Annotated in this window: 57 protein-coding genes (2 of these 57 only partly in view); 38 read left to right on the top strand and 19 right to left on the bottom strand. The window is 69.2% G+C overall.

Features of this window, described 5'->3' with window-relative positions:
• From G6N31_RS11270 to G6N31_RS11260, 3 genes are all read right to left on the bottom strand, one after another.
• On the bottom strand, window positions 1–513 hold the start of the coding sequence (locus G6N31_RS11270) for an aldehyde dehydrogenase family protein (protein WP_098002021.1). Its footprint begins 975 nt before the window's first position; 513 of the gene's 1488 nt are visible here — the first part of the coding sequence; the start codon lies at window positions 511–513; its stop codon lies beyond the left edge, outside the window.
• Between the two features lie 46 nt (window positions 514–559).
• A complete protein-coding gene (locus G6N31_RS11265; RefSeq protein WP_098002020.1) occupies window positions 560–1105 on the bottom strand; it encodes a TetR/AcrR family transcriptional regulator in 546 nt (181 codons plus the stop codon).
• An 82-nt stretch (window positions 1106–1187) separates the two neighbouring features.
• Entirely contained in the window at window positions 1188–2327 is a 1140-nt protein-coding gene (locus tag G6N31_RS11260) for a phosphotransferase (RefSeq protein WP_098002019.1), read from the bottom strand.
• A gap of 83 nt (window positions 2328–2410) precedes the next feature.
• Between G6N31_RS11260 and G6N31_RS11255 the strand changes: the two genes are divergently transcribed.
• Complete coding sequence (locus tag G6N31_RS11255; protein ID WP_098002018.1) at window positions 2411–3613, top strand: CaiB/BaiF CoA transferase family protein; 1203 nt, start codon at window positions 2411–2413, stop codon at window positions 3611–3613.
• Between the two features lie 2 nt (window positions 3614–3615).
• Here G6N31_RS11255 and G6N31_RS11250 read toward each other — a convergent pair whose 3' ends face one another.
• Window positions 3616–4179 (bottom strand): TetR/AcrR family transcriptional regulator, encoded by a 564-nt coding sequence (locus G6N31_RS11250; RefSeq protein WP_098002017.1) that lies wholly within the window; start codon window positions 4177–4179, stop codon window positions 3616–3618.
• A gap of 61 nt (window positions 4180–4240) precedes the next feature.
• On the opposite strand from G6N31_RS11250, the gene G6N31_RS11245 reads away from it, so the two are divergent.
• Complete coding sequence (locus tag G6N31_RS11245) at window positions 4241–4432, top strand: ferredoxin (protein WP_098002016.1); 192 nt, start codon at window positions 4241–4243, stop codon at window positions 4430–4432.
• Between the two features lie 75 nt (window positions 4433–4507).
• On the opposite strand, the gene G6N31_RS11240 is transcribed toward G6N31_RS11245, so the two are convergent.
• Entirely contained in the window at window positions 4508–5338 is an 831-nt protein-coding gene (locus G6N31_RS11240; RefSeq protein ID WP_098002015.1) for a thioesterase family protein, read from the bottom strand.
• Window positions 5339–5347: 9 nt separating this feature from the next.
• Window positions 5348–6187, bottom strand: a complete 840-nt coding sequence (locus G6N31_RS11235; RefSeq protein WP_098002014.1) for an SMP-30/gluconolactonase/LRE family protein — start codon at window positions 6185–6187, stop codon at window positions 5348–5350.
• Window positions 6188–6310: 123 nt separating this feature from the next.
• On the opposite strand from G6N31_RS11235, the gene G6N31_RS11230 reads away from it, so the two are divergent.
• From G6N31_RS11230 to G6N31_RS11200, 7 genes are read left to right on the top strand one after another with little or no spacing between them, the layout of a single operon-like run.
• On the top strand, window positions 6311–7015 hold the full coding sequence (locus G6N31_RS11230) for an NIPSNAP family protein (RefSeq protein WP_098002013.1): 705 nt from the start codon (window positions 6311–6313) through the stop codon (window positions 7013–7015).
• 13 nt (window positions 7016–7028) lie between these two features.
• Entirely contained in the window at window positions 7029–8252 is a 1224-nt protein-coding gene (locus G6N31_RS11225; protein ID WP_098002012.1) for a cytochrome P450, read from the top strand.
• Window position 8253: 1 nt separating this feature from the next.
• Entirely contained in the window at window positions 8254–9222 is a 969-nt protein-coding gene (locus G6N31_RS11220; protein WP_098002011.1) for a zinc-binding dehydrogenase, read from the top strand.
• A complete protein-coding gene (locus tag G6N31_RS11215) occupies window positions 9222–10016 on the top strand; it encodes an HpcH/HpaI aldolase family protein (protein WP_098002010.1) in 795 nt (264 codons plus the stop codon). Before G6N31_RS11220 ends, G6N31_RS11215 begins: the two co-directional genes overlap by 1 nt.
• Window positions 10013–10747, top strand: coding sequence for an SDR family NAD(P)-dependent oxidoreductase (locus G6N31_RS11210; protein ID WP_098002009.1), 735 nt, complete (start codon window positions 10013–10015; stop codon window positions 10745–10747). The genes G6N31_RS11215 and G6N31_RS11210 overlap by 4 nt, the downstream gene beginning before the upstream one ends.
• An 8-nt stretch (window positions 10748–10755) precedes the next feature.
• A complete protein-coding gene (locus G6N31_RS11205; protein WP_098002008.1) occupies window positions 10756–12264 on the top strand; it encodes a flavin-containing monooxygenase in 1509 nt (502 codons plus the stop codon).
• Between the two features lie 7 nt (window positions 12265–12271).
• On the top strand, window positions 12272–13207 hold the full coding sequence (locus tag G6N31_RS11200; RefSeq protein ID WP_098002007.1) for an alpha/beta hydrolase: 936 nt from the start codon (window positions 12272–12274) through the stop codon (window positions 13205–13207).
• Here the strand turns inward: G6N31_RS11200 and G6N31_RS11195 are convergent.
• Complete coding sequence (locus G6N31_RS11195) at window positions 13186–13674, bottom strand: SRPBCC family protein (RefSeq protein ID WP_098002060.1); 489 nt, start codon at window positions 13672–13674, stop codon at window positions 13186–13188. The two genes, G6N31_RS11200 and G6N31_RS11195, sit on opposite strands and share 22 nt — an antisense overlap.
• A gap of 119 nt (window positions 13675–13793) precedes the next feature.
• On the opposite strand from G6N31_RS11195, the gene G6N31_RS11190 reads away from it, so the two are divergent.
• Window positions 13794–14945: an acyl-CoA dehydrogenase family protein gene (locus G6N31_RS11190; RefSeq protein WP_098002006.1), complete on the top strand. Its 1152-nt coding sequence runs from the start codon at window positions 13794–13796 to the stop codon at window positions 14943–14945.
• On the opposite strand, the gene G6N31_RS11185 is transcribed toward G6N31_RS11190, so the two are convergent.
• A complete protein-coding gene (locus G6N31_RS11185) occupies window positions 14942–15874 on the bottom strand; it encodes an LLM class flavin-dependent oxidoreductase (protein WP_098002005.1) in 933 nt (310 codons plus the stop codon). The genes G6N31_RS11190 and G6N31_RS11185 overlap by 4 nt on opposite strands.
• Window positions 15875–15981: 107 nt before the next feature.
• On the opposite strand from G6N31_RS11185, the gene G6N31_RS11180 reads away from it, so the two are divergent.
• The gene (locus G6N31_RS11180) at window positions 15982–16902 is read left to right on the top strand and encodes an LLM class F420-dependent oxidoreductase (protein ID WP_098002004.1); all 921 of its coding nucleotides are present in this window, start codon (window positions 15982–15984) and stop codon (window positions 16900–16902) included.
• 62 nt (window positions 16903–16964) lie between these two features.
• Here the strand turns inward: G6N31_RS11180 and G6N31_RS11175 are convergent, their stop codons facing one another.
• Together G6N31_RS11175 and G6N31_RS11170 are read right to left on the bottom strand one after the other, a co-directional pair.
• The gene (locus tag G6N31_RS11175) at window positions 16965–18005 is read right to left on the bottom strand and encodes an NADP-dependent oxidoreductase (protein ID WP_098002059.1); all 1041 of its coding nucleotides are present in this window, start codon (window positions 18003–18005) and stop codon (window positions 16965–16967) included.
• Between the two features lie 10 nt (window positions 18006–18015).
• Window positions 18016–18738: a DUF427 domain-containing protein gene (locus tag G6N31_RS11170; RefSeq protein ID WP_098002003.1), complete on the bottom strand. Its 723-nt coding sequence runs from the start codon at window positions 18736–18738 to the stop codon at window positions 18016–18018.
• Between the two features lie 213 nt (window positions 18739–18951).
• Between G6N31_RS11170 and G6N31_RS11165 the strand changes: the two genes are divergently transcribed.
• Together G6N31_RS11165 and G6N31_RS11160 are read left to right on the top strand one after the other, a co-directional pair.
• Entirely contained in the window at window positions 18952–20382 is a 1431-nt protein-coding gene (locus tag G6N31_RS11165; protein WP_098002002.1) for a WS/DGAT/MGAT family O-acyltransferase, read from the top strand.
• Window positions 20383–20538: 156 nt separating this feature from the next.
• Window positions 20539–21156, top strand: a complete 618-nt coding sequence (locus G6N31_RS11160; protein WP_098002001.1) for a hypothetical protein — start codon at window positions 20539–20541, stop codon at window positions 21154–21156.
• A 19-nt stretch (window positions 21157–21175) separates the two neighbouring features.
• On the opposite strand, the gene G6N31_RS11155 is transcribed toward G6N31_RS11160, so the two are convergent.
• Window positions 21176–21430: a DUF2631 domain-containing protein gene (locus tag G6N31_RS11155; protein WP_098002000.1), complete on the bottom strand. Its 255-nt coding sequence runs from the start codon at window positions 21428–21430 to the stop codon at window positions 21176–21178.
• 100 nt (window positions 21431–21530) lie between these two features.
• Between G6N31_RS11155 and G6N31_RS11150 the strand changes: the two genes are divergently transcribed.
• A complete protein-coding gene (locus G6N31_RS11150) occupies window positions 21531–22364 on the top strand; it encodes a mycofactocin-coupled SDR family oxidoreductase (protein ID WP_098001999.1) in 834 nt (277 codons plus the stop codon).
• A gap of 1 nt (window position 22365) precedes the next feature.
• Here G6N31_RS11150 and G6N31_RS11145 read toward each other — a convergent pair whose 3' ends face one another.
• Window positions 22366–23712, bottom strand: coding sequence for a cryptochrome/photolyase family protein (locus G6N31_RS11145; protein ID WP_098001998.1), 1347 nt, complete (start codon window positions 23710–23712; stop codon window positions 22366–22368).
• Window positions 23713–23788: 76 nt separating this feature from the next.
• On the opposite strand from G6N31_RS11145, the gene G6N31_RS11140 reads away from it, so the two are divergent.
• Window positions 23789–24673 (top strand): TIGR03619 family F420-dependent LLM class oxidoreductase, encoded by an 885-nt coding sequence (locus G6N31_RS11140; protein WP_098001997.1) that lies wholly within the window; start codon window positions 23789–23791, stop codon window positions 24671–24673.
• Window positions 24674–24778: 105 nt separating this feature from the next.
• Here G6N31_RS11140 and G6N31_RS11135 read toward each other — a convergent pair whose 3' ends face one another.
• Both G6N31_RS11135 and G6N31_RS11130 read right to left on the bottom strand, forming a co-directional pair.
• Window positions 24779–25360 (bottom strand): fasciclin domain-containing protein, encoded by a 582-nt coding sequence (locus tag G6N31_RS11135; protein ID WP_098002058.1) that lies wholly within the window; start codon window positions 25358–25360, stop codon window positions 24779–24781.
• A gap of 206 nt (window positions 25361–25566) precedes the next feature.
• Window positions 25567–26247: a fasciclin domain-containing protein gene (locus G6N31_RS11130; protein WP_098001996.1), complete on the bottom strand. Its 681-nt coding sequence runs from the start codon at window positions 26245–26247 to the stop codon at window positions 25567–25569.
• Between the two features lie 185 nt (window positions 26248–26432).
• On the opposite strand from G6N31_RS11130, the gene dxr reads away from it, so the two are divergent.
• From dxr to G6N31_RS11095, 7 genes are all read left to right on the top strand, one after another.
• Window positions 26433–27617 carry a 1-deoxy-D-xylulose-5-phosphate reductoisomerase gene (dxr, locus tag G6N31_RS11125; protein ID WP_098002057.1) on the top strand — a complete coding sequence of 395 codons (1185 nt, stop codon included), beginning with the start codon at window positions 26433–26435 and terminating at the stop codon, window positions 27615–27617.
• A gap of 28 nt (window positions 27618–27645) precedes the next feature.
• Window positions 27646–28884 carry a M50 family metallopeptidase gene (locus G6N31_RS11120; RefSeq protein ID WP_098001995.1) on the top strand — a complete coding sequence of 413 codons (1239 nt, stop codon included), beginning with the start codon at window positions 27646–27648 and terminating at the stop codon, window positions 28882–28884.
• 29 nt (window positions 28885–28913) lie between these two features.
• On the top strand, window positions 28914–30080 hold the full coding sequence (ispG, locus tag G6N31_RS11115) for a flavodoxin-dependent (E)-4-hydroxy-3-methylbut-2-enyl-diphosphate synthase (protein WP_098001994.1): 1167 nt from the start codon (window positions 28914–28916) through the stop codon (window positions 30078–30080).
• 52 nt (window positions 30081–30132) lie between these two features.
• Window positions 30133–30996 carry a GNAT family N-acetyltransferase gene (locus G6N31_RS11110; protein ID WP_098001993.1) on the top strand — a complete coding sequence of 288 codons (864 nt, stop codon included), beginning with the start codon at window positions 30133–30135 and terminating at the stop codon, window positions 30994–30996.
• A gap of 38 nt (window positions 30997–31034) precedes the next feature.
• Window positions 31035–31697 carry a GNAT family N-acetyltransferase gene (locus tag G6N31_RS11105; RefSeq protein WP_098001992.1) on the top strand — a complete coding sequence of 221 codons (663 nt, stop codon included), beginning with the start codon at window positions 31035–31037 and terminating at the stop codon, window positions 31695–31697.
• A gap of 120 nt (window positions 31698–31817) precedes the next feature.
• A complete protein-coding gene (locus G6N31_RS11100) occupies window positions 31818–33620 on the top strand; it encodes a penicillin-binding transpeptidase domain-containing protein (protein WP_098001991.1) in 1803 nt (600 codons plus the stop codon).
• 34 nt (window positions 33621–33654) lie between these two features.
• Window positions 33655–34269 carry a DUF1707 SHOCT-like domain-containing protein gene (locus G6N31_RS11095; RefSeq protein ID WP_098001990.1) on the top strand — a complete coding sequence of 205 codons (615 nt, stop codon included), beginning with the start codon at window positions 33655–33657 and terminating at the stop codon, window positions 34267–34269.
• On the opposite strand, the gene G6N31_RS11090 is transcribed toward G6N31_RS11095, so the two are convergent.
• Complete coding sequence (locus G6N31_RS11090; protein ID WP_098001989.1) at window positions 34270–34656, bottom strand: PaaI family thioesterase; 387 nt, start codon at window positions 34654–34656, stop codon at window positions 34270–34272.
• A gap of 22 nt (window positions 34657–34678) precedes the next feature.
• Between G6N31_RS11090 and map the strand changes: the two genes are divergently transcribed.
• The 3 genes from map (at window position 34679) to G6N31_RS11075 (ending at window position 36820) form a co-directional block, all read left to right on the top strand.
• Window positions 34679–35539, top strand: a complete 861-nt coding sequence (map, locus tag G6N31_RS11085; protein ID WP_098001988.1) for a type I methionyl aminopeptidase — start codon at window positions 34679–34681, stop codon at window positions 35537–35539.
• Window positions 35536–36195: a hypothetical protein gene (locus tag G6N31_RS11080; protein ID WP_098001987.1), complete on the top strand. Its 660-nt coding sequence runs from the start codon at window positions 35536–35538 to the stop codon at window positions 36193–36195. Before map ends, G6N31_RS11080 begins: the two co-directional genes overlap by 4 nt.
• A 61-nt stretch (window positions 36196–36256) precedes the next feature.
• The gene (locus G6N31_RS11075; RefSeq protein ID WP_098001986.1) at window positions 36257–36820 is read left to right on the top strand and encodes an alpha/beta fold hydrolase; all 564 of its coding nucleotides are present in this window, start codon (window positions 36257–36259) and stop codon (window positions 36818–36820) included.
• A 2-nt stretch (window positions 36821–36822) separates the two neighbouring features.
• Here the strand turns inward: G6N31_RS11075 and ngg are convergent, their stop codons facing one another.
• Window positions 36823–38586: an N-acetylglutaminylglutamine synthetase gene (gene ngg, locus G6N31_RS11070; RefSeq protein WP_098001985.1), complete on the bottom strand. Its 1764-nt coding sequence runs from the start codon at window positions 38584–38586 to the stop codon at window positions 36823–36825.
• The gene (locus G6N31_RS11065) at window positions 38583–40388 is read right to left on the bottom strand and encodes an N-acetylglutaminylglutamine amidotransferase (RefSeq protein WP_098001984.1); all 1806 of its coding nucleotides are present in this window, start codon (window positions 40386–40388) and stop codon (window positions 38583–38585) included. Before G6N31_RS11065 ends, ngg begins: the two co-directional genes overlap by 4 nt.
• A gap of 282 nt (window positions 40389–40670) precedes the next feature.
• Here G6N31_RS11065 and G6N31_RS11060 point away from each other — a divergent pair, with 282 nt between their 5' ends.
• The 7 genes from G6N31_RS11060 to G6N31_RS11030 all read left to right on the top strand — a co-directional run bounded on the left by G6N31_RS11060 (window position 40671) and on the right by G6N31_RS11030 (window position 47158).
• A complete protein-coding gene (locus tag G6N31_RS11060; RefSeq protein ID WP_098001983.1) occupies window positions 40671–42041 on the top strand; it encodes a glutamine synthetase family protein in 1371 nt (456 codons plus the stop codon).
• Between the two features lie 25 nt (window positions 42042–42066).
• Entirely contained in the window at window positions 42067–42807 is a 741-nt protein-coding gene (locus G6N31_RS11055; protein WP_098002056.1) for a gamma-glutamyl-gamma-aminobutyrate hydrolase family protein, read from the top strand.
• Complete coding sequence (locus tag G6N31_RS11050) at window positions 42804–44183, top strand: aldehyde dehydrogenase family protein (RefSeq protein WP_098001982.1); 1380 nt, start codon at window positions 42804–42806, stop codon at window positions 44181–44183. Before G6N31_RS11055 ends, G6N31_RS11050 begins: the two co-directional genes overlap by 4 nt.
• A complete protein-coding gene (locus G6N31_RS11045; protein ID WP_179964290.1) occupies window positions 44180–44956 on the top strand; it encodes a 3-oxoacyl-ACP reductase in 777 nt (258 codons plus the stop codon). The genes G6N31_RS11050 and G6N31_RS11045 overlap by 4 nt, the downstream gene beginning before the upstream one ends.
• A 6-nt stretch (window positions 44957–44962) precedes the next feature.
• Window positions 44963–45685: a FadR/GntR family transcriptional regulator gene (locus G6N31_RS11040; protein ID WP_098001980.1), complete on the top strand. Its 723-nt coding sequence runs from the start codon at window positions 44963–44965 to the stop codon at window positions 45683–45685.
• A 54-nt stretch (window positions 45686–45739) separates the two neighbouring features.
• On the top strand, window positions 45740–46066 hold the full coding sequence (locus G6N31_RS11035; RefSeq protein ID WP_098001979.1) for an ArsR/SmtB family transcription factor: 327 nt from the start codon (window positions 45740–45742) through the stop codon (window positions 46064–46066).
• A 507-nt stretch (window positions 46067–46573) separates the two neighbouring features.
• Complete coding sequence (locus G6N31_RS11030; protein WP_098001978.1) at window positions 46574–47158, top strand: sigma-70 family RNA polymerase sigma factor; 585 nt, start codon at window positions 46574–46576, stop codon at window positions 47156–47158.
• Window positions 47159–47190: 32 nt separating this feature from the next.
• Here the strand turns inward: G6N31_RS11030 and mtr are convergent, their stop codons facing one another.
• Both mtr and G6N31_RS11020 read right to left on the bottom strand, forming a co-directional pair.
• Entirely contained in the window at window positions 47191–48603 is a 1413-nt protein-coding gene (gene mtr, locus G6N31_RS11025; protein WP_098001977.1) for a mycothione reductase, read from the bottom strand.
• The gene (locus G6N31_RS11020; RefSeq protein ID WP_098001976.1) at window positions 48596–49627 is read right to left on the bottom strand and encodes an alpha/beta hydrolase; all 1032 of its coding nucleotides are present in this window, start codon (window positions 49625–49627) and stop codon (window positions 48596–48598) included. The genes mtr and G6N31_RS11020 overlap by 8 nt, the downstream gene beginning before the upstream one ends.
• Before the next feature lie 113 nt (window positions 49628–49740).
• Here G6N31_RS11020 and mqo point away from each other — a divergent pair, with 113 nt between their 5' ends.
• The 6 genes in view from mqo to cobA are tightly spaced (at most 34 nt apart) and all read left to right on the top strand, a layout consistent with a single transcriptional unit that may run on beyond the window.
• A complete protein-coding gene (gene mqo, locus G6N31_RS11015; RefSeq protein WP_098001975.1) occupies window positions 49741–51297 on the top strand; it encodes a malate dehydrogenase (quinone) in 1557 nt (518 codons plus the stop codon).
• 14 nt (window positions 51298–51311) lie between these two features.
• Window positions 51312–51758, top strand: a complete 447-nt coding sequence (locus G6N31_RS11010; protein ID WP_098001974.1) for a GNAT family N-acetyltransferase — start codon at window positions 51312–51314, stop codon at window positions 51756–51758.
• Complete coding sequence (locus tag G6N31_RS11005) at window positions 51755–53647, top strand: magnesium chelatase subunit D family protein (protein ID WP_098001973.1); 1893 nt, start codon at window positions 51755–51757, stop codon at window positions 53645–53647. The genes G6N31_RS11010 and G6N31_RS11005 overlap by 4 nt, the downstream gene beginning before the upstream one ends.
• 13 nt (window positions 53648–53660) lie before the next feature.
• Window positions 53661–54275: a cob(I)yrinic acid a,c-diamide adenosyltransferase gene (gene cobO / locus G6N31_RS11000; protein WP_098001972.1), complete on the top strand. Its 615-nt coding sequence runs from the start codon at window positions 53661–53663 to the stop codon at window positions 54273–54275.
• Between the two features lie 34 nt (window positions 54276–54309).
• On the top strand, window positions 54310–55680 hold the full coding sequence (locus G6N31_RS10995) for a cobyrinic acid a,c-diamide synthase CobB (protein ID WP_098002055.1): 1371 nt from the start codon (window positions 54310–54312) through the stop codon (window positions 55678–55680).
• Between the two features lie 8 nt (window positions 55681–55688).
• Window positions 55689–56545 carry the 5' portion of a uroporphyrinogen-III C-methyltransferase gene (gene cobA, locus G6N31_RS10990; RefSeq protein WP_098001971.1) on the top strand. Its footprint extends 352 nt past the window's final position, so the window shows 857 of its 1209 coding nt (coding positions 1–857); it begins with the start codon at window positions 55689–55691; its stop codon lies beyond the right edge, outside the window.

Here is a 56545-nt window from a genome sequence, read left to right as displayed (position 1 = left end):
GAGGTAGAACGGCACGTTCCACGGCGTGATCGCCCCGACCACGCCGACCGCCTCGTAGTGGATCTTGCGGCGGGCCGGACCCAGTGGTGTGTCGTGCACGCCGTTGTCGACCAGATAGTCGAAGTTGCGGCCGTGTTCGGCCCAGTGCTTGACCTCCTCGATCGGGCTCTCGATCTGGCTGCCCGTCACCGACACCGGGCAGCCGACCTCGGTGATCAGGATGCGGCGCAGCCGTTCCTTGTTGCGCTCCAGCGCCTCGTGCAATTGAGTCAGGCAGTGATGGCGGAACTCCAGATCGCGCGACCAGTCGGTTTCGTCGAACGCCCGCCGGGCCGCGGCCACCGCCCGGCCCATGTCCTCGACGGTGCCGTCGGTGGCCTGTCCGGCGATCTGCTCGCTGGCCGGATGGATCACGTCGAACGTGGCGCCACTGCCGGTGGTCTGCAATTCCCCGTCGATCAGCATCCGCTCGTCGCCGGCCAGCACGCCCGTATCTGTCTGCGCAGTCGTCATGCTGCCTAGCTTTACAAGTTTTCAGCAGACTGTCACGCGTTTTCGGTTAGCTTGTCTTGATTCCGACTGCGTGGCGCAGCTGATCGAGGAATTGGTCGTCGTCATCGCTGCGCACGATGTAGTGGCAGACCGCGACGCGGATCGCGGTGGCAGCCTTGACCGCGCCGTTGGGCCCGGGCAGCAGCTTCTCCAATTGCGCGCGCATGGTGGGGATGATGCGGGAGAGCTGGGCGATGACGACCTCGGGTTCGATGTCGACCAGACGCACGCCCGAGTAGGACTGCTGGTAGGCGACGATGAACCGCATTGCGGCATCGACGCGCTCCGAACCGCGCAGCCCGGCGGTGGCCCGCGCGATGCCGGTCTGGAACATTTCGCGCTCGTAGACGCCGAACGCTTCGAGTAGGGCCTGTTTGTCGGCGAACCAGCGGTACAGCGTCGGCCGGGACACGCCGGCTTGCAGGGCGACCTCGGAGAGGCTGAGTTTGGTCTGGCCGCTGCGGGCGAGCACCTCGGCCGTCGCCTGCAGGATCCGATGCCGGGTGGAGGTGTCCTCAGTGGTGTCGGATCGATCGGATACGGGTTGGTTCACGGAGCCGGCCTTCGCTGTCGGGTCGGTGTCGATGGTAGAGCGTCCGAGCCCCCGCGGGCCGCGACCCGCGGGGCGAAGTCGGTCACAGCGCCTTCTCCAACAGCGCCACGGTCTCGAGATCGGCGAGCGCCTCCAGCGCGCGGTCCAGACCTTTCAACGCGATGGTCTCTTCCTGCATCCCGCCCATGCCCGCGGTGATCAGCGCCGCGACGTACGGGTACAGCGCGCCCTTGCGGTAGCGGTCCCACAACTCGTCGCGGGCGATCTCGGGCCCGCCACCAGCGGCCAGTGCCTGCCGGTACACGTCGAGTAGATCGCGCTGCACGGCGATCCGGTCCTGCGTCGTCATGCTCGTGACCAGGGTGTAGGCCAGCTCCCGGCTGGGATGGCCGCGCCGCACCGCCTGCCAGTCCAACAGCCCGGCCCGGCCGTCGCGGAAGTAGAGGTTGCCCGGGTGGGCGTCGCCGTGCATGACGGTGTGCGGTGGGGCGTCGATCAGTGCGGCCACCGCGCGGTAGTGGTCGTTGATGAACCGGCCACGATCCAGCGGCAGGTCCGTGCGTTCGGCCAGCCGCCGCGTCGACGACCGCAGCAGCGGCGCGGTGAGCAGCGACACGTCGTCCTCCGACGCGCTGTAGAGCCAACCGAGCGGTCCGTTGCCGCGCCGCGCGGGCAGCCGGTTCCAGAACGTGGCATGCACCGCAGCCAGGACCTCGACGACCTGCGCGGCCTGATCGACGGTGATCGGATGCAGCGTGTCCGGGAACTCACACTGCGTGGCCGCCAGATCCTCCAGCACGATGACGAAACGCCCTGTCCAGGAATCGAATCCGGCTCCATAGGCGCGCGGCACGTCGGTCAGCGCGGGGGCAAGCTGTTGATAGAAGCGCGTCTCGGTGTCGGCGAGGTTGCCCAGCTCGCCCATCAGGCGGATGGGCATCGTCGCGGCCGCCGTCTTGACGAAGACCGTGGGAGGAACACCGTGGCCGGTGAGCTCCAGGCGGGCGCGCGACGACGTGCCGGCATCGGCGTCGAGCACCGACACCGAACTCACCGCGCGCCCGGTCAGCGCGGACAGCGCCGCAGCGTCGAGGTCGGCGGCGGAGCGGGGTAGCGACCGCGCGCGTCCGATCAACGCGTCCGTACCGATCCGGCGGGCGGCCCGGGCCAGATGGGAGACCAGACCCGAGGCGGGTGCGATCCGATCGGCGAAAACTGACACCCCTGCCTCCTAGGCTCGACCGGTAGCCAGAACAGGCTTACAAAGTACCGTTACTTTGTAAAGTGCGCAGGAGAGTGATCGCAATGGCCGGTCCATTGGAAGGCGTCCGTGTCGTCGAGCTGGGTGTGTGGGTCGCCGGCCCGGCGGCGGCTGGGATCCTCGCCGACTGGGGTGCCGACGTCGTCAAGATCGAGCCGCCGGGCGGTGATCCGGCGCGGACCTTCGGTCGCATGCTCGGCATATCTGCCGCCGGCGGGGTCGAGTCGAGCGGCGAGTTGAACCCGCCGTTCGAATTGGACAACCGGGGCAAACGGGGCATCGTGCTGGACCTGGCCACCGACGAGGGGCGGGAGCACGCGCGCGATCTGCTCGCCGAGGCCGACGTCTTCCTGACCAACATCCGCGCGGGTGCGCTGCGCCGCGTCGGCTTGGACTTCGAGAAGGTCGCGGCGGCCAACCCGCGGTTGATCTACGGTTTGATCACCGGCTACGGCGCGACGGGCCCCGATGCCGACCGGCCCGCCTATGACGTGGCGGCGTTCTGGGCTCGCTCGGGCCTGGCTCACCTGCTCACCCGGCCCGACGATGTGCCGCCGTTCCAGCGCGGCGGCATGGGCGACCACATGGCCGGAATGACGCTGGCCGGTGCGGTGTGTGCGGCGCTGGTGGCGCGGGCACGCACCGGCACCGGGCAACTGGTCACCACCTCGCTGTACCGCCAGGGCGCCTACACGGTCAGCTTCGACCTCAACACCTTTCTGCTGACCGGGCATTCGATCGCGATCGGCCAACGGGAGACCATGGCCAACCCGTGCATGAACAACTACACCGCGGGAGACGGGAGGCGGTTCTGGCTCGTCGGACTACAGGGGGAGCGGCACTGGCCGGCACTGTGTGCCGCGGTGCAGCGACTCAGCTGGCTCACTGATGAGAGGTTCGCCACCGGCCGCGCGCGGGCGGCCAACGCCGCGGTGCTGATCGCCGAGTTGGACGCGATCTTCGCCGGCAAGTCGCTCGACGAGTGGGCCGAAACCTTCGCCGCCCAGCCAGATCTGTTCTGGTCGCCGATCAACTCGCTCGAAGACGTGATCGCCGATGAGCAGTTCCATGCGGCCGGAGGAGTGGTGTACGTGCCCGAGGGCGACGGTTCCAGCGTGCCGATGGTGGCCTCGCCGGCCGACTTCCACGGTACGCCTGTGCATATCGGCTCGGTCGCACCGACGCTGGGGCAACACACCGAAGAGGTGCTCGCCGAACTGGCTCAGCGCACGAACCGCTCGGCGTAGTATCACCCGGAGGGGTGCCTGACGCCGGCGGCGTGTCGCAGCTGGGCCAGGAAGTCGGCGCTGTCGTCACTGCGTACCAGGTACTGCGAGATCGCCACCCGTACCGCGGTGGCCGCCGACAACGCGGCGTCGGGGCCGGTGCACAAGCGCTGCAGACGATCTCGCATCAGCGGGAGCACCCGGGCCAATCGCCGGATGACCTGCTCGGGCTCCACGTCGACCATGCGCAGACCGGGGTAGGACAGTTGATACTCCACGATGATGCGCAGTGCGGCATCGAGTCGTTCGTGGGCGGGCAGCCCGCTGGTTGCCTCGGCGACCGCCTGCTCGTAGAGTCGGCGCTCCCACACGACGAACGCGTCGAGCAGCTCGCGCTTGTCGGCGAAATAGCGGTACAGCGTCGGCCTGGACACCCCGGCCTGGGCTGCGACATCTGACAGGGATAACTTGGCGGTTCCGTTGCGGCCCAGCACCTCTGCCGTTGCCGCCAGAATCCGCGCCCGGGTGGGATTGTCCGGGCTGTCGGCATCGGGCGGCCCGGGAACGGCACCCGACGATTGCGGCATGGACCTACTTTACAAAATATCGGTGAAATGTCACGCTATTCGGCGTCGATCGGAGGGCCCCATGAGAGTGTCAGTGGATCTGGGCAGATGTACCGGACACGGCATCTGCGAGACGATCGCCGACGAGGTTTTCGAGGTGCTCGACGAGGGTAGCGTGGTGATCCACCAACCCGAACGGCCCGAGCAGGACCGGGCGCGGATGCAACAGGCGGTCACCCAGTGCCCGGTCGCCGCGCTGCGGCTGACCGACTGAACTGCCTCGCGCACCACCCGCGCGGCGGAATAGCGTTCCCGGCTGTGGTCGAGGCGCGCTCCGCAACCGGGAATGCTATTCCGCGGGAGGATCTTTCGGCGGCCGTGGGCGAACCAGAACCGACTGCTGAATGGCTCCGACGGCGCCGCGTTCGTCGAACAGCGTGCCGATCGTGGCGCCGACCCCGTCGGGTCCGTAGTTGGTCTCGGCGCGGATGCCGACCCATTCGCCGTCCGGCATCCGGTGGATGTGCACCACGAGATCGGTGTTGAGGAATGTGTACTCGCGCGGATCGAGCTTGGTGCCGATCCCGTTGGCGTCGTCGGCCACGGCGAACAGCCTTTCCAGCGGGTTCATCGCCTCACCTTTGACCAGATCCACCTCGGGCCGGATCCACGACTCGCCGGCCCCGGATGCGAGCGGTTCGGTGAGCCAGCGCCAGTCCAGACTGTGGACGTAGTTGGGGTCCCAGTCCTTCTTCATGTCACGGCTTATCGCCTCGGCCACCGGACGCAGCGCCTCGGCCGAGGCGTGGGTGATCGCCGCGGTGTCGAGGGTCTGCAACCGCCATCCGCTCGCCCGCGCCACCGGGCGTGGCCGACCGTCGGGTCCCGGCGCGGCCATCTCGGCGCTGAACAACTCGATCTGCCTGCCCGAGCGTTCCCGCCGGGCCCGCACCCACAGGTCACCGTCGGCGGGCACCGGCCCGAGCAGGTCGACCAGCACCCGGCTCAGCCGGGTGTCGTCCCGCGGCTCGCAGCGCTGTAACGCCCGCACCAGCAGGGCCGACACCGGCGCGGCGTGCTGGATCGCCGCCGACCAGGTGCTGCGCACGAAGTCGGTGGCGTGGAACCGTTCGCCGTGCTCGCTGTCGGCGTCGAGGAGTTCGTAGTAGGAATCCGACATGGGGACCTTTCAGGGCTGCTCGGCGGCGGGGACGTCGACGGTGGTGGCGTCGATGCGGGACAGGGCGGTACCGCGGAGCCGCTCGGGATAGGCGTCGGCGGCCGACACCAGGAACAGCGTGCGTCCTTGCGGGCCGCCCAGAGCGCAGGCGATCGCGGCGCGTTGACCGATGTCGATGCGATCGGTGATCGTGGCGGCACCGGCGACGGAGACGATGCGCTGGAACTGGTGTGCCAGGGTCATCGCCGTCCACACGCCGCCCGCGGCGTCGAGGCAGAGTCCGTCGGGCGGGCCCTCCAGACCGTCGGCGAAAATGCGCCGGTCACATAGTGTTCGGTCGGGCGCGACGGTGAACGCCGTCAACCGGCGGCCGACCGATTCGGCGACGATCAACGTGGCCCCGTCCGGGGTCAGGGCCATCCCGTTCGGGAAATCCAGACCGTCGGCGACCACCGTGGCAGCGGCGGCGTGGCCGTCGCCCGGGTCGAGCCGGACGAGGACGCCGGCTGCGCGGGCCTGAGCACCGACATACGCGGTGCCGCCGCGGTCGATCACCATGTCGCCGAGGGAGGCCGGGACGAGGTCGCTCAGATCGGCGTAGACGTCGACGGACTCACCGTCATAACGCAGCACCTGCCGCCGTTCGGTAGACACGATGAGAAGCGAACCGTCGGGGCAGAAGCCCAGTCCTGACGGCGAATGACCGGGCAACGCAAGGGTGCTCAGGTGCCCGGCAAGAGTCACCGTGTGCACCGCTTCGCCGAGCATGTCGGAGAACCAGACCAGGTCCTCGAACCACCGCGGACCCTCGCCGAAGCAGAAACCCTCGGCCAGCGGGGTCAACGCCACCGGTGCCGGCCCCGTAACCCGAGAAGTCCCCGCACTTTACAAATCACGCGACAAGTGTCACGCTGCCTGGGTGCAGCTGTCAACCACCTGCCGCGCGCGCCGGATCGGGGTTCGGACATGAATATGAAGAAGTATCACAGCCACACCCTGCTGTACCTGCACGAGACCATCGACCTCGGCTCGGCGCGCAGCGACGAGTTCGTGGCCGAGTTCGACGCGACCTATCACCCGATGATGACCGAGCTGGGGGCGCGGTTGTTCTCGATCTGGGAGACCACGACCTACAACGGGCACTGGCCGCAGGCCACCGTCCTCTGGGAACTCGACTCCTTCGCAGACTATGCCCGCATCGGCCGCGCCCAGGCCGGCGGCGGCAGTCACGAGGCCGCCGCCGCGAAGTGGGCGACCTACCTGCGCGGCGCCGGCGCACGCGGCGAAGGCCGCATCATGTACGCCGGCCGCAGCAACCGGACACTGGCGCAACTGCGGGACGAGGATTTCCGGGCCGGCCTGGTGATCCAGGAGGTCATGCAGACCAAGCCCGGCCGCCAGGACGACTACATCCGTGAGCTCGAACGGCTCTACGTGCCCTGGTCGGAATCGACCGGGAAGCGCTGGCTCGGTTCGTTCATCACCACCTTCCGGTTCAACGAGGTGATCCACTACTGGGCTCTGGAGGGGGACTGGGACTGCTTCGAAAACCACTATCCGTCGTGGAAAGAACACCCGCCCGCGGAGATCGTCACCTGGATGAGCGTGGCCCCGGCGCTGCGCGACGGGTGGGAGGACTCCATCCTGGCCGCGCTGCCGCCGTCGCCGCTACGGTGACCGGGACGCTGCGATGACCGTGACAGAGCCCTTCACCTACGACCCGTTCGATCCGGCGGTGATGGCCGACCCGTTCCCGTTCTACCGCGTGCTGCGCGACCACCACCCGGTCTACTACGTACCCCGGTGGGACACCTACGCGCTGTCGCGCTTCGACGACATCTGGAAGGTGTTGGAGATCAACGACGGAACGTTCGTGGCATCGGAGGGCACGCTGCCGTCGGCGGCGGTGCTCGCCGAACGCAACGACGGTCCGGTGCCCGACCCGCCGCTGCACCCGATGGCATTTCACGCCAACTTCGATTCCCCGCTCTACGAAGAGGTGCGGCGGTGCACCGCGACGCCGTTCCGCCCCAGGAACATCGCCCGACTCACCGAGCGGATCCGGGTGCTCGCCAACGAGCGCCTCGACGAACTGCTGGCCCGGGGCCGATTCGACCTGACCCAGGACTACGGCGGTATCGTCGCGGCGTCGGTGGTCTGCGAACTGGTCGGTCTGCCAAGTGATCTGGCTGCCGAGGTGCTGGCGACCGTCAACGCGGGCAGTCTCGCGCAGCCCGGCAGCGGTGTCGAGGTGGCCAACGCCCGACCCGGTTACCTGGAGTACCTCACGCCGGTCGTGGCGCGCCGGCGCAGCGGCGACGACGCGCCGGTGCCCATTGTCGACAACCTGCTGTCCTACCGGCTGCCTGACGGTTCGGCGTTCTCCGACACCGAAGCCGCGGTGCAGATGCTCGGCGTGTTCATCGGCGGCACGGAGACGGTGCCGAAGATCGTCGCGCACGGCCTGTGGGAGCTGTTCTCCCGGCCTGATCAACTGGCCGCGGTGCGTTCCGACCTCGACGCCAACGTCGCAGTCGCCCGCGAGGAGATGATCCGGTTCTGCGCACCGGCACAGTGGTTCGCGCGCACCCTGCGCCGGCCGTTCACGCTGCACGGCACCACGATGACGCCGGGCCAGCGCATCATCACGCTCCTTGCCTCGGCGAACCGCGACGAGCGGGAGTACCGCGACCCCGAACAGTTCGTCTGGAACCGCCCGATCGAACGGCTGCTGGCCTTCGGCCGCGGCCAGCATTTCTGCCTCGGCGCACACCTGGCCCGGCTGGAGATCACCGTCATGGTGACCGAATGGCTCAAGCGCGTCGACGAATTCACCGTGCACACCGACAGCGCCCAGCGGCCGCCGTCGAGCTTCCAGTGGGGCTGGAACAGCATCCCGGTGGAGGTCGGTTGACGTGTGGTCCTACCGCCTCGTCGCCCCGTTCACCTTCGCCGAAACCATCGTCGAGCCACCGGACCCGCACGCGCTGACCGACGGGCAGGTGCTGCTGCGATTCCTGGCGGCCGGCATCTGCGGCAGCGACCTGCCGGCATTTCGCGGCACCCAGGGCAAACTCGCCTTCGACACCGGTCCGTGCGCGGCGGACAAGGACGGGTTCCCCATCCATGAGGTCGCCGGCGAGGTCGTCGCCAGCCGGCACGCCGCACACCGGCCGGGCGACCGCGTGGTCGGGTGGGCGTCGGGTTTCGACGGCCTGATGGAACAGGTGATCTCCGACGGGGACGGCTTGGCGCCCTACGACACCGCGCTCGACCCGGCCCGCGCGATCGGGCTGCAGCCCTTGGCCTGCGTGCTCTACGCCGTCGAACAACTCCCGGAGCTGACCGGTCGGCACGTCGCGGTGATCGGTCAGGGCTCGATCGGATTGCTGTTCAGCTACGTCGCCAAGGCTTGCGGCGCCGCGCACGTCACCGGCGTCGACCCCGTCGACCGGACCGCGATCGGTCCCGTGTTCGGTGTCGACACCGTGGTGCGCTCCACCAGCGACCGCTGGGTGGGCCACCTGAGTCGTGATGAACGCCCCGACGTGGTCATCGAGGCCGTCGGTCACCAGGTCGCCACGCTCGCCCACGCGATCGAGGCCGCCGCGTTCGGCGGCACCGTGTTCTACTTCGGTGTCCCCGACGACGACACCTACCCGATCAGCATGCGCACCATCCTGCGGAACAACCTGACCCTCAAAGCCGGCGTCACCCTGCAACGGCGCAGGATGCTCGCCGCCGCCGACGAATTCGCCCGCGCTCACCCGGGGTTGCTGGACCGTTACCTGACCCACACGTTCCCGGTCTCGCAGGTACAGCAGGCTTTCGAACTGGCCGGCCGGCCGGTGCCGGACCGCATCAAGATCGCGATCATGCCCTGATGGCCGCGACCAGCAGGCTGCAGCACGCGTTGCGAACCCGGGAGCAGGTGTGGGGTGGGTGGGTCGTCGGGCCGACCGAGACCGCCCCAGAGGAGTTCGCGGCCGCCGGCTACGACTACGTCGGATTCGACGTTCAGCATGGTTATCTCAGCGACGCCGACGTGGCGCGGATGCTGCGACGGCTCGAGCGGGTACCGATCGCGACGGTGGTGCGGCTGCCCGGCGCCGACGCGGCGCCGATCGGCAGGGTGCTGGACGCGGGGGCCGACGGCGTGATCATCGCGATGGTGGAATCCGCCGAGCAGGCCGCGGCCGCGGTGGCGGCGACGGTCTATCCACCCGCCGGTGTGCGCAGCTTCGGGCCGCTGCGTGCCGATCTCGGGCTAGACCCCGGTGAGCTGGCATCCCGGGTGTCGGTGTTCGCGATGGTGGAGACCGCGGCGGGGCTCGCGGCGATCGACGACATCTGCGCGGTGCCGGGACTGACGGGCATCTACGTCGGGCCCGCCGATCTGGCGATCTCGATGGGGCACCCACCTGTCGGCGCGTTGTCTCAACCGCAGATCCGGGACGCCATCGTCGACGTGGCCGGGCGCGCAACGGCGGCCGGATTGGTCGCCGGCATCCACGCCGGCGCCGGCGGAGCGGGGAACATGATGGCGCAAGCAGGCTTTCACATGGTGACCCTGGCGTCGGAATCGCAGGCGCTGCGCCGGGGCATCACCGCACACCTCGACGAGGCCCGCGGCGACACGTCGCGGCCGGATGCCGGTTCGCCGAAGGGGTATCGGTGACGGCCGCCGGGCGCGTCGCGCTGGTCACCGGCGCTGCCCGCGGACAAGGTGCGGCGATCGCCGAACGGCTGCTCGCCGACGGTTTCCGGGTCGCGGCGTGTGACGTGCTGGCCGATGAGTTGACCGCGACGGTGCGCCGGCTGAAATCTTCGTCGGTCGTGGGCATCCCGCTCGACGTGACCTCGGCTCCGCAGTGGCAGTCCGCGGTCGCCGCCGTCGTCGAGACGTTCGGCGGGCTCTCGGCGCTGGTCAACAACGCCGGCGTGCTGCACAGGGCGTCGCTGGCCGACGAGACCGCCGCCGGATTCGAAGGAAGCTGGCGGGTCAACTGTCTCGGACCGTTCCTCGGGATCCAGGCCGTGTTGCCCCAGTTGCGCCACACCGACGGGGCGTCGATCGTGAACACCTGCAGCACCGGCGCTCTGCGTCCGTTCCCGAACCACAGTGCCTACGGATCCTCGAAATGGGCGCTGCGCGGCCTCACCCAGGTGGCGGCGGCCGAACTCGCGGCCGATGGGATCCGGGTCAACGCCGTGCTACCCGGCCCGGTAGAGACGCCGATGCTCGATCCGGCGACCCAGAGCAGGCTGGCTCGGCACGCGTTGCTCGGTCGCATCGGCACGGCGAACGAGATCGCCGACGCCGTCGCGTTCCTGGTCTCCGATCAGGCGTCGTTCATCACCGGTTCCGAGCTCATCGTCGACGGTGGGCAGTCGCTGCAGATTGGATGAGAATTCCTATGGCGAAAGGGCTTTCAGTCGGTATCATCGGCGCCGGGCCGGGCGGCCTGGCGCTGGGGATCTTCTTGCGCAAGGCGGGATTCGACGACTTCACGATCTTCGACCGGGAAGACGGCGTCGGTGGCACATGGCGGATCAACACCTACCCGGGGTTGGCCTGCGATGTGAAATCCCATCTCTACTCTTACTCTTTCGACCTCAACCCCGGATGGTCGCGTCTGTGGTCGGGCCAGCGGGAGATCCTCGACTACTTCGAGCGGTGCGCGCAGCGGTACCGGCTGGGCTCCCATCTTGTGCTCGACACCGAGATCGTGTCGGCGCAGTGGGACGAGGCCGGCCGGACCTGGCAGCTGAACACCAGAGACGGCCGGCGCTACACCTTCGACGTGGTGGTGTCGGCCGTCGGCATGTTCACCCAACCGGTGATGCCGAGGCTGATCGAGGAAGAGCCGTTCACCGGCACCATCATGCACACTGCGCGCTGGGATCACTCGGTCGACCTGCGCGGTGCGCGAGTGGCGGTGCTGGGCACCGGATCCACGGCCGCCCAATTGGTACCGGAGGTGGCCAAACTCGCCGAACGGGTCTACTCGGTGCAGCGCTCGCCGACCTGGGTGCTGCCCAAACCCGACCGGGCCTACACCGAGCGCGAGAAGTGGCTGTTCGCGCACGTGCCGCTGGCGAAGAAGTTCTACCGGACCCGGCTGTGGCTGCGCAGCGAATCCAACATCTCGGTGATCGAGAACGGCAGCGACAAAACCCAGGAGTTCCGCAACATCGCGCTCAACGCGCTGGACAGGGCGATCCCGGACGAGGGCTTGCGGCAGCGGCTCACCCCGGACCACCCGTTGGGATGCAAGCGCCTGGTCTTCGCCACCGACTACCTGCAGACGTTGGCCGCGCCCCACGTGGAGGTGATCTCCAGCGCCGCAAGGGCACTGAGGTCACGATCGCTGGTCACCGAGGACGGCACCGAGCTCGACGTGGACGTGGTGCTGTGTGCGACCGGGTACGCCGCCGCCGACTACCTGGGCCAGATAGACGTCGTCGGCGCCGGGGGTGCGTCGCTGCGAACCACCTGGCAGGACGGCGCGTTCGCCTACCTCGGCATGACCGTGCCGGGATACCCGAACTTCTTCATGCTCTACGGGCCGAACACCAATGTCGGCTCCAACAGCGTGATCTTCATTCTCGAGGCCCAGGCGCACTACATCGTGCGGGCGCTCAAACACCTACGGCGCAGGAACAGAACCTACATCGAGGTACGCCCGGAGGTGACCACCCGCTACCTCGACAAGATCGACCGGTGGATGCAGGGCACCGTGTGGCTGACCCGCTGCAGCAATTACTTCCGCGCCGCCAACGGCCGAGTGGTCACCCAGTGGCCGCGCAGCGCGCGGGATTTCTGGACCAGAACACGGTTCTTCCGCCCCGGCGACTACACCTTCGCGCCACCCCCGACCCGCCCGGTCATCGAAGTGGGCGTCCAAGGCGCGGCGCGGCGGTGAGGCAGCCATGACGCGCGATTCCGTCGAACGACTGGACCCGGCACTGCGGCACTTGGCCGCGGCCCGCACCGACCTGTCGCCGCCGGTGCTCGGCGCGGTGCGCGACAGCTTGAATCAGCGCCGCGCCGAAGCCGCAATCAGCACCGACACCGTCGGCATCGAGGTCGAACAACGTGAGATCCTCGCCCCGCACGGCCACCGCATCGCGGTTCGGATCTACCGCGGCGGGCCACCACCCTCCCCGGCCGTGATCTACTGCCACTCGGGCGCTTTCGTGCTCGGCAACCTCGACACCGACCATCGCCAGTGCGTCGAGCTGGCCCGGCGCGCACGGGTCACCGTGTTCTCCCTGGAGTACCGGCTGGCGCCCGAGCACCCGTTCCCCGCGGCGATCGACGACGCCGCGTTCATCCTCGAGTGGGTGGTGGGCAGCGCGCTCGAGCTCGGAGTCGACGCCGCCGCGGTCGCGGTGGCCGGCAGCAGCGCGGGCGGTGCGCTGGCGGCGGGGCTGGCGCAGCGGTCCGCCGCCGGGCTGCTGCCGACGGTCGGGTACACCCTGCTGCACCAGCCGGTGCTCGATGACCGGGACACCCCGTCGAAGCACGAGTTCACCACCACGCCGGGGTTCGACGCCGACGCCGTGCGCTGGATGTGGCTGCACTATCTCGGCGACCGCGTCCCGGGCAGCGCGTCGGTCCCGGCGCGATCCGACGACCTCGCTGCTCTGCCGGCGACGATGATCACCTGTTCGGAACTCGACCCGTTGCGCGACGAGGCGATCGACTACGCACGGCGACTGATGCAGTCCGGCGTGACCACGCAGCTGCACGTGTTCGGCGGCACCTGTCACGGATTCGACTCGCTGCTGCCCGATTGGGAGGTCAGCACCCGGCTGTTCGAGTGGCAGGCCGCGGTGCTGCGTCAGGCGCTGCTGCCGGGCTGAGCCGCCAGCTCGCGGGCGACGGCGCGGTGGTACGCGTCGATGTTGGCCGGGTTGACGATCCGGAAGAAGCCGTCGGGCAGCGGTGACTCCCGGTACGCCTCGACGGTCATCGTCCGGCTGAACAGCGTCACGTCCTGCCCGGGCTGAGTGAACGCGTATTTCACGGTGATCCGGCCCGGCATCCCACCGCTGCCGTCGGCGTCATGCCCGAGGTTGCCGACCGAGTTGAACACCCACAGCCGCGGGCGCATCGCGATCGCGAGATGCCAGGTGAAGACGCGGTTGCCGTCCGGGCCGGTCTCGGTCCAGGTGTCACCGACCACCAGCGGCATCTTGTCGGGCACCTTGCCGACATGCGCGCTGCCCGGATAGGTCTTGGGCCAGTTGGCCGGGTTGGTCACGAAGTCGTAGATCTGTTCGGGCGTCTGCGTGAACGCGGTCTCCGATGTCGTCGTCACGATTCCCACGATGCTCCGATCCCCAGGGTCCACCGCCGCCGCGGACCGTCCGCACACTTTACAAAATCGGCTTGTGGTGTCACGCTTCGGGGTGCAGGTCACGGCCGCGCGGGAAGGGGCGACGCGAGATGAACTTCGCGACGGTGGAGCTCGCAGAACAGGATCGCGTCTTTGCGCAGGAGCTGCGCGCGTTCCTGGCCGCGGTGGTGACCGAGGACGTCATCGCCAGGGACCGGCGCAGCGGAGAGAACTTCGCCGAGGAGGTCCATCTGGCGCTGGGCGCCGCGGGGTATCTGGAACGGGATTTCCGCCCGGAGTCCGACGGTGGGTTCACCCCGGTCCAGCGCCGCATCTTCGAACTCGAGATCGGGCGCGCGCACACGCCGTGGTTTCACTGGGGCACCACCGCGATGGTGGCCAGCGCGGTCGACCGCTTCGGCTCCGATGACCTCAGGGACGAGATCCTGCCCCGGGTGCTGTCCGGGCACTACCGGCTGTGTCTTGGCTACACCGAACCCGAGGGCGGATCGGATGTGGCCACTTGCAGGACTCGAGCCGTCCGGGACGGATCGGGCTGGATCATCAACGGCGCGAAGATGTTCACGTCGAATGCGCACAACGCCCACTTCGTGTTCCTGATCACCAACACCGATCCGCAGGCGCACAAGCACCAGAGCCTGACCATGTTCCTGGTGCCTCTCGACGCGCCCGGGGTGGAGATCCAGCCGTTGCGCACCGTCGACGGCGACCGCACCAACATCACCTACTACAGCGATGTCCGCGTCGAGGACCGCTACCGGATCGGTCCGGTCAACGGCGGCTGGGCGGTGCTGCGCGAGGCGCTCAACGTCGAACACGGCACCGTCGAGCGGGACGACGGCGGGCTGCAGAAGCTGGCCACCATGACCGAACACGCGCTGCTGCTCGCCGAGGAGATCGATCGGGTCGCCGGGGAGGTGCCATCGGATGGCCGCCTTGCCGACGGCGCGGTCGGCTATCGCCTGGGGCGTGGCATCGCGCGTCTGGAAGCGGCGTTGAGCAGCCCGGGCATGTTCGGCCGGGTGGCGATCGCCCAGACGCTGCGCGACATCACCGGTGATCTGATGGATATCGGGGGCGTGGCGGCGGCGGTGCCGGACGGGTTGCGCGCCGAGTACCTGTTCCGGTTGGCCGGCCCCACCGGCATCTACGGCGGCACCCTGGAAGTGTTCCGCAACATGATCGCCCAGCATGCGCTGGGCCTGGGGCGTCCCGTCTACGCGGCGCCGAAACGCCCCTAGAGGTGCGGGATGACCTCACCGGCCAGCAACTCCAAGGTTTGGTCTGAGGCCCTATCGTGGGTGAACAACACCAGCTGCGCGAAACCCATTGCGACCAGCCCGGCCAGCCGGTCGGCCACCTGGCCGGGTGTCCCGATCAGCTCGGTGTCGTGCAGGCCGAACCCCGGTCCGCCAAAGCGCTTTTCGGCCAGGCTGCGCACCTGCGGAAGGGCCGCATCGTCGGGCGCGAGCGCCATGACCGCCTCGATCGACATCACGATGGAGTCCGGGTCGCGGCCGATCTGTTCGCAGGCGGACCGCAGCGCGGCGATCTTCTGCTCGATCTCGCCCAGCGCATAGGTCGGCACATTCCACACGTCGGCGTAGCGCGCCACCAGCGGCAGCGTGAACTTCTCGCCGGCCCCGCCGATCACGATCGGCGGGCGCGGGCGCTGCACCGGTCCGGGTTTGACCGGCATGTCGGTGACGGTGAAGTGCTCGCCGCGAAAGTCGATGTGCTCGTCGGCGAACGCCTGATGCAGGATCTGCAGCGTCTCGGCGAGCTGGGCGGAGCGCTCCGCGAACGTGCCCCACGGCAGGCCCGCCCGCTGGTGCTCGTCGGCGATCGAACCACTGCCCAGCCCCAGCGACAGCCGCCCACCGCAGATCTGATCCAGCGTCGCGGCCATCTTCGCCAGCGTGACGGGATGGCGGAACTGGTTGCACAACACCATGTGTCCCACCCGAAGCCGCCGAGTGCGGCTCAACAGCGCGGTGGCCAGCGTCCAGGCTTCCAGCGACGGAATGTCGGGCATGCCGGGCCCGTAGAGATGGTCGTAGAGCCACAACGAATCGATGCCGAGGTCCTCGCACCGCTGCGCGCGGTGCGCGACCTCCTCGAAGGAGAAACCCATCTGCGGGACGTAGACGCCGATCTCTGGCCGCTTCACATTCCTCCGCCCGGGCTGCGCTGTACTTTCGCTCGCCTGCATGGTAACGACATTCTCGGAATTGAAGAAGCCAGTTCTGAAACCGGGGTGCAAGGGAGCACGCAGGCATGAGATTCACCATCACCCATCCGATGCACAGTCACCCGTACAACCCGGAACTCGTCACCGGGGCCGGCATCGCGACCGTGGCGGCGGCCGCCGAGCGGGCAGGCTTCGCCGGATTCGGCTTCACCGACCACCCGGCGCCGACACAGCGCTGGCTGCAGGCCGGCGGCCACGACGCGCTCGACCCTTTCGTGGCGATGGGATTCGCTGCCGCACACACCACCACGATGCGGCTGATCCCGAACATCGTGGTGCTGCCCTACCGCAACCCGTTCATCGTCGCCAAGGCCGGCGCGACGCTGGACCTGATGTCCGACGGTCGCTTCACCCTCGCCGTCGGCGTCGGCTATCTGAAGCGCGAATTTCTGGCGCTGGGGGTCGATTTCGACCAGCGGGCCGAGCTTTTCGAGGAGGCTCTGCAGGTGATCCGCGACATCTGGACCACCGACGACCTCACCGTCGAGGGCCGACACTTCTCCGCGACCGGCATCACCGCCCATCCCAGACCGCTCGCCGCGCCGCATCCGCCGATCTGGATCGGCGGCAACACCGCCGCCGCACGCGCCCGGGTGGCTCGTTACGGCCAGGGCTGGTGCCCGTTCCGCGCCCCCGCGGCGCTGGCCGCGACCGCGCGCACCGCCGCGCTGGATTCCCACGACGAACTCGCCACCCGCGTCGAGGACCTGCGCCGCCGCCTCGAGGACGCCGGGCGCGACCCGCACGACATCGACATCGCCATCACCAACGACGTCGGCGGCAACCCGGGAGACGACGACTTCAACGCCGACGCATTCCTGGCCGGCGTCACCCGCCTGGCAGACCTGGGCGTGACCTGGATCCAGGTCGGCATCCCGGGTGACAGTCTCAGCCACACGCTCGAGGCGATCGAACAATTCGGGACCACGGTCATCGCCGCGCAGTGAACACGGAGTCCGTCATGCGGGGGCGGTTCGCCGCCGCCGCGCATGGTGGGCCGCTCTCCCCGTCAACCAAGCTCCGAAAGCGGTTGTGCCTCAGCGAGCTTGACCAGTGTCTTGCCGATGTTGACACCGGTGAACAGCCCGTTGAGAGCCTCGACACAGGACTCGATGCCGTCGAAGATGTGCTCGCGGTGCACCAGCAGCCCCTCGTCGTGCCAGCGTCGCAGGTCGGCGAACGCCTCGTCGAAGCGTCCCCACTCGTCCAGGGCGTTGAAGCCCTGCATCAGAGCCGTCTTGGACAGCAGGTTCACGTAGTTCGACGGTCCGGGATGGTCCCCGGTCAGATAGCTGGAGATCACGCCGCACAACACCACCCGGGCCTTGGGCGCCAACCGGCCGAGCACCGCGTTGAGGATCGGGCCACCGACGTTGTCGAAGTAGACATCCACCCCGCGCGGGCAATGCTGCTTGAGCGCGGCGGGCAGATCCTCGCCGCGGTAGTCGATGCACGCGTCGAAACCGAAGTCCTCCACCACGGCTCGGCACTTGCGGGCACCGCCGGCGATACCGACCACCCGGGCGCCCGCGATCCTGGCAATCTGGCCGGCCACCGAGCCCGTGGCGCCGGCCGCCGCCGACACCACCACCGTCTCACCCGGTTGGGGACGGCCGATGCCGGTCATCCCGAAATACGCGGTGGCGCCGGTCGGTCCGTAGATCGACATCACCGCGCGCTGGTCCACCTGGTCTGGCGGTCCGTCCACCGGGGTGGTGAAGATGTCGTCACGCACGGTGGTGTACTCCTGGAAACCGGTCAGGGTGGTGACGATGTCACCGACGGCGTAGGCGGGACAGCGCGATTGCACCACCTGGCCGATGCCCGCGGCGCGGATCACCTCACCGAGGCCGACCGGGGGGAGGTAGCCGGGCTGGTCGTCGAGCCAGGTCCGCACGGCGGCGTCGATGCCTACGTAGGTGGTGCGCACCAACGCTTCGCCGTCGGCGAGTTCGGGGGCCGGCACGGCGACCAGTTCGGTGTCGCCGGACGCGAGCAGCCCCTGGGGCCGGCGGCGCAACAGGATCTGGCGGTTCGTCAGCGTCGACACCCGGCCGAAGTTACCGAACGAAATCACCCCCGGTACCGGTTCTGTCGGAGTCGGGTTCGGCCCGGGGGAGTTCGGCCTCGACGTCGACGCGGGTCGCGTCGAAGCTCAGCAGCGATGCGATCGCCTGACTCTCCGGCAGCGGGTCCTGGTAGCTCCACGCCGCGTCTTCGACGACGTGACCATCGATCGTGGCGTGGTAATAGGTCGCGTAGCCCTTGTAATTGCAGTAGCTGGTGGTCGACGACGGCGCGAGCAGGTCGGTGCGGACCGCCGACGGCGCGACGTAGAGCCGGGGCGCCAGCGCCGTCTCGAAGAGGATGACCGTGTCAGTGGTGTCCACCAGCGTGGCACCGGCGACCGTCACCCGGAGTCGGCGGGTGGTGGGCCGGCAGTCGACCCGGTGATACGGGTTGGGCGGATAGTGGACCAGCTGCCGGCCCTCCTCGCACCAACGGTCCACCGCGTCCCACGGCACCGTCACGTACCCGGGCGCCTCCGGCACCGGGTCGGCGGGCAGGTCGCCGATGTCGTCGACCTGGAACGCGTACCGCAGCACGTCGCCGCGACGGTGCACCATCAGCGCGCGTTCTGTCTCGAGGACGCGCTGGTCGCCGCGGTAGGCCTCGATGCGACGGGGGTGCGGTTCGATATAGACCAGATCACCGCGCACCGGCGGGATCAACACCCCGGCGCGTTCGGCGCTCAGCGGGCCGTGCCCGACCACCAAGCTCATCGGACCTCCCGGTGCGCGACCGGTTCCGGGCAGCGTGCCATGTTCTCGGGCCTCTCGTAGCGCGGGGCCCACCGAGTCTACAAAGCGTGCTTTACACCCTGCGCCGGAACTGTCAGCACCGCGGCGTGACGGCAGCCTCCGCGCTAGCGTGCGGGAGAATCGCACGGTAAGTGGGTACCCGGCGTGCGGCAACGAGAACTGGGGGTGGCGGCAGTGAAACGTCTCAATGGTGTGGACGCCATGATGCTCTACAGCGAGACTCCTGAAATTCACATGCATACCCTCAAGATCGGCATTCTCGACGTCTCGCAGACCGGTGGCTTCGACTTCGAACTGTTCCGCAAGGCTGCCCTGCCACGGCTGCACGCGCTCGCGCCGCTGCGCTACCAATTGATCGACATTCCGGGCCGGATCCACCATCCGATGTGGGTGCAGAACGCCGAGATCGACGTCGACTACCACATCCGGCGCGCCCGGGTTCCGGCGCCCGGCGGCCGGCGCGAACTCGATCAGCTGATCGGCGAGATCGCCGGCACACCTCTGGACCGGGGTTATCCGCTGTGGGAGATGTACATCGCAGAAGGTATGGCGGACAACAAAATCGCCGTTATTCACAAAGTTCATCATGTGCTCGCCGACGGTGTCGCCTCGGCGAACCAGCTCGCGATGGTGATCCAAGGCGGCGACCCCGTGGTGTGCGGAGAGCTGCCCGCCGGTTCAGGGGAGTCCCGGGAGACCGCGCATCTGGTGCGGGCTGCCGTGCGCGACCACGCCCGGCAGATCCGGCGACTGCCCCGGTTGGTCAACGAGACCATCGCCGGAGTGTCGCGGGTGCGGCGGCAGGCCCGCGCGCGTGGCCGGCATCCGGACCTGGCCCGCAACTTCGCGCCGCCACCGTCGTTCATCAACCACGTTGTGTCCCCCGGACGGCGCTTCGCGACCGCTCCGCTGGCGCTCGCCGACGTCAAGCAGACCGCGCGGCACCTGCAGGTCACCCTCAACGACATCGTGCTCGCGACAGCCGCCGGCGCGCTGCGTCAACTGCAACTGCGGTACGACGAGAAAGCCGAGGCGCCGCTGATCGCCGGCGTCCCGGTCAGCTTCGACCCGTCGCCGGATCGGCTGACCGGCAACGAGTTCACCTACATGACGCCGTCGCTGCCGGTGCACATCGACGATCCGCTGGAGCGGGTGCGCCTGACCGCCACCGCGACGGCGATCGCCAAGGAGAACCATCACCTGCTCGGCGCCACGCTGCTCCCGTCCTGGTTGGCCTATCTGCCGCCGGCGCTGACCCCGAGCGTGTTCCGCAGCCAGGCGCGACGGGTGGAGTCGGCCATGGTGATGAACTTGACCATCTCCAACGTGCCGGGCCCCAAGGAGCGTGGGGTGTTCGAGGGCGCCACGATCGACGAGATCTATTCGGTGGGCCCGATTGTCGCGGGCAGCGGCATGAACCTCACGGTCTGGAGCTATGTGGACCAGCTGTCCATCTCGGTGCTCACCGACGACAGGACGCTGCGCGACCCGCACGAGGCCACCGACGCGATGATCACATCATTTGGTGAGATCCGGCGGGCCGCGGGCCTGTCCGATCAGGTGACGCCTGTCGAGACAGCGCTGCCGCTGGCGCCGGCGTCGTAACGTCCAACGAAGCGCGCGGCCAACGGAATACAGGCGGCGCGGACGCCGGCCGCGGCCACGTCGAGATCATATTGACGCTTTACAGATCTGCGGAGAACTGTCACGCTGAGTGGGTGCGCCGCCGGGTGGCGCGGCATGCTTCGGAGGAGGCGGACGGTGAGTACTGGCACGTTCGAAAGGCGCGCCGATGACGGCCGGGACGACGGCACGGTCGTGCGGTTCGACCGTACGGAGGCGGCAGCCCGGACGCTCGCGGAGCCCCGTCTGACCTACGACCTGACGGTCGTGGCGACCGACATTCCCGGCGTCGTCGCCTCGGCGGGCGGTTGGCTCTGCGACCGCGTCCGCGCGGGCTGGCAGGTCAGGGTCGTCGTTCCGGCAGGCCAGGATGTGGGCCCGCTGCAGATCATGGGGGTGGAGGCGGAGATCGGCCGGTCGGGGCTCGACGCGCTGGCCCAGCGCAGAGCCGCCGCATGGGCGGTGGACGCGGCGATCCTCGATGCCGACGCCGGAATCCGGGGCGAGGTGCAGCGCGCCGTCGAGCAGGGGTGCAGAGAGGTGACGGTCTGGGGCGGCTCGGCGCTGTGTGCGTCCGATCGCCGATTCACCGCAGTACGGCATCGGCTGAGCGCCGCCGCCCGCGCATTCAAGAAGTACGCGCAGGCGAGCGCGGGTTTGGGTACCGACGTGCCGCCCGTCGAGGACTTCCTCAGCGCTGCGCTGTGGTACGCCACCGACGGCGCCGATCTGGTGCCGGTCTCGGCGGACGGATAGCCGCCGGGTCTGCTCGAATCTAGTGGCGGTCGCGGTAGCGGTGCACCCACCAGCTGCGGGCCGTGAAGGCCAGCACGATGGCGGCGAACCCGACCATGAACCAGTCCTCGACACGGCCGGTGTGGTTGCCGTGGATCATCAGCAGCAGGAAACCGGCGGCGAGCAGACCACCGATCTGGAAGAACCGGGGGCTCTCCGAGGACCAGCCCCACTCCGCGGACGGCACTTCCTCGACGTCGACGCCGGTCCGGCGTTCCACCTCGGTGCTTGCCACAGCTGCTCCTCACGATCGGGCGGCATGTCTTGCGCTCATTCTGGCACAGCCCTACTACACGGCGCCGTAGTGCTGCCCGTTGCGCACTAGGCTGACCCGGATGTCAGGACAGCTGGCCGACAAGGTCGCCTTCATCACCGGGGCCGCACGCGGCCAGGGCCGTGCGCACGCCGTGCGGTTCGCCAGAGAGGGCGCCGACATCATCGCGGTGGACCTGTGCGGGCAGATCGACAGCGTGGCTTATCCGATGGCCACCCTCGAGGATCTGCAGGAGACGGTCCGAATGGTCGAGGCCACCGGGCGGCGCATCGTGGCCGAGCCGGCCGACGTCCGTGACCGCGACCGCTTGGCCGAGGTCGTGGCGCGCGGAGTCGAGCGGTTCGGCCGGCTGGACTTCGTGCTCGCCAACGCCGGCATCCTGCCTGCCGGGGGCCGGCAGGCGCACGACATCACGGCCTACACCGACGCGGTCGCCGTCATGCTCAACGGCGTCTATTTCACCGTCGAGGCGGCGCTGCCGGCCCTGCTGCGCAACCCGGACGGCGGTGCCGTCGTGATCACCAGCTCGGCGGCCGGCTTCAAACCCGTCAGTACGGAATTCGGCACCATGAACCACGGGGCCGCCGGATACACCGCTGCCAAGCACGGCGTGATCGGACTGATGCGGCACTTCGCGCGTTCGCTGGCCGAGAAGAACATCCGCGTCAACACGGTGCACCCCGGCGGCGTCGCGACGCCGATGGTGCTCAACGAGGCGCTGGCCGAATGGGTGGGTGAGTATCCGTCATTCGGCGAGTCGCAGCGCCCGCTGCTGAACCTGCCGATGATGACGCCCGACGACGTCAGCGACACCATGGTCTACCTGTGCGGTCCGGCGGGGCGCTACATCACCGGGGTGACGCTCCCGGTGGATGCCGGGCTGACGCTGAAATAGCTCAGCGCAGCGCGTTGTAGCGGCGCAGCGCCTCGGCCCGTTCCTGTTTGTGGTCGACGATCGGCTCCGGATAGTCGGCCGGGCGGTCGGCGCCGAGCCGGTGCACGTCGACGTCGTCGGGCAACCCGGCGAGCTCGTCGACCCAGCGCCGGACATAGGCGCCCGACGGATCGAATTTGGCCCCCTGCAAGGCAGGATTGAACACCCGGAAGTACGGCGCCGCATCGGTGCCGCTACCGGCCACCCACTGCCAACCGTGCTGGTTGTTCGCCAGATCCCCGTCGGCGAGCTGCTCGAGGAACCAGCGCGCGCCCCACTGCCACGGCAGGTGCAGATCCTTGACCAGAAACGACGCCACGACCATGCGCACCCGGTTGTGCAGGAAACCCGTCGCCGCCAGCTGACGCATCCCCGCGTCGACGATCGGGAAGCCGGTCCGGCCCGTTTTCCAGGCCTCGAACGCCTGCTCCGCGTCGCGGCCCTGATCGACCTCGATGGCATTGAAGGCCTCGTTGAAGTTCCACCACGCGCTATCCGGCCACTCGTGCAGCACCGACGCGTAGAAGTCACGGAATGCCAGCTCGCGCAGGTAAGCCTGCGCGCCTTTGCCGCGGCCGAGGTCCGCGGCCAACGTGCGGGGATGGATGCTGCCGAACTTCAGATGCGCCGACATCCGGCTGGTTCCCGGCACGTCGGGCCGGTTGCGTCGCTCGTCGTAGGACTTCAGGCCGTCGCGGGTGAACTGCTGCCACTGCCGGCGGGCGGCGGCTTCACCGGCGGGCACGTCGAGGTCGGCCCCCATGTCGGGCAGGCTGGTGACCCCGCGCAGACCCGGCACCTCGGCCGGGTCGATCCAGTTGGCCGACCTTGCCGAGGACTCCGCCGGAGGACGCCACCCATGGTCCCGCCACGCCGCGAAGTACGGCGTGAACACTTTGAACGCAGTCCCGTCAGCCTTGCGGACCCGCCCCGGTGCCACCAGGTACGGCGAGCCGGTGGCCACCAATTCCACGTCGCCCAACGCCTCGCGCACCTGGGCATCGCGGCGCGTCGCGAACGGGGTGAACTCCTCGGACATGTGCACCGACGACGCGCCGACCGCATCGGCGATGCGAGGAATCTCGCTGCCGGGGTCGCCCTCGACGATGAGCAGCCGGCCGTCGAGACCGGCGCGAAGCTCGGTCAGCGCCGCATAGAGGTACTGCAGCCGCCGCGCCCCGGCCGAGGCGACAAGCCGACGATCGAGCACGTAGCAGGCCAGGACGTCGCCGTCGCCGTCCGCGGCGGCCAGCAGGGCGGGATGATCGGCGAGCCGCAGATCGCGGCGGAACCACAACACGGTGGGCATGCATTGATGCTGCCCGCAAAGTCCGCTAAAGAAACTAGGGGACAGTCGGGCAGGCAGGCGGAAGGGGACACGCGCGGTGCGATTCTGGTCAGGGACTGCGTTCATGAAGACCACCGAGGCCGTCGCGGTGGCCCGGATGCTCGACGAGGCGGGCTACGACGGGATGGTGACGTCGGACCACATGATCTATCCGCGCCACCTGCAGTCGACCTACCCCGATTCCGGCAGCGGGACCCCGCCGTGGCCGCCGGAGACGCCGTGGCCGGACGCATGGGTGCTCACCGGGGCGATGGCGGCGGTCACCACACGCCTGCGCTTCTCCAACGCGGTCTACATCGCTCCCGCGCGTCCGCTGCTGGAGGTCGCCAAACAGGTCGCCACCGCCGCGGTGCTCTCTGAGGGACGGGTCTCGCTCGCCGTCGGGGTCGGCTGGATGCGCGAGGAGTACGCGCTGATGGGGCAGGACTTCCGCACCCGGGGCAGCCGCCTCGACGAGATGATCCCGGCGCTGCGGGCGCTGTGGCGCGGGGGGTGGGTGTCATGGCATGGCCGTCACTACGACGTGCCCGAGATGATGATCGAACCGCACCCGCCGTCACCGGTGCCGATTCTGGCCGGCGGCGAGTCCGAGGCCGCGCTGCGCAGAGCCGCCGGCCTGTGCGACGGGTGGGTCGGTTACGCCTACCGGTGGGACGAAGCCGTCGGTTATGCGCGTCGGCTGACCGAGCTCCGGCGCGAATTCGGGCGTGAGCACGAGCACTTCGAGATTCTGCTCGCCCTGCTGGAGCCGCCGACGCCCGAACTCTATCTGCGTGCGCGGGACGCGGGGATCACCGCGGTGATGTGCGCCCCGTGGATGGGCGCCGAATCGCGGTCCGGGGGCGGCGACGGCGGGGTGGAACGTTTCCGGGGACCGATCGAGCGGTTCGCCGAGACGGTCATCGCCAAAGTCCGGGCTTGACGGCGCAGGACCGAACCTGTTGTCTGCGTGATTATTTCAGGATACGGGGCCCAGGGGTCGGGGGCTGGTCTTCCCCGACCCCCGGGCGCGACTGCGGGCCAGGGGTCAGGCGGGTGGCATCAGTACCGAGTCGATCAAATAGACCGTGGCGTTGGCGGTCTGAACCCCGCCGCACACCACCGATGCGTCGTTGACCATCAGCTGGTCGCCGTGACCGGTCACGGTCACGTCGGCGCCCTGGACGGTGGTGTGCGTGCCGACCACTGCCGACGGGTCGGCCTGCCCCGGAACCACGTGGTAGGTGAGGATATTCGTCAACAGCGGCGCGTCGGTCTTGAGCGTTTCGATCGTGGCCGGGTCGAGCTTGGCGAACGCCTCGTCGGTGGGCGCGAACACGGTGAACTCGGCACCGTTGAGCGTGTCGACCAGGTTCACCTGGGGGTTGAGCTGGCCGGACACCGCCTGGGTGAGCGTGGTCAGCAGCGGGTTGTTCGACGCGGCCACCGTGAGCGGCGACGCAGCCATGCCCTGCACCGAGCCGGGGCCTTCGGGCACCTGTGCGACATAGGCGGCGCACCCGGGTCCGACGGGGGCGGCGCCGGCTGTGGTGGCTGTGCCCAGGGCCAAGCCGATGGCGGCTGCCGCCGCAAATCCGGCTCCCGCCAAAGCTTTTCCGTTGACAGACATATCCTCGAGTTCCTTTCGCCGCAGCGGGCCGCCGGTGGCAGCCGCCATGTCTTTGTCGTCCTACACCCATTCTTCGGATCCGGTCGCCGTCCGGATGGGTTGCCGGAGCAAAGTTTTCGCAAATCGTGTTGAGCCCGCGCAGGCACCGCACACGCGAAATCCCCCGCCACGGCTTCGCGTAGCGGGGGATTCCGGGGGTCCGACGGTCAGTTGGCCGGCGGCATCAGCACCGTGTCGATCATGTACACCGTGGCGTTGGCGGTCTGCACGCCGCCGCACACCAGGCGGGCGTCGTTGACCATGAGGCCCTCGCCCTCGCCGGTCACGTTCAGTGTCGCGCCCTGCACCGTGGCGTGCTCGCCGGGCACCTGGTCGGGTGCGGCCTGGCCGGGCACCACGTGGTAGGTCAGGATGCTGGTCAGCAGATCGGAGTCGGTCCGCAGCTGATCCACCGTGGCCGGATCGAGCTTCGCGAACGCGTCATCGGTCGGCGCGAACACGGTGAACTCGTCGCCGTTGAGGGTGTCCACCAGGTTGACGTCGGGGTTCAGCTGACCGGAGAGCGCCTGGGTCAGGGTGGTGAGCATCGGGTTGTTCGACGCCGCGACGGTCACGGGGTCCGCGGCCATTCCGGCCACCGAACCGGGTCCTTCGGGCACCTGCTCGGCGTAGGCCGCGCACCCGCTGCCGACCAGGTTGGCGGCCGGGTCGGCCATCGCGCTGGTGGTCGGCGCCGCCGGCGAAGTGGTGGTCTGCTCAGCCATCGTGGTGGTGGTGGCCGTGTCGGTGGCCTCGGTGGAGCTGTCGCTGGAGCAGGCGGCGGCCCCGAACATCGCCATGGCTGCCAGGCTCGCTGCGGCAACCGTCTTCCGGTGAACTGTGATCATCACTTTCCATCCCTTCGCGGACGGACTCCTTTGCCCGTCCTGTGCTGACACACGTGATTCCCCACCGCCGGCGCTGCGGATGGGTGCCCGACCGCCACGTCACAGTTGCGTCACTTTTGCCGCCGCCGGTGCCGTCCCGTGGGCGAGGTGCGGGGCGCGTGGTCGCGGCGCGGCACAATGAACGGGTGACGGCAGCCGAGCAGCGGGACAGAGTGCGGGTGCTGATCCTGGGCAGCACCGGATCGATAGGCACCCAGGCGCTCGACGTCATCGCCGACAACCCGGACCGTTTCGAGGTGGTGGGGCTGGCCGCCGGAGGCGGCAACGCCGAACTGCTGGCCCGCCAACGCCGCCAGACCGGGGTGACCGGCATCGCCGTGGCCGACCCGGCTGCGGCGGCCACCGTCGGCGATGTGCCGTTCACCGGCCCGCGGGCGGCGACCCGGCTCGTCGAGTCCGTCGCCGAGACCACGGGCGTCGACGTCGTGCTCAACGCGCTGGTCGGCGCGCTCGGGTTGGAACCCACCCTGGCCGCGCTGGCCACCGGCGCACGGTTGGCGCTGGCGAACAAGGAGTCTTTGGTGGCGGGGGGGCCGCTGGTGCTCAAGGCCGCGGCCCCGGGACAGATCGTGCCGGTGGATTCCGAGCATTCCGCGCTGGCGCAGTGCCTGCGCGGCGGCAGTGCCGAGGAGGTGGCCAAGCTGGTGTTGACCGCCTCCGGGGGGCCCTTCCGCGGCTGGACCGCCGAGCAGCTCGAGGACGTCACCCCGGAGCAGGCCGGGGCGCATCCGACTTGGTCGATGGGGCCGATGAACACCTTGAACTCGGCCTCGCTGGTGAACAAGGGCCTCGAGCTGATCGAGACCCATCTGCTGTTCGGTGTCGACTACGACCGCATCGACGTCGTCGTGCATCCGCAGTCGATCGTGCATTCGATGGTGACGTTCACCGACGGCTCGACGCTGGCACAGGCCAGCCCCCCGGACATGAAGCTGCCGATAGCGCTGGCGCTCGGCTGGCCGGCGCGGATCCCGGGGGCTGCCCCGGCATGCGACTTCAGCACCGCATCGACCTGGGAGTTCGAGCCCCTCGACCACGACGTCTTCCCCGCCGTGGAGCTGGCTCGCGAGGCCGGCCGGCGCGGCGGCTGCCTGACCGCGGTGTACAACGCGGCCAACGAGGAGGCCGCGCAAGCCTTCCTGGACGGTCGCATCCGGTTCCCGGCGATCGTGCGCAGCGTGGCATCGGTGCTGCGCGCTGCCGACCAGTGGGCCGCAGAACCCGCTACCGTGGATGAGGTGCTCGCCGCGCAGCACTGGGCTCGCGAGCGGGTCCGACGCGCGGTCGCGCGCGAAACCGCAGGTACATAATGCTCGAGAAGGTAGAGGCTGCCGCCCCATGATGTTCGCGATCGGCATCGTGCTGTTTGCACTGGCCATCCTGTTGTCGGTGGCGCTGCATGAGTGCGGTCACATGTGGGTGGCCCGCGCCACCGGGATGAAGGTGCGTCGCTACTTCGTCGGTTTCGGCCCGACACTGTGGTCCACCCACCGGCCCAACAAGCTCGGTCAGACGGAGTACGGCGTCAAGGCGGTTCCGCTGGGCGGCTTCTGCGACATCGCCGGCATGACCTCGGTCGAGGAACTCGCGCCCGACGAGCGGCCCTACGCGATGTACAAGCAGAAGACCTGGAAGCGGGTGGCGGTGCTCGGCGCCGGCCCGGGGATGAACTTCGTCATCGGGCTGGCGCTGATCTACATGATCGCGATCGTCTGGGGCCTGCCGAACCTGCACCAGCCCACCACCGCCATGGTGGGGGAGACCTCGTGCGTGAAATCGGAAGTGACGCAGGGAACCCTGGGTGACTGCATCACCCCCAGCCCGGCGGCCGCGGCCGGCATCGAGGCCGGCGACGTCGTCGTCCGGGTCGGGGACACCCCGGTGGCCACCTTCGACGAGATGGTCTCGGCGGTGCGCGCGCTCAACGGACCGACCGAGTTCACCGTGCAGCGTGAGCGTGACGGTCAGACCCGCGAGTTCACCACCACGGTCGACGTCACCCCCAGCCAGCGCTTCGTCGCAGGCGCCGACGGGGCGCCCCCGCAACCCACCGACGTCGGCACGATCGGCGTCACCGCCGCCAGTTTCGCGCCGACGCAGTACAACCCGCTCGCGGCGGTGCCCGCGACGTTCGCATTCACCGGTGACCTCGCGGTCGAACTCGGCAAGGCGCTGGCCAAGATCCCGACCAAGGTCGGTGCGCTGGTCGAATCCATCGGCGGCGGCGAACGCGACCCCGAGACGCCGATCAGCGTGGTCGGGGCCAGCATCATCGGCGGTGACACCGTCGACGCCGGGCTGTGGGTGGCGTTCTGGTTCTTCCTGGCGCAGCTGAACTTCGTGCTCGGTGCGATCAACCTGGTGCCGCTGCTGCCGTTCGACGGCGGCCACATCGCGATCGCGGTGTTCGAGAAGATCCGCAACCTGTTCCGGTCTGCACGCGGGATCCTGCCGGCCGCGCCGGTGAACTACCTGAAGCTGATGCCCGCCACCTACGTCGTGCTGGTGCTGGTGGCCGGCTACATGCTGCTGACCGTGACCGCCGACCTGGTCAACCCGATCAGGTTGTTCCAATGACACTTCCGACCACAAGGGGAACGCAGTAGATGACTTCCATCGGACTGGGGATGCCGCCGGCGCCACCGCCGGTGCTGGCTCCCCGCCGCAAGACCCGCCAGTTGATGGTGCGCGACGTCGGCGTCGGCAGTGATCACCCGATCTCGGTGCAGTCGATGTGCACCACCAAGACCCACGACATCAACGCCACGCTGCAGCAGATCGCCGAGCTGACCGCGTCTGGTTGCGACATCGTGCGGGTGGCCTGCCCGCGCCAGGAAGACGCCGACGCCCTACCGGTGATCGCCCAGAAGTCGAAGATCCCGGTGATCGCCGACATCCACTTCCAGCCCAAGTACATCTTCGCCGCGATCGAGGCCGGATGCGCGGCCGTACGTGTCAACCCGGGCAACATCAAGGAGTTCGACGGCCGGGTCAAGGAGGTGGCCAAGGCCGCCGGAGACGCCGGTATCCCCATCCGCATCGGGGTCAACGCCGGCTCGCTGGACAAGCGCTTCCTGGAGAAGTACGGCAAGGCCACCCCGGAGGCGCTGGTGGAGTCCGCGTTGTGGGAAGCCTCGCTGTTCGAGGAACACGGTTTCGGGGACATCAAGATCAGTGTCAAGCACAATGATCCGGTCGTCATGGTCGCGGCCTACGAACAACTCGCCGCGCAGTGCGACTACCCGCTGCACCTCGGAGTCACCGAGGCCGGGCCGGCGTTCCAGGGCACGATCAAGTCTGCCGTCGCATTCGGCGCGCTGCTCAGTAAGGGCATCGGTGACACCATCCGGGTGTCGCTGTCGGCGCCGCCCGCCGAAGAGGTGAAGGTGGGCAACCAGATCCTGGAGTCGCTGAACCTGCGGCCGCGCGGGCTGGAGATCGTGTCGTGCCCGTCGTGTGGCCGCGCCCAGGTCGACGTGTACACACTGGCCAACGAGGTGACCGCCGGGCTCGAGGGAATGGACGTCCCGCTGCGGGTCGCGGTGATGGGGTGCGTGGTCAACGGACCCGGCGAGGCCCGGGAGGCCGACCTCGGGGTGGCGTCCGGAAACGGCAAGGGGCAGATCTTCGTCAAAGGCGAGGTCATCAAGACCGTCCCGGAGGCGCAGATCGTCGAGACGCTGATCGAAGAGGCGCTGCGACTGGCCGAGGAAATGGGCGTGGAACCCAGTGGACAGGATGCGCCCGGTTCGCCGATCGTCACCGTAAGCTGAGGGGATAGCCGCCCGATCGGGCCGGCCGCCGGATTGTCGAGAAAGAGTCCACATGTCGGCTCCCCCGCTTTTTCGCCTCGTTGATGAGCGAAGGGTCTCGGTGGTACGCGACGCCCGGGACCTCGCGGCGGTGCGGCGGGTGCTCGACGAAGATCCCGTGGCGTCCTGCATGGTCGCGTCCCGGGTGGCCGAACACGGAATCGAGCCGGCCGCCATCGGCGGCGAACTGTGGACGCGCCGCCGAGCCTCGGAGTCCCTGTGCTTTGCTGGCGCCAACCTGATCCCCCTGCGGGGTGGCCCGGGTGACCTGAATGCGTTCGCCGACAAGGCAATGAGTACGGCACGGCGCTGTTCCTCGCTGGTGGGCCGGTCCGAGCTGGTGCTGCCGATGTGGCAGCGGCTGGAACCGGTCTGGGGGCCGGCCCGCGATGTGCGCGCACATCAACCGCTGATGGTGCTCGACACCGCGCCGGCCAGCGCCCTGGACCCCGCGGTGCGACCGGTGCGCATGGAGGAACTCGACGCCTACCTCGTCGCCGCCATCGACATGTTCATCGGCGAGGTCGGCATCGACCCGCGCACCGGCGACGGAGGTCGCGGATACCGGCGACGGGTCGCCGGACTGATCGCTGCCGGCCGCGCCTGGGCCCGCTTCGAGCGCGGACAGGTGGTGTTCAAAGCGGAGGTCGGCTCACAGTCGCCGGCCGTCGGTCAGATCCAGGGCGTGTGGGTGCACCCCGACTACCGGGGCCGCGGTCTGGGCACCGCGGGCACCGCCACGTTGGCCGCGGCGATCGTGGCCGGCGGCCGCATCGCGAGCCTGTACGTCAACAGCTTCAACACCGTGGCCCGCGCCACCTACGCGCGGGTGGGGTTCACCGAGGTCGCGTCGTTCGCCACCGTGCTGCTCGACTGAGATTTCTCCCGGACCGGCCACCACTTACGCTTCCCGACATGACCGACGACGCGCGTGCCGAACGCCGACTGATCGCCGACACGCTTGTCGCCGCGCTGGAGCGTCGCCACGAGGTCCTCGATGCCGTCGTCGCCTCCGAGGACTACGACGCGGCCATCGAGGCGCTGGCTGACCTGCTCGATGCCCCGCCCCCGGCAGCAGAGGCCGTGTTGCGGCTGTCATTCCACCGGCTGACCCGGGTGGCGCGCCGTCGCATCGCCGCCGAACTGGAGAACCTCGCCGACGACGAGCCTGCGGTGTCGATCAGCGCACCGACGCCGGGCCCCGCCCGCCGGTTGCAGCTGCGGCCGTTCCATCCCGACACCGACCGCGACGTGTTCGCCGCCCGCACCGCCGACGTGCGATCTGCCGGCGACGGCACCGCCAAGCCTGCGGGCGAGCTGGACGACGAGATCCGCGACGCGGTGGCCCGGGTCGCCGCCGAGGAGGCGGCGTGGTTCATCGCCGAGGTCGGCGCCACCAAGGTCGGCATGGTCTTCGGCGAACTGTCCGACGGTGAGATCGACGTACGGATCTGGATCCATCCTGCCCACCGCAAGCAGGGCTACGGCACCGCCGCGCTGCGCGCGTCCCGCTCGGAGCTGGCCGCATACTTCCCCGCGGTACCGCTGGTCGTGCGCGCGCCGGCCGCCGGCGGCTGAGCCCGCCGACCAGCGCGAGGGCAGCCGGCACCCCCGGTTGCCGTGGTCCGCGCGAAATACGTGCTGTCCCCGCGGTGCGCCTGCGCCGAAATCAGACCGTGACTTTTAACATCAGTCTCGATGGCAACACGAGTCTCATCCGTATCAGCAATCGCAGCAATCGTGGCGCTGGTCGTCACGCTGGCCGGGTGCACGCCACGCCCCGACGGCCCCGAGCCGGTGGCCGAGGAGTTCTTCGCCGCGCTGGCCACTGGTGACACGGGGGCTGCCGCCCAGCTCGCCGACCGGCCCGACCCGGCCAGAGCGGCGCTGAACGAAGCCTGGGCGGGGCTGCAGGCAACCGGGCTCGACGCCCAGATCCTGAGCTCGAAGTACGCCGAAGACACCGGCACCATCAACTACCGGTACACCTGGCATCTGCCCAGGAACCGGAGCTGGACCTATGACGGTGCGCTGAACATGGTGCGCGTCGGCGGCCGGTGGGAGGTGCGCTGGAGCGCGACCGGCCTGCATCCGCGGCTCGGGGAGAACCAGACCTTCGAGCTGCGCGCCCAGACCCCGCCGCGAGCCGCGGTGCACGAGCGCACCGGCACCAACGTGCTGGTTCCCGGGTTCCGCTACCACTTCGCCCTCGACGCCAGGGACGCCGGCGCGCAGCTGATGCCCACCGCGCGCGTCGTCGCCGACGTCCTGCGTCCTTTCACCGACGTGCTGGATCCGCAGCTCCTCGCCGAACAGGCCAGCTCGTCGGACGGCGCGCTCAGCCTCATCACGCTGCGCCAAGCCGACCATGATGCGGTCGTCGGCGCGCTGGCACCGCTGCCCGGCGTGGTGATCACCCCGCAACCGGACCTGGTGCCCACCGACGAGGAGTTCGCACCCGCGGTGATCAACGACGTCAAGAGCAGCGTGGCCGATCAGCTCGACGGCGAGCCCGGGTGGCGCGTGGTCACGGTCAACCAGAACGGGGTCGACGTCGACGTGCTGCACGAGGTGGCCGGCCAGCCGGCGCCGTCGGTGCGCATCACGCTGGACCGGTCGGTGCAGAACGCTGCCCAGAACGCCGTCGACACCACCGGAAAACAGGCCATGATCGTGGTGCTCAAACCGTCGACCGGCGAGATCCTGGCCGTGGCGCAGAACGCCGCGGCCGACCGGGACGGGCCGGTGGCGACCATGGGGCTCTACCCACCCGGGTCGACGTTCAAGATCGTCACCGCCGCGGCCGCGATGGAACGCGACATGGCCACGCCGAACACCCTGCTGGGCTGCCCGGGCCGGATGGACATCGGGCACCGTACGGTGCCCAACTACGGCGGCTTCGACCTCGGCACGGTTCCGATGTCGCGGGCGTTCGCGAGTTCCTGCAACACCACGTTCGCCGAGCTGGCCAGCCGGATGCCGCCGCGCGGGCTGACCCAGGCGGCTTCGCAGTACGGCATCGGGCCCGACTACAAGGTCGCCGGTCTGCGGACCGTGACCGGGTCGGTGCCGCCGACGGTGAATCTGACCGAACGCACCGAGGACGGTTTCGGTCAGGGCAAGGTGGTGGCCAGTCCGTTCGGGATGGCGCTGGCCGCGGCGACCGTCGCCGCCGGACGCACCCCGGTGCCGCGTCTGATCGAGGGGCGGGAGACGGAGGTCTCCGGCACGGCAGAACCCAGCCCCGAGGTGGTCGAGGGGCTGCGGCCGATGATGCGGTTGGTGGTGACCAACGGCACCGCCGAGGATCTGCAGGGCGCGGGGGATGTGCGCGGCAAGACCGGTGAGGCCGAGTTCGCCGGCGGGTCGCACTCCTGGTTCACCGGCTACCGGGGCGACATGGCCTTCTCGGCACTGATCGTGGGGGGCGGGAGTTCGGAGTACGCGGTGCGCATGCTCAAGGGCATGCTCGACGCGCTGCCGCCGGACTATCAGGCCTGATCGCGGCCCGCGCGCGGCGTACCGTGGAAGGGCCATGACTGCCGACCAGCACCGCCGCTACCCGCCCGAGGCGGTCGAGATGAGGATCTCCGACGCCGATCGCAACGGCACCCTGCGCCGTCTGCACAACGCGGTCGCGCTGGGCCTGATCGACATCGGGGAGTTCGAGGAGCGTTCGGCGATGGTGTCGCAGGCGCGGTTGCGCTCCGACCTCGACGCGCTGGTCGGCGACCTGCCCGGCCCCGGCGCGATCGTGACCTCCGCCGCCGACCGGGTGGAGTTGCGCGGGGTGCTGGGGTCGCTCAAGCGGCATGGCGAGTGGGTGGTGCCGTCCCGGCTGGCGCTGCACCGCCGAATGGGATCGGTCGACCTGGACCTGACCCGTGCCAAGTTCGCAGGTCCCATCGTCGTCATCGAGCTCGACATGAGGTTCGGCGGTCTCGAACTACGGCTGCCCGAAGGAGCCAGCGCATCCATCGATGATGTCGAGGTCAACGTCGGCAGCGCACATGACCACCGCAAGGACGCCCCCGCCGAAGGTAACCCGCACGTGATCCTGACCGGCAAGGTGGTGTTCGGGTCGGTCGACGTGCGCGGTCCCCGCAAGTCGTGGCGGGGCCGCGGGCCCCGGCTGCTGCGCGCGGACTGATCAGCGCGGGTCGAGGACGGCGAAGCTCAAGGTGGCCCGCGCAGCCAACCGGTCGCGGGCCGCGTCGGTGACGTCGACGGCGATCACCGAGAGCCGGCGACCGGCACGCACCACCGTCGCCTCCGCCCGTGCCGGGCCGTCGAGGATCGGCGCCAGGAAGTGGACCGTCATGTCCGCGGTCGTGACATCCTGCCCCGGGCCGACGTGGCGGTCGGCCAGCCGGCCGGCGGCGATGTCGATCAACGTCGCGACCAGCCCGCCCTGCAGGGCGCCCCGCCGATTGACCAGGTCCGGTCGGTTGGCCAGCTCGATGATCAGCCGTTCGTCGGTGTCCTCGACGTCACGGAAGTCCAGCTGGGCGAACAAATGTCCCGGGGTGACCTGCATGGGCGAACGCTAGCATTGCTACATGTCAGTTCGGACTGCCCTACGGCCCGGTGTGGTGTCGCCGACGCTACCGGTGCCCACGTCGATTCCCCGCCCGGAGTACGTCGGCAAGCCGACGGCCGCGGAGGGCTCGGAGCCGTGGGTGCAGACTCCCGAGGTGATCGAGAAGATGCGCATCGCGGGCCGCATCGCCGCCGGCGCGCTGGCCGAGGCCGGCAAGGCCGTCGCCCCCGGCGTCACCACCGATCACCTGGACCGGATCGCCCACGACTACATGGTCGACCACGGCGCCTACCCCTCGACGCTGGGCTACAAGGGCTTCCCGAAATCGTGCTGCACGTCGCTGAACGAGGTGATCTGCCACGGGATCCCCGACTCGACGGTCATCGAGGACGGGGACATCGTCAACATCGACGTCACTGCCTACATCCACGGCGTGCACGGCGACACCAACGCGACGTTCCTGGCCGGCGACGTCGCCGAGGAACACCGGTTGCTCGTCGAGCGCACCCGCGAGGCCACGGTGCGCGCGATCAAGGCGGTCAAACCCGGCCGGGCGTTGTCCGTCGTCGGCCGGGTCATCGAGGCCTACGCGAATCGATTCGGCTACAACGTCGTTCGGGACTTCACCGGTCACGGCATCGGGACCACCTTCCACAACGGACTGGTGGTGCTGCACTACGACCAGCCGTCGGTGCAGACGGTGCTGGAGCCCGGGATGACGTTCACGATCGAGCCGATGGTCAACCTCGGCAGCTTGGACTACGAGATCTGGGACGACGACTGGACCGTCGTCACCAAGGACAAGAAGTGGACCGCACAGTTCGAACACACGCTGGTGGTCACCGACTCGGGCGCTGAGATCCTGACGCCGGCGCCATGAGCTGGCGGGCCGCGGGCGCGGCGCTGGTGGTGGTGCTGACGGCAGGCTGCTCGGCAGCCATCAGCGGCACCCCGACCTGGCCGGGGGCCCGACTCGAGCGGGTCCTGCTGACCGAGACAGACTTCCCGCCGGGGGTGCGTTACGAGCGCGTGGTCAAGGAGGCCGGGCAACCGGACTCGGCGGGGATGCCGCCGGCGATGTTGTCACGGCCGCGCGGTTGCAGCGACGCGCTGACGCGCGACATCGCCGCGACCGCCGAGCGAGGGCCCGGCAGCGCCGCGGAGTACGTCGTCGCCTACGACGGCGCGCGGATGCTCGTCACGGTGCTGAGCTGGCCGTTGAACCTCGAACGGCTGGCAGCCACGGCGCTACGGTGTGCCGAGTTCCGGACGTTCTTCGACCCGAGCGACCCCGGCATCCCGATGACGACGACCAAGATCGACGGCCCTCGTCCCGGCGCCCTGGTCTACCAGCAGACCATGGTGCTGCCCGGGTCTTCGAGCAGCATCTTCTTCTCCTTCGAGAACATCGGCGCCACAGCGGTGTTCGGCATCGCGTTCCCGACCCCGGACCCGTCCATTCCGGTCAAAGGGACGCTGCCGCAGACCTTTCTGGACGTGATCGACAAGCAGGCACAGCGGGCGCAGACCGGGTGAGTGCGGGTCAACAGGAGGGAAACCGGCCCACTGCGGGCACTGCTGGCGGTAGCGTGACGCAATGCCCTCTCCCTTGGTCACCGTCGATGGCTTCGGCGTACCCGTCGAGGTCGCCGGACCGGAGAAGGGCTCGGTGGTGGTGATGCTCGGCGCGGCGCAGAAGGCGCCGGCGGCCTACGAGCCGGTGTGCCAGCGGTTGCACACCGCATCGCTGAAAACCGTGGTGGTCGGGCCCGATCCGCGGTTGACCGCCAAGTCGGTGGTCGGCATTCTCGACGCGCTGGATGTGCCGTGGGCGCTGTTGGTGGGAGACCGTTCGGGCGGCGAGTTGGCCTGGGAGCTGGCGGCGACGCGGCTGGACCGGTTCATCGGCCTGGTGGTCGTCGATCGCGGCCACCCGCGGGTGGCCGACCACACCGGCGCGGTACGCGACGAGCACTGCCCACCGGTCGAGCTGAACACCACCGCGCTGGTCAGCAACAGCGCCGCACGCGCGGTGGCGCGCGCCAGTCAACGCTTCGTCTACGGCGAGTACCGGGTGGTCGACCTGCTGGGCCGCCGCCAGGCCGCGGATTCCACGGCGCAGTTGGCCGCCGAGATCGTGCTCCGCACCAGTACCTGGTGAACTTATCGGGGGGGCGCCTCGTCGGGGGTCCATGCCTGCGGCAGCCCGGGCTGATTGGGGAACAGGAAGTCGACGAATGCCGCCGCGGTGGGCTGCGGCTCGTGGTTGGCCAGCCCGGGCCGCTCGTTGGCTTCGATGAACACGTATTCGGGTTTGGTCACGTCGGGCACCAGCAGGTCGATGCCGGTCACCGGAATCCCGATGGCCTGGGCCGCGGACACGCCCACGCGGCACAACTCGGGGTGCACGCTGGCGGTGACGTCGTGGATGGTGCCGCCCTGGTGCAGGTTCGCGGTCCGGCGCACGCGCAGGCGCGTTCCCTCGGGCAGCACGTCGTCGAGTGAGTAGCCCCCCTCCTTGACCGTGTTCTCGGTCACCGCGTCCATCGGGATCCGGGACTCGCCACCGGTCGCCGCGGCACGGCGCCGGCTCTGGGCCTCGATGAGCTCGGCGATGGTGTGGCGGCCGGTGCCGACCACTTCGGCGGGCATCCGCAGCGCGGCGGCGACGACCTTGCCGTCGATCACCACCAGCCGCAGATCGTCGCCGGGAGCGCGCTGTTCGATGAGGACCTCGGGGTGTTGCTCCCGGGCACGGGCCAGCGCCGCGTCGAGTTCGTCGGGACCGTCCACTCCCACCGTGATGCCTTTGCCCTGCTCGCCGCGGGTGGGTTTGACGACGACGTCGCCGACCTCTTCGAGGAAGTCGTGGTCGGCCTGGTCGAACGTCGCGAGCCGGCCCCTGGGCACCACGATGCCGGCGTCGGAGACGATGCGGCGGGTCAGTCGCTTGTCGTCACACCTGCTCATCGCGACGGCAGAGGTGTACTCCGACAACGACTCCCGCGTGATCACGCTGCGGCCGCCGTGGGACAGGCGCATCTCCCCGGCCTCGGCGTCGAGCACCTCCACCCAGATACCACGGCGCATGGCCTCGTCGGCGATGATGCGCGCGTAGGGGTTGAGGTCGTCGACGGTCTCCGGGGGATGGGTGAACAGCGGCTCGTTGATGGCGTTCTTGCGCTTGACCGCCATCACGGGCACGCGGATGAAACCGAGCTTCTCGTAGAGCGCGATCGCCGCGGCGTTGTCGTGGGTGACCGACAGGTCCATATAGGCGCGTCCGCGCTTCCGGTACAGCGACGCCAGCGCGCGTGTCAGCGCCGCTCCCACACCCGGCAACGCCGCCGTCGGGTCCACGGCCAGCGTCCACAGGCTCGAACCGTTCTCCGGATCTTGGAACAGCGACGTGTGGTCGACGCCGGTCACCGTGCCGATCACCGTCCCGTCCTCGGTGACCGCGACGAGGTAGTCGACCGAGGGCTGGTTGCGGTGGTTGTCCCAGATCACCTCGGTGGGCGCCGGCACCATGCCGCACCGCACGTACACGCGGTTGATCTCGTCGGCGTCGGCGCGGCTGTGCAGGGTGCGCACGGTGAATCCGTTGAGCTGAGGACTCCTGTCCTCGACGTCGGCGAAGCGCAACCGGTAGGTGTGGCTGGGGTCGATGAACAGCTCGGCCGGCGCCTTGGACACCAGCACGTGCGGTTCGCGCGCGTAGATGCAGATGTCGCGGCGGCCTTGGGCCTCCCCGCGCAGCACGCTGGCCAGGCGCTCCGGATCGGCGAAGGTCTGACCGAACAGCAAACGGCCCCAACCGAGTTCGAGAACCACGTCGTCGGCCATCGCGTCGACGAGGTCCGGTGGTGACGCGTCGTGCAGGGCCAGGGTGATGGCCTCGCTGGGCTCGGCGGCGGGATCGGTCATGCTGCCGGTCCGCTGATGCCGTGCCGCTGCAACCACATTTCCAGCAGGGCTAGCTGCCACAGCTCGTTGCCCCGCAACGGTGTCAGCCGCCCGTTGGGATCGGCCAGCAGTCGGTCCACGGCCTCTGGGCGGAACAGGCCGCGCTCCTTGGCCGCCGGCGCGTACAGCGCGTCGCGGACCAGGTCCAGGTACGGCCCTTCCAGGTGGGTCAGCGCCGGAACCGGGAAGTAACCCTTGGGCCGGTCGATGACCTCTGACGGGATCACCTGTCGCGCAGCCTGTTTGAGTACGCCTTTGCCCTCGTAGGCGGTCTTGAGCTCCGGTGGACAGGTGGCGGCGAGCTCGACGAGATCGTGGTCGAGGAAGGGCACCCGGCCCTCGAGGCCCCAGGCCATCGTCATGTTGTCGACGCGTTTGACGGGGTCGTCGACCAGCATGACCATCGTGTCCAGCCGCAACGCACGGTCGACGCCCGTCTGCGCTCCGGCCCGGGCGAAGTGCTCGGTGACGAACAGTTCGCTGGGATCCCCGTCCGTCGCGAAGGCCGGCGAAACCAGCGACGTGTATCCGGCGTGATCGCGGTCGAAGAACGCGGCGCGGTAGCTGGCGACCGACCCCTCCAGCGATGCGGCCGCGGGCTCGCCCATCGGGGGATACCAGTGGTAGCCGGCGAACACCTCGTCGGCGCCCTGGCCCGACTGGACCACCTTGACGTGCTTGGCCACCTCTTCGGAGAGGAGGTAGAACGCCACGCAGTCGTGGCTGACCATCGGCTCGCTCATCGCGCCGATCGCACCGTCGAGGGCCGGCAGCATCCGGTCGGTGCCGATGCGGATCTGATGATGGTCGGTACCGAAACGCTCGGCGACGATGTCGGAGTACTTGAACTCATCGCCCTGCACGCCGCCGACCGACTCGAACCCGATCGAGAACGTTTTCAGACCGACCTGGCCGGCTTCGGCGAGCAGTCCGACGATCAGGCTGGAGTCCACGCCGCCGGACAGCAGGCACCCGACGGGCACGTCGGCGACCAGCCGCCGCTTGACGGCCGACCGCAGGGACTCCAGCACCGCGTCCTGCCAGTCCTGTTCGGACCAGTCGGCGCGGTCGGCGCGGCGGCTGAAGTCGGGCTCCCAGTACGTGGTGGTGGTGCGGCTGCCGTCGGGTTCGATCGCGATCAGTGTGGCCGGCGGCACCTTGCTGACCCCGCGCAGGATCGTGCGCGGCGGCGGGACCACCGAGTGGAAGGTCAGATAGTGGTGCAGCGCGACGGGATCGATGCGGGTGTCGATGTCGCCGCCGGCGAGCAGCGCGGGCAGCGACGACGCGAACCGGACTCGGTTGGCGTTCTCGCTGACGTAGAGGGGTTTGATACCGAGCCGGTCGCGGCCCAGCAGCACCCGCCCGCTGTCGCGCTCGACGATGGCGAACGCGAACATCCCCTTGAGGTGGTCGACGAACCGGTCGCCCCAGTGGTGGTAGCCCTTGAGCAACACCTCGGTGTCGCTGTGGGAGAAGAATCGGTAGCCGTGCGCACTGAGCTGGTCGCGCAGCTCCTCATAGTTGTAGATGCAGCCGTTCCAGGCCACGGCCAGGCCGAGATCGGAATCGACCATCGGCTGGGCGCCGGCCTCGCTGAGGTCGATGATCTTGAGCCGCCGGTGACCCAGCGCCACCCGGCCCTGCGACCACGCTCCTGCGGCGTCCGGCCCCCGCGGGGCCATGACCTCGGCCATCTGCGTGACGGCGGTGATATCGGGCGTTCGTCCGTCAAGGCGTACCTCGCCGGTGGCTCCACACACCTGTTCGACCCTACTCTGAGACGACATTCGCTGACCACACCGTAGCCGGGGCGCAGCCCGCGGCGCTCGGGTTATTTACCCCGGCTTCAACGGGCCAAACACGGCCCTGATCATCAAGATCGAGATTCGCGTCACACCGTCGCCCCTTCGGCGCACATTCGTCTATTGGTCTGGCGCCCGACCTTTGCGCGTGGCAACCTGGTGGGTCCGAGCAGCGGGCTGCTCGTGGTCCGAGAGCAGCCCCCTGCTCGTGATCCTCCACCAGATACGAGGCAGGTAGTGATGAGCGCAGGCGCACGAGGGTTGCTGTCCCGGACCGAGCTCGAGGAACTGGTCACCGCCGGCGAGATCGACACGGTGATCGTCGGGTTCTGCGACATGCAGGGGCGTTTGACCGGCAAGCGCATCTCGGCCCGGCTGTTCGTCGAGGACGTCGTCGACCACGGCGCCGAATGCTGTAACTACCTGCTGGCGGTCGACGTCGACATGAACACCGTCGACGGATACGCGATCTCGAGTTGGGAGACCGGCTACGGCGACATGGTGATGACACCCGACCTGTCCACGTTGCGGCGGTTGCCGTGGCTGCCGGGCGCGGCATTGGTCCTGGCCGACCTGTCCTGGACCGACGGTCGTACCGTGACCCAGGCGCCGCGCAGCATCCTGCGCGCACAACTCGACCGGCTCGCCGAGCGCGACCTCGATGCGGTCGCCGCCACCGAACTGGAATTCATGGTCTTCGACACCGGTTTCCGGGAGGCCTGGGCGGCGGGCTACCGAAACCTCAAACCCGCCACCGACTACAACATCGACTACGCCGTGCACGCGTCGACCCGGATGGAGCCGCTGCTGCGCGACATTCGCCTCGGGATGGACGGCGCGGGCATGTTCTGCGAGGGCGTCAAGGGCGAATGCAACCTGGGCCAGCAGGAGATCGGGTTCCGCTACGACCACGCGCTGGTCACCTGCGACAACCACACGATCTACAAGAACGGCGCCAAGGAGATCGCCGACCAGCACGGCAAGAGCCTGACGTTCATGGCGAAATTCGACGAGAGCGAAGGCAACAGCTGCCATATCCACATCTCGTTCCGCGGGACCGACGGCGCCCCGGTGTTCGCCGACGACCGCGACGACCTCGGGATGTCGCCGATGTTCCGCAGTTTCATCGCCGGCCAACTGGCCACGTTGCGCGACTTCACGCTGTTCTACGCGCCGAACATCAACTCCTACAAGCGATTCGCCGAAGGCAGCTTCGCGCCGACCGCGGTGGCGTGGGGTCTGGACAACCGCACGTGCGCGTTGCGGGTGGTCGGGCACGGGCCCGGCATGCGCATGGAGAACCGCGCCCCCGGCGGCGACGTCAATCAGTACCTGGCGGTGTCGGCGCTGATCGCCGGCGGCCTGTACGGCATCGAAAACGAGTTGGAGCTGGGCGACCCCGTGGACGGCAACGCCTATACCAGCGGCGCCGACCGATTGCCCACCACGCTCAGCGAGGCCGTCGAGCTGTTCGAGAACTCGACCGTCGCTCGTGCGGCGTTTGGCGACGACGTCGTCGACCACTACGTCAACAACGCACGCGTGGAACTCAGGGCCTTCAACTCCGCCGTCACCGACTGGGAGAGGATCCGCGGTTTTGAGCGCCTTTGACCCCGGCGTGCGCCCGGTGATCGGGATGACCACCTACCTGCAGCAGGCGCAGACCGGCGTGTGGGACGTGCGGGCCAGCTTCCTGCCCGCGATCTACTTCGAGGGGGTCGGGCTGGCCGGCGGTACGGCGGTGCTGCTGCCGCCCCAGCCTGTCGATGACATCATCGCCGATCACCTTCTCGGCGGCCTCGACGCGCTGGTGATCACCGGCGGTCGTGATGTCGACCCGGCGACCTACGGCGTCGGGCGCCATGCCGCGACCGACGAGCCGGTGCCCGACAGCCAGACCCGGGACGCGTTCGAGTTCGCTTTGGTGCGGGCCGCATTGCGCCGCCGGATGCCGGTGCTGGGAATCTGCCGCGGCGCGCAGGTGCTCAACGTCGCTCTCGGCGGTACTCTGCACCAGCACCTGCCGGACGTGGTCGGTCACCCCCGCCACCAGCAAGGCAACGCGGTGTTCAGCACGTCGTCGATCTCGACGGTGCCCGGGACCAGGATCGCCGCGCTGGTCGGTCCCGACACCGATGCGCAGTGCTACCACCATCAGGCCATCGATCGGCTCGGCGACGGGCTGATCGTGTCGGCCGCCGATGCCGATGGAGTCATCGAGGCGGTCGAGACCGATCCGGCGCGCTACCCCGACCACTGGGTGGTGGCCGTGCAGTGGCATCCCGAGGAGCGCCTCGACGACCTGCGACTGTTCGCCGGACTGGTCGGTGCCGCCGCGGAATACGCCGCCCACAAGACACAGAAGGTGAGCCCATGACCACCACCGAGGTGATCAACCCCGCGACCGAGGAAGTGCTGCGCACCGTCGAGCTCTGCGACGAGGCCGCCGTCGACGATGCGGTCGCTCGCGCCGTCGATGCGCAACGGCGATGGGCGCGTTCGGCCCCTGCCGAGCGGGCCGCGGCGCTGCGCAGCTTCGCCGCGGTGGTCGACGCCCATGTCGAGGAGCTGGCCGCGCTGGAGGTCGCCAACTCCGGGCATCCGATCGGGAATGCCCGCTGGGAGGCGGGGCATGTGCGCGACGTCCTGCAGTACTACGCCGCCGCCCCGGAACGGTTGTCGGGCAGCCAGATTCCGGTCGCCGGCGGCTGGAACGTGACGTTCAACGAGCCGCTGGGCGTGGTCGGGGTGATCACGCCGTGGAACTTCCCGATGACGATCGCGTCGTGGGGGTTCGCCCCCGCGCTGGCCGCGGGCAACGCCGTGCTGGTCAAACCCGCCGAGTGGACGCCGCTGACCACTCTCCGGCTGGGTGAGCTCGCCGCGGAGGCCGGGCTGCCCGCCGGCCTGTTCCAGGTATTGCCCGGCCGGGGGTCGGTGGTGGGGGAGCGCTTCGTGACCCACCCCGGCGTCCGCAAAATCGTCTTCACCGGGTCGACCGAGGTGGGTACCCGCGTGATGGCCGGCGCCGCCCGACAGGTCAAGCGGGTGACCCTGGAGTTGGGCGGCAAGAGTGCCAACATCATCTTCGACGACTGTGACCTCGAGCGCGCTGCGGCCACCGCGCCGTACGGCGTGTTCGACAACGCCGGCCAGGACTGCTGTGCGCGCAGCAGGATCTTGGTGCAGCGCAACGTGTTCGACCGTTTCATGGAGTTGCTGGAGCCGGCGGTGCAGGGGGTCGCCGTCGGTGACCCGCGGGTCGAGGGCACCGAGATGGGTCCGCTGGTGTCGAAGAAGCACTGGGACACCGTGTCGTCGTATGTGCCCGATGACGCGCCGGTGGCCTTCCGCGGCGCGGCACCCTCGGGGCCCGGGTTCTGGTTTCCGCCGACCGTGCTGACCCCGGGGCGCGGTGACCGCACGGTCACCGAAGAGATCTTCGGTCCCGTCGTCGCGGTGTTGCCCTTCGACGACGAGGCCGACGCGATCGCGCTGGCCAACGACACCGCCTACGGGCTGTCGGGGTCGATCTGGACGGACAATGTGTCGCGCGCGCTACGGGTGTCGCGTGCCGTCGAGGCCGGAAACCTGTCGGTCAACTCGCACTCGTCGGTGCGCTACAGCACGCCGTTCGGCGGCTTCAAACAGTCCGGGCTCGGCCGTGAACTGGGACCGGATGCGCCGCTGTCGTTCACCGAGACCAAGAACGTGTTCCTCGCCGTCGAGGACGCCGTATCGGAGGAGTTGTGATGGATCTGACCCAACGTCTGGCGGGCAAGGTCGCCGTCATCACCGGAGGTGCCAGCGGGATCGGGCTGGCCAGCGCGCGGCGGATGCACGCCGAAGGCGCCACGATCGTGATCGGCGACATCGACCCGACCGCCGGTAAGAGCGTCGCCGACGACCTGAACGGCACCTTCGTCCCGGTGGACGTGTCCGACCAGGCGGCTGTTGACGCGCTGTTCGACACCGCCGCCGAGACGCACGGCTCGGTCGACATCGCGTTCAACAACGCCGGTATCGCGCCGCCGGAGGATGACCTGATCGAGAACACCGGCATCGAGGCCTGGCAGCGCGTGCAGGACATCAACCTCACGTCGGTCTTCTTCTGCTGCAAGGCCGCACTGCGGCACATGGTGCCCCAGCAGAAGGGGTCGATCGTCAACACCGCGTCGTTCGTCGCGGTGATGGGTTCGGCGACTTCGCAGATCTCCTACACCGCGTCCAAGGGCGGCGTGCTGGCGATGTCGCGCGAACTCGGCGTGCAGTACGCGCGCCAGGGCATCCGGGTCAACGCGCTGTGCCCGGGGCCGGTCAACACCCCGCTGCTGCAGGAGCTGTTCGCCAAGGATCCGGAACGCGCCGCGCGCCGTCTGGTGCACGTGCCGGTCGGCCGGTTCGCCGAGCCCGAGGAACTGGCCGCCGCGGTCGCATTTCTGGCCAGTGACGATGCCTCGTTCATCACCGCGTCGTCGTTTCTGGTCGACGGCGGCATCAGCGGCCACTACGTGACTCCGCTGTAGGGCGCGATGTCGGCGTCACCGGACTTCACCGATGCCAGTGCGGGCTTGCTGCGTCCGGACCGCCCGTTCAACGCGTTCGAAGACACCGTCGAGCGGCTGCTGCAGACCATCCGGCTCGGAATTCTGGCCCCCGGCGAGGCGCTCCCGCCGGAACGGGAGCTCGCGGCGCGCCTGGGCGTCAGCCGTGACACCGTGCGCGAGGCCATCAAATCCCTGGCCGAGGCCGGGTACCTGGTGTCGCGGCGGGGCCGTTACGGCGGCACTTTTCTCGCCGAGGTGCTGCCCGCCCCTCGCGGCGACGGCGTGCGGCACAGCCGCGCCGAGATCGACGACGTCCTCGGGTTGCGCGAGATCCTGGAGACCGGCGCCGTCCGGGCCGCGGCGACGCGGTCGCTGAGCATCGGCGAGCGGCAGGCGTTGCGGCGGCGGCTCGCCGATGTGCGCGGCGCGGCGCCCGAGGACTACCGCAGGCTGGACTCCCGGCTGCACCTGGCCATCGCCGAAGCCGCCGGGCTGCCGTCACTGGTGCCGCTGATCGCCCACAACCGGATGCGCCTCAACGAACTGCTGGACTGCATCCCGCTGTTGGTCCGCAACATCGCACACTCCGACGAGCAGCACGCGGCGATCGTGGCGGCGATTCTGGCCGGTGACGCCGACACCGCGGCGCAGACGATGACCGCGCACCTGTGGGGCACGGCGGCGCTGCTGCACGGCTTCCTGGACTGATCGCACGCGGGAGGACGCGTCGACCGACGCCGGCCGGGGGCTAAATTGACTCTCATGGAGGATGCGCAGCTTGTCGAACGGGCGGCGTCGGCGCTGGCCGAGGTCGACACATCAGGCTGGGCGCAGCGGTTCGACCTGGTTTCCGACCCGCACCGCCTGGAGATTCTGCTGTGTCTGCACCGCGCTCCGGATATCTGTGTCAGCGACCTGGCCGCGGCGCTGGGCCGATCGGAGAACGCCGTCTCCCAGGCGCTGCGCGTGCTGCGTCAACAGGGCTGGGTCAACAACACCCGCGCGGGTCGGTCGGTGACCTATCGGCTCGAGGACGAGACGGTCCATGACCTGCTGCACTGGATCGGGGCTCGGCACCACCACCATTAGCGCGCCGGGGAATTGGGGGTTGACCATGGCGGCTGATGTGCTGCATCGACGCCGCTCACGGCCAACCTCGCCCGGCCAGATTAACACGGATATGAATATCTGAACAGTCAGACAGATGTGCGGTGCCGGCTGCGGTGTGCCCGGGCTCAGGTCGGTTACGCGACGTCGGCAGCGACGGTGGGCAGCCGAATGTGAAACGACGTCACTGTCGGCCCGAGGTCGCGCCACGATGGTGTGATTGGTTCTGCGAGTCGACCACGGGGTTAACCCCCACGGGATTGTCCGGAAAACACTGTGCCGGGGAAGTGTCGGCAGCCATAGGTTGAAGACATGACCGCCGTACCGACATCGATGTCGACACCGGCAGCGTTGTGTGCAGCCTACCGCGTTCGACCCTTGCCCCCTCGCACCGGCGAATTGGGTGAAGGTTCTATGCGAATCGTCCAGTGTGGGTCAGCGTCCATGGCGTGTAAGCCAAGTCGGAGAATCGATGTGAAGGGTTCAGTGATGGCGCCACCGCAAGACGATATTCCGGAACGGTTCGAGCGTGACGTGCTGCCGCTCCTCGACCAGCTCTACCGTGCTGCCCGCCGGCATGCCAACAGTGCCGCCGACGCCGAGGATCTGGTGCAGGAGACCATCGTCAAGGCCTACCGCGGATTCCACCGGTTCGAAGACGGCACCAACGTCCGCGCCTGGCTGCTGAGGATCATGACCACGACTTGGATCACGTCCTACCGCAAAGCGCAGTGCCGGCCGAAAGAAGTTCTCGCCGAGGACATCACGGATATCCAGCTGGCCGGGCAGGCCCGTCACTCGTCCACCGGACTGCCGTCCGCTGAGATGACCGCGCTCGAAGCGCTGGGCGACGAGGAGGTCCGAGCTGCCCTCGATCGACTCCGTGAGGACCAACGCCTGGTGGTGTTCTACGCCGACGTGGAGGGTCTGTGCTACCGAGATATCGCCCTCGTTCTCGACATCCCGCTCGGCACCGTGATGTCACGCCTGTACCGGGGTCGCCGCGCACTGCGCGAGCTTCTCGTCGATGTTGCGATCAAACGCGGCTACCTACGCGCAGACCGAGCGGCCTGAATCCCGCCACCGCCGCTAGGAGGCGCGCCGGCCTAATGCCGCCGTGCCGGCGGCCAGGGCGGTTCACCGCACAGTTCCAGCAGCGCATTCTCGATGACTTCCGGCAGCGCCGGATGGATCCAGTACTGCCCGCGGGCCATGTCCTGGGCCGGCAGGTCGAACGCCATCGCCTGGATGATGGGCTGGATGATCGACGCGGCCTGATGGCCCATGATGTGGGCGCCCAGAAGCAGGCCCGAGTCGTCGTCGACGATCACCTTCGCGAAGCCGTGGGTCTCCTCCATCGCCCAGCCGTAGCCCACGTCGCTGTAGTCCTGAACCTTGGAGCGGATGCGGTAACCGGCTGCGCGGGCTTCGTTCTCGGTCAGGCCGACGGACGCGATCTGCGGTTCGGTGAACACCGCCGAGGGCACGTGCCGGTGATTGGCCCGCATCAACGCGTCGGTGTCGTCCCAGTCCTGCAGCAGGTTGTGCTTGACCACGCGGGCTTCGTGATTGGCGACATGCTTGAGCTGAAACGGCGAGCTGACGTCGCCGAGCGCGAAGACGTTGCGGGCTGTCGTGCGCTGGAACTCGTCGACGACGACCCGACCGTCCTGCACCGCGACCCCGGCATGGTGGGCGTCGAGTTGGTCGCCGTTGGGCACGCGCCCGGTGGCCACCAGCAGCGTGTCCGCGTGCAGGGTTGACCCGTCGTCGAGCTCGAGTGCCACCCCGGTGTCATCCGAGCGACCGCCGACGATGTTGCGCCTGCTGCGAATCTCCCACTTCTTGCCGGCGATGTCGGTGAACCGCTCACAGATCGTGTCGTCGGTGTGGCTGAGCATGGTGGTGCCGCGCAGGACGATGGTGACTCGAGTGCCCAGCGACGAGAACACGTGGGCGAATTCGGCCGCCACGTAGCCGCCGCCGACGATGACGATGTGTTCGGGCAGTTCCGAAATCCGCATGATGGTGTCGCTGGTGTGATGGGCGACCCCGCAGTCCGCGATCGCCGGCGGCACCGTCGCACGCGCGCCGGTGGCGATCACCACCTGCTCGGCGGTGAACTCGTCACCGTCCTCGGTGCGCAGCCGGTAGCCCGAAACCCCAGCGTTCCCTGCGAATTTGGTGTGGCTGGCGAAAACCTCGACGTTGGGTGAGGAGCGCCGGTAGTGCTCACCGCCGGAGGCCAGCGGATCGATACGGCCGAACACCCGCGAGACGATGTCGGGCCAGCGCACCCCGGCCAGCACGCCGTCGACGCCGAAGCGGCTCGAGTCGGCGACCTGGCTGGCCACCCCGGCCGAGTAGACGAACATCTTCGTCGGAAGGCATCCCACGTTCAGGCAGGTCCCGCCGAACGTGCCCTTCTCGCAGATCGCCACCCGTTTGTCGACGTACCGGTCATCGAGAAGGGTGTTGCCCGAACCAGTTCCGATGATCGCGATGTCGAAGTCAGCCATGCCCCTGGTTTCTCTCGGATGGTGTGGTGCCCGGCGTCTCGCCGAGATGATCGGTCAGATACCAGTCCAACCAGCGATCCAGCTCGGCGTAGGCCGCCGCCCGCGGTCCGGCCAGCGACAGAAACACGTCGTGCTTGGCGTCGACGATCGGTACGACGGTGCTGCGGTTGCCGATGCAGCCGGCCCAGCGGGCGATCTGGGCGACATCGAGCACCGCGTCACCTCGCTGGAGCATTTGCGCGTCGGCCACCTCGCGAACACTGTGGTCCGAGCGCAGGATCAGGTTGGGCACTCCGACGTCGAGCCCGCGGTGCACCCGCGCCTGGGCGCGGCGGACCGCGTCCAACCACCCGAAGGTGACGGGAAAGCCGCCGATCGGCTTCCAGGACAGGTCGTAGTCGAACTCGCCGGAATACTCCCGATGAAGTGACGTGCCGTACCCGCCCTCGCCGGGGCGACGCACCACCGACCGGGCCCGCAGCCGGCCCATCGCTCGCAGCGCTGCCGACGTCGGCGCCGACCGCAGCACGGCCGGCCCGTGCAGATCGAGAAACGGGCTGTTGAGCACCAGCCCGGACACTCCGAGTGCGGCGGTGCGCCCGGCGCGTCGCACGCGGTCCAGCCACAGCGACACCACCAGACCCCCGGCCGAGTGGCCGCAGACCAGGATGTCGGCCGCTGACGCCGCGGTGATCGCCTCGACGGCCAGCTCGAGCTCGACGTCGTAGCGGGCCAGATCGGTGGTGAAGTGCGGGGTCTGCCCGGCACGGTGCGACCGTCCGCACTTGTGCAGGTCAAGGGCGTAGCAGGCGAAGCCGCGGGCGGCGAAACGGTCAGCCAGCTCGGTGTGGAAGAAGTAGTCGGTGTACCCGTGCACCAGCAGGACCGCGTGGCGTGCCGACGGATCGGCGGCGCCGCGGCGGACCAGGGTGGCCTCCAGCTCACCCTCGCCGTCCGGATCGGGACCCAGCGCGAACGTCCGCTGCCAGTATCCGGTCAGCACATCGGGCTCCCAACCAGACACGACAGCCACCTTAATGGGAGGGTGGTCGGAAGGTTGGCCACCAGCGCGCCGGGATAACCTGAACACCGGTAAGCCGTGAGCAACGGGCCGCAACCACGAAGGACCACGAACAGGTGTCGGAAGCAGAGAAGACAGACGTCCTGCTGGTAGGGGCGGGCATCATGAGCGCGACCCTCGGCGCGTTGCTGCGGTTGGTCGAACCCAACTGGTCGATCACGTTGGTCGAGCGCCTCGACGGGGCGGCCGCCGAGAGCAGCGACGCGTGGAACAACGCCGGTACCGGCCACTCGGCACTGTGTGAGCTCAACTACACCCCCGCCCGACCGGACGGCTCGATCGACATCGCCAAAGCGGTCAACGTCAACGAGCAGTTTCAGGTGTCGCGACAATTCTGGGCCTACGCGGTGGAGAACGGCGTGATCCCCGACGTGCGCAGCTTCATCAACCCCATTCCGCATGTGAGCTTCGTCGCCGGCGAGGACAACGTCGGGTATCTGCGGCGCCGCTATGACGCGTTGGTGACCAACCCGCTGTTCGGCTCGATGGAGTTCATCGACGGTCCCGACGAGTTCGCCCGCCGACTGCCGTTGATGGCGGCGGGCCGCGACTTCTCCGAACCGGTGGCGCTGAACTGGACTCAGGACGGCACCGACGTCGATTTCGGGTCGCTGTCGCGTCAGCTCATCGGCTTCTGCGCCAAGCAGGGCATGGCGACGCTGTTCGGCCACGAGGTCCGCAATCTGAGCCAGAACTCCGACGGCAGCTGGACGGTCAAGGTCGTCAACCGGCGCACGGGCCGCAAGCGCACCATCAACGCCAGGTTCGTGTTCGTCGGCGCCGGCGGTGGCGCGTTGCCGCTGTTGCAGAAGGCCGGCATCGACGAGGCGAAGGGTTTCGGCGGCTTCCCCGTCGGCGGGCAGTGGTTGCGTAGCGGCAACCCCGAGCTCACGGCCGCCCATCAGGCCAAGGTGTACGGCTTGCCGCCGCTGGGGGCACCCCCGATGTCGGTGCCGCACCTCGACACTCGGGTGATCAACCGTAAGTCGTGGTTGTTGTTCGGCCCGTTCGCCGGCTGGTCGCCGAAGTTCCTCAAGCAGGGCAAGGTGACCGACCTGCCGTTCTCGGTCAAGCCCGACAACCTGGTGTCGATGCTGGGGGTGGGGCTCACCGAGATGGGTCTGCTGCGCTACCTCATCGGCCAACTGCTGCTCAGCGAGTCCGCGCGCGTCGAGTCCTTGCGTGAATTCGCACCCACGGCAAAGGATTCGGACTGGGAGCTGGACATCGCCGGGCAACGCGTGCAGGTGATCCGCAAGGCCAAGGGCAAGGGCGGGGTGCTCGAGTTCGGCACCACGGTGTTGGCCGCCGCCGACGGCACCATCGCCGGGCTGCTGGGCGCATCGCCCGGCGCTTCGACCGCGGTGCCGGCCATGCTCGACGTGATGCAGCGCTGTTTCGCCGACAGGTACCAGGGCTGGATGCCCACGCTCAAGGCCATGATCCCGTCGCTGGGTGTCCAATTGTCCGATGAGCCTCAGCTTTTCGAGGAGGTGTGGGCGCACGGCACCCGGGTGCTCAAGCTCGACCAGCCGGCCAGCGGCGTGCCCGACATCGCCGGCACGTCCACCGACGCCGGTACCGGGCACTCGACGACCGCGGCGACCGTTTGACCCCGCGGCTCGCCATGACCGTCGCGCTGCGCCGTAGCTGGGCCAAGGACCTGGATGCGGCGACGCTCTACGAACTCCTCAGACTGCGGGTCGAGGTCTTCGTCGTCGAGCAGGCCACGCCGTACCCCGAGCTCGACGGCCGGGACCTGCTCGCGGAGACACGCCACTTCTGGCTCGAGAGTCCGGACGGCACGGTGGTGTCCACCCTGCGGCTGATGGAGGAGCATGCGGGCGGGCGCAAGGCGTTCCGTGTGGGCCGGGTGTGCACCAAGCGTGATCACCGGGGACACGGGCACGCTGCACGGCTGCTGCAGGCCGCATTGGCCGAAGTCGGCGACCATCCCTGCCGCATCGACGCCCAGACCTACCTGACCGAGATGTACCACAGCCATGGATTCGTGCGCGACGGTGACGAATTCCTCGACGACGGGATACCCCACGTGCCGATGGTGAAGCCGTGACCGCCTCTGCGCCGCAGTCGCTTTACCCGTTCAGCGCGCTGGTCGGCCACGACCGGCTGCGGCTGGCGCTGTTGTTGTGTGCGGTGCGTCCCGACATCGGCGGGGTCCTGATCCGCGGCGAGAAGGGTACGGCGAAATCCACTGCGGTGCGCGCGCTGGCGCACGTGCTCGCCGCCGCGTCGGACGGCGACGCCGGCCAGCTGGTCGAGTTGCCGATCGGGGCCACCGAGGACCGTGTCGTCGGGTCGTTGGACCTGCAGAAGGTGCTCAGTGACGGCGAACACGCGTTCTCGCCGGGACTGTTGGCACGAGCCCACCGCGGCGTGCTCTACGTCGATGAGGTCAACCTGCTGCACGACCATCTCGTCGACGTCCTCCTCGACGCCGCGGCGATGGGCCGGGTGCACATCGAGCGCGACGGCGTGTCACACAGTCACGACGCCCGGTTCGTGCTGATCGGCACCATGAACCCCGAAGAGGGCGAGTTGCGTCCTCAATTGCTGGATCGCTTCGGCCTGACCGTCGACGTGGCGGCCTCGCGGGAGGTCGAGGTGCGCGCAGAGGTCATCCGGCAGCGCCTGGCCTATGAGGCGGACCCCGACGGATTCGCCGCGCGCTACGCCGACGCCGACGCCGAACTGGCCGCCCGAGTCGCCCACGCCCGTGCGCTGGTACCCGAGGTCGCGTTGCCCGACAGCGAGCTTCGGCGCATCGCGGCGGTGTGCGCCGCGTTCGACGTCGACGGCATGCGCGCCGATCTGGTGGTGGCCCGAACGGCCGTCGCACACGCGGCGTGGCGCGGGGCCCGCGAGGTCACCGAGGAGGACATCCGCGTCGCCGCCGAGTTCGCGCTGCCGCACCGGCGCCGTCGCGATCCGTTCGACGATCCCGGCCTCGATCAGGACCGCCTCGACGACGCGATGCAGCAGGCAGGGGAGTCGACGCAGGACGAGCCGCCGGACGAGCCGCCCGATCCGGACTTCGATCCGGACCCCGATCGTCCGGACGGTGGCGGCGAGAATCCCGAGCCGGCATCGGAAAATATTGCGGGGCAACAGAAATCAACCACACGGCCCAGTGCGCCCCCAGCCGCGGCGTTCCGCACCCGGTCGCTGGTGGTGCCGGGCGTCGGCGACGGTGCCCCGGGGCGCCGGTCACGCGCCCGCAATAGGACCGGCACCGTCGTCGCGGTGGCCACCGAGGCCGCCGATGGGCACGGCGTGCACGTCTTCGGGACCGTGCTGGCCGGCGTGACCCGTCAGCACGGGCCCGGTCCGGTGCGACTGGCGCCCGGCGACGTACGCCGAGCGGTCCGGGAAGGCCGTGAGGGCAATCTGGTGATCTTCGTCGTCGACGCGTCGGGGTCGATGGCCGCGCGCGATCGGATGTCGGCGGTCAGCGGGGCCACGATGTCGCTGCTGCGCGATGCCTACCAGCGCCGGGACAAGGTCGCGGTGATCAGCTTCCGGCAGCAGGACGCCCAGGTGTTGCTGCCGCCGACGAACTCGGTGTACGTCGCCAGTCGCCGGTTGTCACGTTTCGACACCGGTGGCCGGACCCCGCTGGCCCAGGGCCTGCTGGCCGCGCGCGACATGGTGGTGCGCGAGCGGGCCCGCGACCGGGCGCGGCGAAGCCTGGTGGTGGTGCTGACCGACGGCCGTGCCACGGGCGGCCCCGACCCGCTGGGGCGAACCCGCATCGCGGCGGGCCGGTTGGTGGCCGAGGGGGCGGCCGCGGTGGTCGTCGACTGCGAAACGTCCTTCGTCCGGCTGGGATTGGCCGACGAGCTGGCGCGTGCCCTGCACGCGCCCGCGGTGCGGCTGGATCAATTGCGCGCCGACGCCCTGACCGCGGTGGTGCGGGGGCAGGCCGGCCGCGGCGCGGCATGAGAAAGGTGGCGTGATGCCTCAGGGTCAACCGGTGACGGTCCCGCAGGACGGGCTGACGACCAGGGCGCGACGCAACGTACCGCTGCTGGCCGTGCACACCGGGCCGGGGAAAGGGAAGTCCACCGCGGCGTTCGGCATGGCGTTGCGCGCGTGGAACCAGGGCTTCGACATCGCGGTCTTCCAGTTCGTCAAGAGCGCGAAATGGAAGGTGGGCGAGGAGAGTGCGCTGCGCGAACTCGGTCGCGCCCACGACGAGCGCGGCGTGGGCGGACCCGTGCAGTGGCACAAGATGGGATCGGGATGGTCGTGGTCGCGCAAGGCCGGCAGCGAGGCCGACCACGCCGCGGCCGCCGCTGAGGGCTGGGCCGAGATCTCCCGCCGGCTCGCCGAGCAGCGCCACGACTTCTACGTCCTCGACGAGTTCACCTATCCGCTCAAATGGGGGTGGGTCGACGTCGACGAGGTGGTCGCGACACTGACGGCGCGGCCCGGCTCCCAGCATGTGGTGATCACCGGCCGCGATGCTCCGCAGGCGCTGGTCGATGCCGCGGACCTGGTGACCGAGATGACCAAGGTCAAGCATCCGATGGACGTGGGTCGCAAGGGCCAGAAAGGGATCGAGTGGTGAGCGCAGCGAACCACGACGGACGGGCCTGCCAGTGGTGAGCACCCCGGCGGTGGTGATCGCCGCGCCAGCGTCGGGCAGTGGGAAGACCACGGTCGCCACGGGGCTGATGGGGGCGTTGCGGCGGGCCGGGCACCGGGTGGCCCCGTTCAAGGTCGGGCCCGACTTCATCGATCCCGGTTACCACAGGCTGGCGGCCGGCCGGCCCAGCCGCAACCTCGACCCGGTGCTGCTCGGCGAGCACTTGATCGGCCCGCTCTACCGGCACGGCAGCGACGACGCCGACATCGCCGTCGTGGAGGGTGTGATGGGCCTGTTCGACGGGCGGATCAGCGAGGTCGCGAGCACCGGCGCCGCGCGTGGCTCCACGGCACATGTGGCCGGCTTGCTGGGCGCCCCGGTGGTGCTCGTCGTCGACGCCCGCGGCCAGAGCCACAGCATCGCGGCACTGCTGCACGGGTTCGCGACGTTCGACCGCGCGGTGCGCATCGCCGGGGTGATTCTCAACCGTGTCGGTTCCGCGCGGCATGACGCGGTGCTGCGGCAAGCCTGCGAGCAGGCGGGAGTGCCTGTGCTGGGCGCCATCCCGCGCACGGATGAACTCAGCGTGCCGTCACGACATCTCGGCCTGGTCACCGCGATCGAACACGGTGCCCGCGCCGAGTCCGCGATCGAGGCGATGACCGCGCTGGTGACCCGCCACGTCGATCTGCCGGCGGTGCTGGCGGCCGCGGCCAGCCGGGTCTCTGACCAGTGCTGGACGCCGGCGGCGCGCGCGCCGGTCACCGGCCCCGTGAGGATCGCGCTGGCGGCGGGACGGGCCTTCAGTTTCGGGTATGCCGAGCACGTCGAGATGCTGCGCGGCGCCGGCGCCGAGGTCGAGGAGTTCGATCCGCTGCGGGAGCCGTTACCCGCCGACACCGACGCGCTGGTGCTGCCCGGCGGCTTCCCGGAGGAGTTCGGCGCCGAACTGTCGGCCAATGAGACCGTGCGCCGGCAGATCGCGGCCCTGGCCGCGCGCGGCGGGCCGATCCACGCCGAGTGCGCAGGGCTGACCTATCTGGTCGACGACCTCGACGGCGCGCCGATGTGCGGGGTGATCGGCGGCTCGGCGCGGTTCACCGACCGGCTCACGCTCGGGTACCGGGACGCGGTCGCGGTGGCCGATTCGCCACTGCACGCCATCGGGCAGCGGGTGGTCGGTCACGAATTTCACCGCACCACAGTCGAATTCACGGCGCCGGTGCAACCGGCGTGGCGGCTGCGCGGGCCGGGCGGGCGCGTGCTCGACGACGGCGTCGTGCAGGACCGCGTGCACGCGGCGTATCTGCACACCCATCCGGCCGCTGCGCCGGACAGTGTCGCCGGCTTCGTGGCGGCGGCGGCAACCTCTAAGCTCGCCGGGTGACACGCTCCATGTCTACCGATGATGCCTACCTGGTCGGTCTGCGGCTCGCCGGCAAGAAGGTCGTCGTCGTCGGCGGGGGCACCGTGGCGCAGCGGCGGCTCCCGCTGCTGGTCGCCAGCGGCGCCGACGTCCACGTCATCACCAAGGCCGCGACCCCGGTCGTGGAGGCCATCGACGGAATCACGCTGACGCTGCGGCCCTTTCGTGACGGTGATCTCGAAGGGGCCTGGTATGTGATCGCCGCCACCGACGACCCGGACGTCAACGCTGCGATCGTGGCCGAGGCCGAGACCAGACGGGTGTTCTGCGTGCGGGCCGACATCGCGGTCGAAGGCACTGCCGTCACCCCGGCGACCTTCGACCACGAAGGGCTCAGCGTCGGTGTGCTCGCCGGCGGCGAACACCGGCGGTCCGCGGCGATCCGCACCGCGATCCGCGAGGCGCTGCAGCAGGGCCTGATCACCGAGAGCGCCGAGGACGCACCCGGCGTCGTCAAGGGCGGCGTCGCACTCGTGGGCGGCGGCCCGGGGGACCCGGAGTTGATGACCGTGCGCGGACGGCGGTTGCTGGCCCACGCCGACGTCGTGGTCGCCGACCGCCTGGCGCCGCAGGAACTGCTCGCCGAACTGTCGCCCGATATCGAGGTCATCGACGCCGCCAAGATTCCGTACGGCCGGGCCATGGCGCAGGCCGCGATCAACGAAGTGCTCATCGACCGGGCGCGCGCGGGCAAGTTCGTCGTGCGGCTCAAAGGCGGCGACCCGTTCGTCTTCGCGCGCGGTTATGAAGAGATCATCGCGTGTGCCGACGCGGGGATTCCGGTGAGTGTGGTGCCCGGTGTGACAAGTGCCATAGCGGTGCCCGC

The sequence above is a fragment of the Mycolicibacterium duvalii genome, from assembly GCF_010726645.1.
GTDB lineage: Bacteria > Actinomycetota > Actinomycetes > Mycobacteriales > Mycobacteriaceae > Mycobacterium > Mycobacterium duvalii.
This window is presented reverse-complemented; position numbering and strand designations above follow the sequence as displayed.

Excerpts from the sequence above, each read along its gene's own strand:
- G6N31_RS11105 (WP_098001992.1), top strand. The coding sequence starts at position 31,035 with ATGACCGACGACGCGCGTGCCGAACGCCGACTGATCGCCGACACGCTT.
- G6N31_RS11230 (WP_098002013.1), top strand. The coding sequence starts at position 6,311 with ATGAAGAAGTATCACAGCCACACCCTGCTGTACCTGCACGAGACCATC.
- G6N31_RS11200 (WP_098002007.1), top strand. The coding sequence starts at position 12,272 with ATGACGCGCGATTCCGTCGAACGACTGGACCCGGCACTGCGGCACTTG.
- G6N31_RS11225 (WP_098002012.1), top strand. The coding sequence starts at position 7,029 with ATGACCGTGACAGAGCCCTTCACCTACGACCCGTTCGATCCGGCGGTG.
- G6N31_RS11060 (WP_098001983.1), top strand. The coding sequence starts at position 40,671 with ATGAGCGCAGGCGCACGAGGGTTGCTGTCCCGGACCGAGCTCGAGGAA.
- G6N31_RS11035 (WP_098001979.1), top strand. The coding sequence starts at position 45,740 with ATGGAGGATGCGCAGCTTGTCGAACGGGCGGCGTCGGCGCTGGCCGAG.
- G6N31_RS11055 (WP_098002056.1), top strand. The coding sequence starts at position 42,067 with ATGACCACCTACCTGCAGCAGGCGCAGACCGGCGTGTGGGACGTGCGG.
- G6N31_RS11190 (WP_098002006.1), top strand. The coding sequence starts at position 13,794 with ATGAACTTCGCGACGGTGGAGCTCGCAGAACAGGATCGCGTCTTTGCG.
- G6N31_RS11180 (WP_098002004.1), top strand. The coding sequence starts at position 15,982 with ATGAGATTCACCATCACCCATCCGATGCACAGTCACCCGTACAACCCG.
- G6N31_RS11075 (WP_098001986.1), top strand. The coding sequence starts at position 36,257 with ATGCCCTCTCCCTTGGTCACCGTCGATGGCTTCGGCGTACCCGTCGAG.
- G6N31_RS11080 (WP_098001987.1), top strand. The coding sequence starts at position 35,536 with ATGAGCTGGCGGGCCGCGGGCGCGGCGCTGGTGGTGGTGCTGACGGCA.
- G6N31_RS11110 (WP_098001993.1), top strand. The coding sequence starts at position 30,133 with ATGTCGGCTCCCCCGCTTTTTCGCCTCGTTGATGAGCGAAGGGTCTCG.
- G6N31_RS11135 (WP_098002058.1), bottom strand. The coding sequence starts at position 25,360 with ATGTCTGTCAACGGAAAAGCTTTGGCGGGAGCCGGATTTGCGGCGGCA.
- map (WP_098001988.1), top strand. The coding sequence starts at position 34,679 with ATGTCAGTTCGGACTGCCCTACGGCCCGGTGTGGTGTCGCCGACGCTA.
- cobO (WP_098001972.1), top strand. The coding sequence starts at position 53,661 with ATGCCTCAGGGTCAACCGGTGACGGTCCCGCAGGACGGGCTGACGACC.
- G6N31_RS11240 (WP_098002015.1), bottom strand. The coding sequence starts at position 5,338 with ATGTCGGATTCCTACTACGAACTCCTCGACGCCGACAGCGAGCACGGC.
- G6N31_RS11130 (WP_098001996.1), bottom strand. The coding sequence starts at position 26,247 with ATGATCACAGTTCACCGGAAGACGGTTGCCGCAGCGAGCCTGGCAGCC.
- G6N31_RS11090 (WP_098001989.1), bottom strand. The coding sequence starts at position 34,656 with ATGCAGGTCACCCCGGGACATTTGTTCGCCCAGCTGGACTTCCGTGAC.
- G6N31_RS11050 (WP_098001982.1), top strand. The coding sequence starts at position 42,804 with ATGACCACCACCGAGGTGATCAACCCCGCGACCGAGGAAGTGCTGCGC.
- G6N31_RS11100 (WP_098001991.1), top strand. The coding sequence starts at position 31,818 with ATGGCAACACGAGTCTCATCCGTATCAGCAATCGCAGCAATCGTGGCG.
- ispG (WP_098001994.1), top strand. The coding sequence starts at position 28,914 with ATGACTTCCATCGGACTGGGGATGCCGCCGGCGCCACCGCCGGTGCTG.
- G6N31_RS11250 (WP_098002017.1), bottom strand. The coding sequence starts at position 4,179 with ATGCCGCAATCGTCGGGTGCCGTTCCCGGGCCGCCCGATGCCGACAGC.
- mtr (WP_098001977.1), bottom strand. The coding sequence starts at position 48,603 with ATGGCTGACTTCGACATCGCGATCATCGGAACTGGTTCGGGCAACACC.
- G6N31_RS11245 (WP_098002016.1), top strand. The coding sequence starts at position 4,241 with ATGAGAGTGTCAGTGGATCTGGGCAGATGTACCGGACACGGCATCTGC.
- G6N31_RS11170 (WP_098002003.1), bottom strand. The coding sequence starts at position 18,738 with ATGAGCTTGGTGGTCGGGCACGGCCCGCTGAGCGCCGAACGCGCCGGG.
- G6N31_RS11095 (WP_098001990.1), top strand. The coding sequence starts at position 33,655 with ATGACTGCCGACCAGCACCGCCGCTACCCGCCCGAGGCGGTCGAGATG.
- G6N31_RS11010 (WP_098001974.1), top strand. The coding sequence starts at position 51,312 with ATGACCGTCGCGCTGCGCCGTAGCTGGGCCAAGGACCTGGATGCGGCG.
- G6N31_RS11030 (WP_098001978.1), top strand. The coding sequence starts at position 46,574 with ATGGCGCCACCGCAAGACGATATTCCGGAACGGTTCGAGCGTGACGTG.
- G6N31_RS11255 (WP_098002018.1), top strand. The coding sequence starts at position 2,411 with ATGGCCGGTCCATTGGAAGGCGTCCGTGTCGTCGAGCTGGGTGTGTGG.
- G6N31_RS11215 (WP_098002010.1), top strand. The coding sequence starts at position 9,222 with ATGGCCGCGACCAGCAGGCTGCAGCACGCGTTGCGAACCCGGGAGCAG.
- ngg (WP_098001985.1), bottom strand. The coding sequence starts at position 38,586 with ATGACCGATCCCGCCGCCGAGCCCAGCGAGGCCATCACCCTGGCCCTG.
- G6N31_RS11120 (WP_098001995.1), top strand. The coding sequence starts at position 27,646 with ATGATGTTCGCGATCGGCATCGTGCTGTTTGCACTGGCCATCCTGTTG.
- G6N31_RS11150 (WP_098001999.1), top strand. The coding sequence starts at position 21,531 with ATGTCAGGACAGCTGGCCGACAAGGTCGCCTTCATCACCGGGGCCGCA.
- G6N31_RS11145 (WP_098001998.1), bottom strand. The coding sequence starts at position 23,712 with ATGCCCACCGTGTTGTGGTTCCGCCGCGATCTGCGGCTCGCCGATCAT.
- G6N31_RS11205 (WP_098002008.1), top strand. The coding sequence starts at position 10,756 with ATGGCGAAAGGGCTTTCAGTCGGTATCATCGGCGCCGGGCCGGGCGGC.
- G6N31_RS11040 (WP_098001980.1), top strand. The coding sequence starts at position 44,963 with ATGTCGGCGTCACCGGACTTCACCGATGCCAGTGCGGGCTTGCTGCGT.